Source organism: Acinetobacter sp. WU_MDCI_Abxe161, assembly GCF_025514355.1.
Lineage (GTDB): Bacteria > Pseudomonadota > Gammaproteobacteria > Pseudomonadales > Moraxellaceae > Acinetobacter > Acinetobacter pittii_E.
The window spans coordinates 1-44,706 of sequence record NZ_JAHPTU010000020.1; the positions used below are offsets into that span (position 1 = coordinate 1).

Below are 44,706 nucleotides of genomic sequence, written 5' to 3' on the forward strand. Positions count from 1 at the left end.
GACCACGCTTGAAGCTTTAAGCAAACTTAAACCTGTTGTCAAAGCAGACGGTACAGTTACGGCGGGGAATGCTTCAGGCATTAACGATGGTGCAGCAGCTCTGCTGATTGCTTCTGATGAAGCTGTTCAAACTTATAACCTCAAACCACGTGCCAAGATCATTGCTTCAACAGCGGTGGGTGTAGAACCACGCATTATGGGTTTTGCTCCGGCACCAGCCATTAAAAAATTACTTAAACAAGCCAACCTGACTTTAGAGCAGATGGATGTAATTGAGCTGAATGAAGCCTTTGCTGCACAGGCTTTGGCTGTGATCCGTGATTTAGATTTGCCAGACAACTCTGACAAGGTAAATCCAAACGGTGGTGCAATTGCTTTGGGCCATCCGCTTGGCGCATCAGGTGCACGCCTAGTCACTACAGCCTTAAACCAGCTTGAACAGACGGGTGGTCGTTATGCCTTATGTTCAATGTGTATTGGTGTAGGCCAAGGGATTGCACTCATTATTGAACGTGTTGAAGCACTTTAAGGAGAAACAAATGCCATCTTTTCAATCTGCTGATGCACAAATTAACTATCAAACCTTTGGCGAACCGTCGTCTCCTGCTCTGGTGTTTTCCAATTCTTTGGGCACCAATTATGGTATGTGGCAAAAACAGTTTAATGAATTGAAAGATCAGTTTTTTGTAATCTGCTATGACACTCGTGGTCACGGTTCATCATCCACACCTGACGGCCCATACACTGTAGAGCAATTAGGTGAAGATGTTGTCCGTTTACTTGATCATCTAAATATTACTAAAGCTGCTTTTTGTGGTATTTCAATGGGCGGTTTAACTGGGCAATGGCTTGCAATTCACTACCCTGACCGCTTTAGTCATGTTGTTGTGGCAAATACTGCCGCTAAAATTGGGCAAGAACAGGCATGGCTTGATCGTGCAAAATTAGTGCGTGAACAAGGTTTACAACCGATCGCAGCTACAGCAGCTTCGCGATGGTTTACAGATCCCTTTATCCAAAGTCATCCTTCAATTGTCAACAACCTGTGTAACGACTTAAGTGCTGGCAGCGCAATGGGTTATGCCAATTGTTGTGAGGCTTTGGCTAAAGCGGATGTCCGTGAGCAGTTGAAAGACATTAAAATTCCAGTATTAGTAATTGCTGGAACTCAAGACCCTGTAACTACCGTTGCAGATGGCCAATTTATGCAGCAACGCATTCCACAAGCAAAACTTGCAGAAATAGATGCTTCTCATATTTCCAATGTAGAGCAACCAGAAGCTTTTAATAAAATCTTAAAGGATTTTTTAGTGAACTAATTTTGCTGTCAATAAAATTTATACATTTCGAAAAAGGCCAATCATGGCCTTTTTTATTCTTTCAAAATAAAAAACTAAATAACTTGTTCGAGAAGGTATAAATATATACCTCAAATGTAATGGAAAATTACATGGATAAATAACAGTATTTTAAATTCATGAACAGGGCTTGTTCATCAGTGACGTGAATCTAAGAAGATTCTTAAATCGTTCACTTCTACATCATAATGAAAGTAAGGATATCTAAATTGAACATACCTATGCTGAACTCTCGGCCTCACCCTACACGCCCTTTAATTAAATATGGAACATTACTTTTAGGTGTATTTCTAGCTGGTTGTAATTCTTCGTCAAGTTTAGACCCAACACCGACACAAAAACAAATCACAATTAAGCGCGATAAATTCGGTACACCCCATGTCTATGCAAATGACACCTATGGACTTTTCTATGGTTATGGCTATTCAGTAGCGACCGATCGTTTATTTCAGATGGAAATGTCAAAACGTACAGGACAAGGTACAGTTGCTGAAGTGCTCGGTTCCGACTATCTTCAATATGATATTGCGACACATAGCCGTTTTGATCCAGAAAATATTAAACAGCAACTCGCCGCCCTCTCACCAGAAGACCGAGCAATTTTTGAAGGTTATGCCGCAGGTTTTAATAAACGGGTTAAAGAAGTTTTAGCAGATCCAGCTCTTATGCCTAAAGAGTTTACAGATCATGGTTTTAAACCATCAACATGGCAACCAGAAGATATTGCTATGGTTTGGGTGGGCTTAATTTTAAATCGCTTCTTTTCAGCAAGCTCGGAAGTCTCAAATTTAGATTTACTCACGCAACTGCAAAAAGAAAAAGGTCAAGAAGAAGGCCTCAAAGTCTATCAACAATTACGTTGGCTAGATGACCCAAGTGCTCCCACCATTATCCAATCTGCACAAAAACCACAGCTTATAGCACGTCAACAACAAATACTTAAAGACATTAGCCCTATTTCAAACAAGGCGGCCAAAACCTATTTAGCTCAAGCTCGCATTGCTTTAGGTAAAAGTGTGGTAGACGGCGTACCTACCGCCAGTAATGCATGGGTCTTAAAAGGCGATAAGACCATTGAAGGCCAAGCAGTTTTATATAATGGTCCACAACAAGGATGGTATACGCCTGCAATCACCTACGGTATTGGTTTACATGGAGCCGGCTATAATTTGACAGGTATTACTCCAGTTGGATTACCTGCAATTTTATTTGGAACCAATGGCAAAATAGCATGGGGTTCTACGGTAGGCTCACTCGATACTAACGATGTTTATCAACTCACCTTAAACCCAAGTAATTCAAAAGAATATTTATATAAAGGAAGTTATATTCCATTTGAGCACAAGCAAGTAAAAATCAAAGTTAAGAATCAAGCCGATCATGTTTTAGATGTTTATAAGAGTAAACAAGGTTTTGTAAGTACATGGGATGAAAATAACCATACGGCGTACGCGCAAAAACGTAGCTGGGAAGGCGTAGAAATTGAAACCTTATTAGGATGGGCAAATGCAGCGAAAGCTTCAAATTGGAATGAGTTTCTTGCTCAAGCCAAACGTGTAGCGGCCTCTATCACTTGGTTCTATGCCGATACTAAAAATAATATTGGTGTTGCTGCTTTAGGTCGTTTACCTATTCGCCCTGAAAACCAGCATATTCAGCTTCCAGCTAAAGGTGATGGTTCAATGGAGTGGCAAGGTTTTTATGACTTCTCACACAACCCTAAAGAATACAACCCACAAAAAGGCTATGTCACAAGCTGGAATAACAAAGCCTATGCTGGTTTACGTTCAGATTCGTCAAACTTTTCTTATGTAGATCGGGTCAATGAACTGCTTGAACCTTTAGAAAGTAAACCAAAACTGAGTCAGCAAGAAATTTGGGAAATTAATAAAACAGCAGCATGGTCAGATTTAAATGCGCGTTATTTTGTTCCTTATATGATTCAAGCAGCACAAAGCCCTAATGCCTCACTCTTAGCTAAAAAAGTTGCTCCCTTACTTGCTAGTTGGGATCTTAAATTACGCCCTGATAGCGAAGCCAGATATTATCAAGGTGCAGCACCAGCAATTACACGTGCATGGCTTAATCAAATGATTGAACTGGTACTCAAACCTAACCTTTCAGAAAATATTTATAAGCGCTATACCGATACGCTTTATCCAGTAAATAATGATCCGCGAAGCGCACAGCCAGCGAGTGCATCGAAATTAATCTGGAATGCCCTGCAAGGAAAACAGGCTAGTGTTCCTCAACATGTTGATTTCTTAAAAGGACAAACAGCAGATGAGGTTGTCTTAAAAGCTTTAGAAAATGCGCTGACTGAACTTTCAAAACAATATCACTCTACTGACCCCAATGACTGGAAAATTCCGGTGGCAACCATGGGCTTTTCCAGCAAAAATTCGGTAGGCATTCCTTGGGCTGATCCATCGCATGAACAACAGCTCAGCACTTATGGAAATACGGGAAGTGCTACGTTTAGAGTGGTCTTAAATCCAAATCAAGTCACCATGTGTTCGATTTTGGCCCCAGGACAAAGTGGGTTTATCAATCAAAATGGAAAACCTGATGCCCACTTTGCAGATCAGCTTCCTTTATTTGAAAGTTATAAATGTAAAGAGGATGCGGTGAGTCAAAAGGAAATCGACCACTCAACTCAACAAAGCATCACTTTAAGTTACTAACTTTTTAGTCCATTTTTTATGTTAAAGGCAGAGGTTTGTTATTGATAAAATGACAAACCTCTTATTAGCTTAGTATCGAACCATGACCGATTTTAATTCAGTGTAATCTTCAATAAATGCATCTGAAAACTCTCTGCCAATTCCCGAAGCTTTCACGCCACCAAATGGAACAGATGGATCTAAGAACGTATGCATATTCACCCATAGAGTACCTGCTTCAATCTTAGGAATTAAACGTAAAGCTTTAGATAAGTCATTGGTCCAAATACTTGCGGTTAAACCAAAGCGTGACTGATTCATCAACTGAATAAGCTCTTCGTCAGTTTCAAATGACATTACCCCGACTACTGGACCAAAGGTTTCTTCTGAAAATAAAGGATCATCCGTATTTTTAAAGGAAATTAAAGTCGGCTGTACAAAATATCCTGTCTGATCTAAAGCCTCACCTCCAGCAATAATCTGGTTGTTGGCTTTTGCCATATCTAAATAATGTTTCACTTTATTAAAATGTGGCTGATTAGAAAGTGGACCAAACATACTTCCCTCATCCATGGCCGATCCAATTTTGAAACCAGAGAGTGCTTTAGAAAGTTTTTCCACCAATTCATCGTATTTTGTATGATGTACAAAAAACCGTTCTGGCGATGCACAAACTTGTCCTTGATGCACAAAAGTTGCTTGCAATAAAGTCGGTAAAATCTCATCAATATTTGCATCTGCCAAAACGGCTATGGCATTTTTACCGCCTAACTCTAGACTTACACGGGTTAAATCGCTGCTCATCGCAAGTTTACCAATCGCAATGCCTGTCGGCACTGAACCTGTAAATGAGACTTTCTTAACGAGCGGCGACTCAATTAAATATTGCCCTGTTTCTCCCTTACCTGTTACTACATTAATCACACCCGCTGGGATACCTGCTTCAATGGCAAGTTCAGCTAAACGTAATAAAGATAAGCTGGCAAACTCACTTGGTTTAAGCACAATGGTACAGCCAGTTGTTAAAGCTGAACCGATTTTCCAAACGCCAATCATCAGTGAAAAATTCCAAGGCACAATCCCTGCAACCACACCAATCGGTTGTCTTAAAGTAAAGGCCGTATATTTCTCACCTTGCATAGAAGGAATAGAGGGTTGCATGGTTTGACCATTAATTTTGGTTGCCCAACCAGCAAAATATCTTAAGAAAATAACAGATTGTGCGACTTCAAGATGGCGGGAAATATTGATAAGTTTTCCGGTAGACAACGTTTCGAGCTGTGCAAGTTCTTCACCATATTGCTCGATTAAGTCTGCCAGCTTGTTCAGTTTAACGCCACGTTCATACGGTGTCGTTTCAGCCCAAGCATTTTGAAAAGCATGTTCAGCACTTTTCACCGCATTTTCGACATCTTGTTGACTACCAACACTAATTTGAGCAACAACTTGTTCAGTCGATGGATTTACAATATCCACTTTATCCAAAAGCTCGGCAGCAACTAGTTTTCCATTAATAAAATGTCCATGTTGTCGCACCATAAATTGCTGTACGCTTTGTAAAATCTGAACTTCACTCATTTTCTTTTCCTCTTTTCATTTCTAAATATTGATATGACAGCAACTACGCGACCTGATTCAAAATAAAGTCTGCACCACGTTCTCCAATCATGATGGCAATTGCGTTGGTATTACCGCTTGGAACTTGTGGGCAAATAGAACAATCCACCACACGTAAATTTTTAAAACCATGGACTTTTAGGGTCTGATCTGTGACCGAATCTTGCGGAGCATTGCCCATTTTGCAACTACCAGCGGGGTGATAAACCGTTTTAATATTCTGGCGCATCCATTTATCAATCGCTTCAATATCATCAGGATCGATATTTGCAGGCTCAATCACTTCTTTGACAATTGCTTTTAATGCGGGCTGTTGTAATAGGCGAAGTCCAGCCTGTACCGCACGGATATTGGCGTCAATATCTTCTTGATGACCTAAATAATTAGGATCAATGACAGGTAAATCTTTAGGATCTTTACTACTTAAACGTAAAGTCCCACGTGCTTTTGGCTGTACATGTCCGACCTTAATCGTAAGGCCATGTGCTTGAGCCACTGATTTTTCATCTGGGGTATTATCGAAATTATCCAGCACAGGCAAAAAATGAAATTGGACATCAGGCCGACCATTGTTATTGGTGTCAATAAAACCACCACCTTCTAGAATATTGGTGGTTAACAATCCTGAACGTGTAAAACACCACTGTAAAAAGTGCCGTACGGCGGTTAAACCTTGGTCTTCGCCGAGTAGGCTATTATTGGTTGTTACTGTCGCATTCACCGACATATGCAAATGATCATGAAAATTTTCACCTACGGGTAGGTCACGAATACATTCAATGCCGATCTCATCTAAATGCTGTTTTGGACCAATTCCCGAAAGTAATAAAACTTTAGGACTACCAATTGCTCCAGCACTTAGAATGACTTCTTTTTGAGCTTGTACCGTAATGGGTGATTTTCCCCCAACGCTATAAGTCACCCCAGTAACCTGATCACCTTGAGTTTCAATTTTATGGACTAAGGCATCAGTAATCACCGTGAGATCTGGGTGGTTTTCGACTGACTTTAAATAGGTTTTTGAGGTACTCGCCCGTGAACCATTTTGAGTGGTGGTTTGATAAAACCCTACACCTGCCTGATCCCAACCATTAATATCATTGACATAATTCATACCCATTTGTTGACCTGCTTTAATACAAGCAAGTGTCAAAGGATGGCGATAGCGGTTTTCACTGACAGGTAAAATGCCATCTTGTCCGTGATATTCATTAGCAAGACTTTCATTTTTTTCTGCTTTTTTAAAAAAAGGCAGTACATGTTGATAAGACCACTGATTACATCCCCATTCTGATGCCCATAAATCATAATCCTGACGTTGGCCTCGGCAATAGATCATTCCGTTGACCGAGCTTCCGCCTCCCAACACTTTTCCTTGTGCAAGTATCATTTCACGATGATTACAATATTTCTGAGGGACGGTCATGTATTGCCATGATTTTTGCTGGAATACTTTAACCACCGTGGCAGGTATGGTATGAAACATACTGCTATCTCGGCTTCCTGCCTCTAAAACAAGAACGCGCCCTGCTTTGGCCTGTAACAGCCGTGCTGCAACCACACAGCCTGCCGAGCCCGCACCAATCACGATATAGTCATATTGTTTATTCATCTGATTTCACCTAAGTTTATTTTTATGAATGCACCGTCAATAAACACGGTCTCCTTTGCTCTGATTTAATAGATGTATTGCAGAATTAACTGTGCATACACATTAGTTTTGTCATCGTAGTTTTGAGTACCACCACTATGGATATCGTGTTTCGGTTTATAGAGTCCCACTAAAGGAATAACGTTGAATTTTTTATTAACCGACCAAACCGAAAATACATCCAGTTCATGTCCATCTACATTAGTTAAAGATTCATTAACTGTTTTGAACTTATAGGCCAAAGCACCTAACATAAAGTTTTCTTTTAGATTCATACTGTAAGAAACTTGGTGAATGTCTGCATTTTTGTTAAATGGGCCAGCATAATTTCCTGCAACTTCACCTTGAAACCACGTGCCGAACCCGACTGTATTTCCATAAAACATCGGGTCGTATTGGTCTGAAAAATGGCTAAAACGGTAGCCTAATGAGGGCGTATATTTTGAAGATAAAAAGTTATAGTTCAGCGCCAAGTAGCCTGCATTTTCTTGACTATCTTTTTTATCTTGCACAACAAACTCAGTCTTAACTTGTAGCTCAGGCAAAGGTTGATAATTCAAACGTAAAGCATAATTTTTAAGATCTTCGCGCCCTGAAACTTGCTCAACATCTTCAAGGTCTAATACATTTAAGTAAGTAAATCCAACACCTTTATCTTTAAGCTGATACATCAGATCGGTTACAAACAGTTCAGGTGAAAATTGTGCTTTATTGTCCGATTTTAAATAAGCCAACTTTAGGGTTGTATTCTCTTGCGGTTTGTATTGAAGCAAACTTGTAAAATCAAAGCTTCGACGAGCTGCCAGATAATATGCTCCGCCCCGATCTAGTGTGCCGTCTGCAGGCGCTTTACCGAGATTTAACGCATCACCTGCAATGAAAAACCCGTCACCAATCATGATATTTTGTCGACCAATACTTAAATCATAGGTCGTTAACTCATCTTTATTGGTGCCATCTTTAAAACCCAAGATCCACTCGTTTACATCTGTTTTGCGTTCTTTACCATTACTATTTTGGCCTGCATCGCCATCGCCAAATGTTGCTGAGCTAATACCACTCAAGCTTGCATAGAGTTGATTGTTCTTAAAGGTGTATTGTCCTTTAGCACCATATTTAAGATGGCCTTCTTGCCAATTAATTCTTTCGTCATCTAGGTTTTCGCCGTTATAACTTTTACCGCTACTAAAAGCCCCAAAAGTTGCTTCAAAAGTCGGTTTAATTTCAAGCTCACCAGCATGCACAGTTGAAAAAAATGAGACAAAGAGAGTCCCTCTCATAACTTGAGAAAGTAGAGTTTTCATACAAAATTCCTTTTTTGTGAATGGTCTACCAGACCCTAAGAATGGGTAACCGATTCGTTACCCATCTCGCTTGATATACGTCTTTAGTGATGGTCGTGCTGCGTGTTTTGCTCTTCTTCGCCCAAGTTTAAAGTCGGCGTATTGTCAAAAAAGTTCCACGGTTTGATAAGTGTATTCACCCACTCTGTCGGCATAATTGGCCATTCTTCAGCACGTGCCACATGGGTTGTACCTGTTGTCATCCACACCACAAGATCTTTATTTTCAATATTTTCATTGTTGCTAATAAACTGGCCTAAACCTGTGTCATGAGTCGAACGGTTTGAATATTTACCTTCAGGATAGCGTTCATCCTGATTATATTGCGTCACCCAAATTTGCTTATCCATAAAGTTCAAACGTTTAAATAACCATTCATCTTTAGAAAAATTAGCACCCTTCGCCACAGGGTGTGTTCCACCTGCAAAAGGAATGAGCTGGTAAGAAACAGGATTACCTAATTTATTTTCCTTGTTGAAATTAGTCAGTAAACGAATGGTAGATGGATCAAATTTTTCAGCCGCATTCTGCTCATTGGTAATGACTTTACTGTCAATTTGCATTGTACTTGTACGCACACCGCCTCGATCATTGGCTTTCACCACAGGGTCCATATGCATAAAGCTGTTGTTTTCCCCATCTATATCCATATCTAAGCGGAAGTTATAGATATGTTGATGGGTTGTACCCACAATATTGTGGTCAATTAAGGTGCCATATTTGGTGTCTTCTTTCGCAGTACTATCATGCATGGTTCGTGCTTTAACACCTTTAACCGCTTCAATACCTGTAGCACCCGCATTAATGCCAATCACGCCATTTTGAGCAAATACCCAGTCAAACATGTAATCGTAGTTACCTACTGTACTAATCCAGCGCACTACAAGTTCACGGCGAGCTTCACTGGCATCTTGATCACCAAATATTTCTTGGTGTTTATATTCAGGGCCAGCATAGCGCTCAAAAATTGCAATCGCATTTGGAATCACTTGTGGCTGGCCTTTATAGTCTGCAATGACAGCATCAAGTAGAACCGCATTTTCTGGTGCATCGGTCCCAAGTTGAATGGCTGATGTGAGTGTTCCCATTCCGTACTCACCAGAGTCCAGATAAGACTTAAAGTACCATCCCATGTCAGGGTCACCATATGGAACCACCATTCCACCAAGGTTACCTTCATACATGACTTTACGTTTTACGCCTTTATCTTTATATGTCACGGTTGAAAGCTGTAAGCCCACACGTGAATCTAATGCAACATGGAAACACCAATTACCCCAGTGTACTGTTTGTCCTGTAATAGAAAAGTTCTTACCTTCGGGTTCACTAATATTCAACGGTTTAATTTTTGGTGGTTTGGTATTTTTAGTGGCATAAGGTCGATCCGTCATCGGAACAGGAATCATGGCCCCTTCTTCGATTTTAATAATTTTTTCTTTATCTAAATCAACCACAGCCACCAAGTTTTCAATTGGATGCGCCCAATAGTTACCATCACCAGTATCTAGATACGACACAACTTTTAAAACGTTAAGCTGTTTATCCAAACCATCTTTGCCACCAAAATATCCAACGGTTAATGGATTGGTAATGACTTTCTTAATATCGGTTACACCACGTTTGCGTAAAGCATCCTGATATTCTTTACTCGCTTCAATCACGCGCTGTACAGTTTCAAAGTTATCGAGCAAGACCATTCCATGAGTGTCTTTAAGTACATTCCATTTTGTGACTTGCTGAGTGTTAAGGTTAACTTCACCTTCAATCGCTTGATTGCCTTTTAACAAAATGAAAGATGCAATTCGAGCGTCTTTATATTCTTTATGATTAATAAAATAATCCCAAACTTTTGCTTTTTCTGGTTCTTTTAGTTTTAATTCGGCAAAACGCATATTTTTATAGGCATATTTTGAGCCGTTAATAACATCAAATGTCTTTTTAATTTCGTCAGAATTTAAACTATTGAGTGGATGAAACGTATTTTCAACTTTAAAAGTTTGATCTAAACCAGACTGAAATACTTCATTAAAGAAGTCTTTTCCAATAACAGGTTTATTATCTTTAATTAATAGTGGGACGCTTAATTTTAGAGGTTTTCCATTCACTAAAACCTGATTTGAGTTTGGCTTGGCTCTTACCACGATAGAGCCTTTGGTAATCATATAAGTATTGGTAAAATCGTCTTTGACAACTTTAGCGCCTTGCTCACTCATGTTTTGGTAAAGAGATACCATTTCAGCTTTTCCACCATGAGCAAAAGCTTGAGTATTTAATCCCCAAAAGCTTGCAGCTATTGATAAGTTAAGCGCTAATATCTTTTGTATGTCATTCAATAATCGTTGTTTACGCATTGGTTTCATCCTTTTCATCTATCCCTGAACCATCTGAATCAGACAGTTAAAATGCACTTTCCTATGTGTGAAATTCATTAAATAAACTTAATAGTCCTATGCTTATTAAGCTCATCTAACCTGTTCTAATTAATTTAATTTCAACACACTTGCATGGGACTAGCTTGTTCAAGAATGACCTAGAACTTGTCTAAAAATGACATCAAGAGAGGTAAGTTTTAAGCTGTCATCCCCTCTCTAAATTCTTTAGGAGAAATGCCATAAGTCTTCTTAAAGATTTTTGAAAAATGAGCACCATCCCAAAAACCCCACTTCAAGGCAATCTGGGTAATCGAGCTTTGTTTATTTCTTTTATCGAGTAAATCTGCTTTGACTTTTTCTAGGCGTTTGAGCTGTATATATTTGTTAATAGATAAATTTTCTTGAAGGAATAAACGGTAGAGATGACGTAGTGATACACCAATATGCTCTGCAATTAATTTAGGGGTTAGATCTGGTTTTGCTAAGTTCTCAATAATAAAACGCTCGGCTTTTTCCATCAGGTTATTGGAGCTATTAATATTTTTATAATTAATTGTGGGTTTAATTAAGGCGATTAGCGCATCTTCAAAAGCATTACCGTCTTCGGTTGCATACCAAAGTTTGATATTTTCAGGAGACATATTTTTCAAAATATTTTTGAGTAAAAAACCACTCATATTTTGCGTAATCAGTTTTCCAAAATATTCGGTACTAATATTTTCTTTAAGTAATTTTTCACGCGATAGGTGTACTGAAATCTGGCTCACCAAACCTTGCGGGTACATTGAAATTGTTTCGACTGGGTCGACCAACACAATATCGCCTTCATTCAGAGTTAAAGTTTCATTTTTATATTCGAGCAGCATTTTTCCCGAATATTGCAAAATTAAAAAGCAAAAACGATTATTAACGCGGTCGATTTCATCGGCTTTTCGGACAATTTTATTGGCATTGTTTTTGATAAAAGCAATTTCGGTATCACCCAATAAAAAGCATTGAACCTCACCAATGAATAAATTACGGGTTCCATCAAAATCGGTTTCAAAATTGCCGCACACATTTTTAATATGGTGCGTCCATGTGAGTAATGCATCACTTACATATTGGTTCATCCCTTACCTCTCTATACACGCGCCACAGCTCAAGACTTTTCTTTTGCTGTAGTTCACTGTCTTGGCACAATCTTGTTTTATTGATAAACAAATTGTGTGCCAAAAATTCCTTGTCCATGGAATTCTTTTGTTGATAGTCAGCTAGATGTAAAGAAGCTGATAAATCAATTCAATTTATCAGCTTAATGGGGCTTATGCTACACCTGCAAAATCTCGCAGCATGGTAATAAAAATATCCTTTTGCTCATCAGAATATTTTTTAAATACTTCATTTTGGTGGCTGTCGGCAATATCAAACAAATACTGCGCCGTTTGTTTGCCTTTTTCAGTCAGTGCGTACAAATTATCGTGATCGACCAATAACCCTTCAAATTTTAAGATTTCAGCCGATCTTTCCACTTCTTGCATTGGCATGGCAATATCGCGCGGTAAATCTTCTTTACTTGAAGCAGTACCACTTGCTAAAACCAGCAAAAGACGTGATTCACTGGTACGGAACCCAGAAGCCATTTGCTTAGGAATGTAGTCAGTTTGATAAGCTTTAAAAGCACGACTCATCAAATAGCAGACATTATTATATAAGTGCCCATAATGTGTTTGGTCTACGCCGTTCTGTTCAGTTTGTTTAACTTGAAGGCTCGGATGCGGCATTACACAAGAATATGCGCCTTGATGGTAAACCAGTGGGCTTCGGCCTTGGTCATGAAAACGCACCACTTTACCAACAATAATCCAGTGGTCACCACCTTCAATCACTTGATAACGTTCGCACTCAAACACCGCAGAACAATTTTCTAAAATGGGTGCGCGTCCAACGCCAAGTTGAAAGTTTGTGTCGGCAAATTTATCAATATTGCGTCTCGAAAACTTATTAGACAGCTCAATTTGCGTACCCGATAAAATATTAACTGCAAAATGAGTTGCTTCTTCAAATACTGAAAAACTTGAAGATTTTTTATCAATACTCCACAAAATAAGTGGTGGGTCTAGAGACACTGAGTTAAAGCTATTTGCAGTTACACCGACTTTCTCACCTTGTGCATTTTGTGCGGTAATAATGGTAACGCCTGTTGCAAAATTTCCTAATGCTCGTCGGAACTGTAGTGGATCGACCGTAAACTCATCTATTTGTTGTAATACATTCATCATCTTTCTCCTAAACCTTCTCTTACATCCATATAAATCACGAGAGCATTAGATATCTAAAACTAGTCTCGGTGTTTTAGAGCGCGAACAGCACACCAATATTTGCTCATTGCTGGCTTTTTCTTCATCAGTAAAATAAACATCTCGATGATCAGGTTCGCCTTCAATCACATCACACATGCAGGTTCCACATACGCCTTGCTCGCAAGACATTTCAATCTCGATGCCTTCTTTAGCCAAAGCCTGCAAAATGGTTTCGCCAGCTTCGACCATAATGATTTTTCCGCTACGCTCAGCCACTACCTCAAATGAATCTCCCGAGGTGTCAGTTTCGACTTGGAAATATTCTTTGTGGATTTGCTGCTCAGGAAAATTGTGAGTCGTAGCAAGGTTAATCACCCAGTCCATAAAACCGACTGGACCACAGGTGTAAATATGGCTCTCAAGATCAATATCTTTAATGGCAGATTCAAAAAATGCTCTATGGCTTGCACCTTCGGATTTAAAATGAAAAGTTGTGTACTTGGCTAACTCACCATTTTTAATTTCATCAACAAAAGCACAGTTTTCTGGGCTAGCGCCGCAGTAGTGAAGCTCAAATGATTCGCCTTCATGTGCAAGTTGATATGCCATCGTAATTAACGGCGTAATCCCGATACCACCGCCAATCAATACACTATGTTTCGCTTTTAAAAGTGGAAATAAATTTTTTGGCTCACTGACCTGAATTTGCATGCCATCTTTAATTTCATCAAAAGCCGAGATTGAGCCACCACGTGATTCAGGATCACGTAAAATTCCAAGGCGAAACTTACCTTCGTCATTTGGATTTTGGCAAAGTGAATATTGGCGCACCATGCCATTTGGTAAGTGCACATCAATATGCGCACCTGCTTCAACTTTTGGCAATATTGTAGAAGTTGCAGATTCAAATTCCATGACTGCAATATTTCCACCTTCCACATGGCGATTTTTAACGACAACATCATAAAGTGTAGTCATGATTCAACTCCCTTTTCATGGTTAAGCTCGTGGCTTAACGCATGAATAAACCACCGTTAATATCCCATGTTGCACCAGTCACAAACCCCGCATTTGGACTCGCGAGCAAGCCACAAGTTTCAGCAATAAAATGCATACTTCCTAAGGCTTTAACTGGAATATTCTGGATGAACTGTTCCATTTTTTCGTCTGACACCACACTATGAACAATTGGTGATTCCATTGGACCCGGTGCAACTGCATTGACCGTCACCCCTTTTGCCGCAAACTCTTTGGCAAAAATTTTGGTTAACGTCACAATCGCACCTTTGGTTGCCGCATAGTGTGCACCCGTTGCAGTACCGCCATTTTGTCCCGCTAAAGACGCCATATTAATGATGCGTCCATAGCCTTTTTTAGCCATATATTGGCCAATAATTTGACAAGCCTGAAAGGTACCGCGTTGGTTGACTTGGGTCACCCAATCAAAGTCGGCTGCGGTAATTTCTAATACTGGCGTTGCTTTGGTGACAGTGGCATTGTTAATCAACACATCAAGTTTAGAAAATTTCTCTTCAATCCATTGCACGGCAGCATGAAAATCTGCTTCGACAGAAATATCTAATTTCAAGGGAAACATATTTTGTGCATATTGACTTTGTGCCTTGGCATTTTCGGCTTTTTCAAGCGTACTTGCCGACAAAATCACCTGATGGCCTTGGCCTGCAAAATATTCAGCAATCACATTACCAAGTCCAGAAGCAGCACCTGTCACTAAAACAACCTGTTTCATGTTACTGCTCCTAAAGAATGTAGCTAATACCAGCTAAAGTATCGGTCGAATTAACCAAGTTAATGATTTTACGGTTAATCTTAAAACCTGTAGCTGCATCGCGAGTCAAATGGTAAGTAATATCTGCGGTGTAATGCTTAAGATTTTCTTTACGGAATTCACGTAAGTTTTGGGCACAACGCAAAACGATTTCATCATCTTGATCTTGAACAATGCGCACACGAGAAACACTACGCACAGTATTTGCTTTAGGCGCTGTAGAAATCGCTTCACCATTTTCAAGACGCTCTACACGTAAAGTACGCATATGATTATCGTCATAGGCATAATTTAAGTTGTTTTCGTAGTCCGTTAGGTTTGGGTCAATCGGAATGATATAAACGCCTTTTTCATTCCATAAATTGAGCCATTCACGGTATTCACTGTGGTCTAACATATCTGCTTCAGCCCAGATGAAAGCAGTGACTTCATTTAATAATTGCAGATTCATATTCATTGCTCTCTCCTTAAGCCGTCATCATCTTTTTCCACTGCTGATAGGCTGCACGCATACCTGTTTCAGCACTGACATCACTTTTTAAGCCATCTTCGGTTTTGACTTCGCCCGGTAAACCGCGGTTGAGCATGATCCATAAACCATTACCCGCATTGGCACCGTGTTGTACGCGCTCCCAAGCTTCTGAGTCATCTGGCGTACCAAAGCCAAATGGACCTTGGAAATGTTCATGCAAACGTAGGCGGTATTGGTTGGCAATTTGTGGTCCACCGTCCATGGTAATTACTGAGTGATGAATTTCTGTTTCAGCAACTGAAATTGGCTGTAACACACGGAAGAACGCCATTGAACATGCAATATTTGGGAATAAATTTAAGTTAAAGCCAGAACCACCCACTGCACGGACAATACGGCGTACTTCTAACTCTTCATGGCCTTCGTCGCGCAAAGCTTGAGCCAAGTCTTCAAAGCGCTCTTGAATTGGTCGCTCCATAAGCTCTTCGTCTAGATCAACCAATTCAGGAATCATCACCATCACACTGTGACCATTTCCTAAGTCTTCAACAAAACCCGGCTGGTTTTCGAAGTTAAAGAGTTCTTCGGTTTTTTCATCGACAGAACTTAAAAATGACTTGTGTACCAATGGGAAGTGATAAGCATCGGTGGTATTTTCAAGCTGGATTTTCCAGTTACCCGGGAAACGGAAGCGGTGTTCACCCAACACTTTAATTGGATAACCTGCACCTTGTTTCATAAACAGGTCAATCCATTTTTTTGCTGGCCCAAGGAACTCTTCAAGCGGTTGAATGTCTTCTTTAAATGAAGCGAAGATCATGCCGTTATATTCTTCTACACGTAGACTCACCAACGGTAACTCTGATTTATCTAAACAATCGCCGTAACTTTCCGGAGATGGCACACCGCGCAAACTACCGTCAAGTGCATAACTCCAACCGTGGTACGGACATACAAAACTGTTGGTTTTTCCTTTCTTATGTTCGCATACAGTTGCTGCACGGTGACGGCAACGGTTTAAAAGTACATGGACTTTCTTTTTACGGTCACGTACCACAACCACAGGCTGTTTACCGATATTAATGGTTTTATAGCTTCCGCCTTCTGGAATTTCGCTGGCATGCGCAACCCACACCCAAGTGCTATAAAAGATTTTTTCCATTTCTTCATCAAAAATGCGTTCATCTTTATAAAGAGAAGTATGAGCACGGTCACTTTGAACCAAAGCATCGTAATCAATGCCAATGTTATGCGTCGGGATAATACTGTTCATATCAATAGTCCTTTTAAATATGTCCTGAGTCATTCCTGAGAAGGTACCGGCAATTCAGCTTCACTGTGCCAATGCGATACGGGACGACTGAAAATATTCTGTGTTTGGAAATGTTTAATTTTCCATGTTCCATCTGCTTGCTTTTGAAATTTCACATTGAGCTTTGCTGCATTCAGATGACTACGGCCATCTTTAAAGGTTGAAGTTTGCAACATGAGCCAAGAAGCATTTGCATAGCCTTGGTTTACATAAATTTGTTCTGAATTGACAAAGTGTGCATTCATAACAAAGTGAGATTCTTTTTGGGTATAGCTTTTAAACATGTCGTAAATCGACTGCCAAGAATCATAACGACCAAAAGATTTGGCATATTTCTCGCCAATACCTTCCCAAATACAGTCTTGATCAAAAAGATTCATCAGCTCGTCAAGGTCTGTATTTGCATTAAGCTCGTCGCAGATTTCCATATAACGGTTCAGGCAGTTACGAATCGCGTTGTGCGCTTCCAACTGTTCTAGTCGCTCTATAATTTCTGCAATATTCACTTTGTCAGTCATTGCGGTCGCCTTAACGTTGGATAATCAATTCGCGCCCAACACGAGCTTCAACTTTGCAATATTTCCAAAGTTTGTATGGACCTTCACCCACCACCGTCGTTCTAAATAAGTTACAAGCGGCATGTACGGTTTCAATATCCGGAACATCTGCAAGCAAGTAGGTTGTCCAAGGCCAGCCCGCACTTGGGCCAACCATACTTTGGTCATCATCAAGGTTTCCAAAAACATGCACGCCCGGTAAGTCATGAATGCCATTCCACATTTCACCAAATGCTGCCCAAACTGCTTTTGCTTCAGCAGGTTCGGCGTCAAAAAAGTTTTGGTTAATACCCATACAGAACAAAACACGTAATGATTTTTTAGCTTCCATCTCAATATCCTTTTTAAAAATTAAAACTTATAAATAACCAGGGGTTGGCTTTAACCCGAAACTAATTGAGCCTGCATTTTGTAAGGTCGCATCACCCATAAAGGCGTGCTGGGTCACCACGTTGGTGTCATTTACAAAACGGCTAAATGGATTGTTGGTATAGATTGCTGTCATACCCGCGAGCATTTGCATTTTTCGAGTCACTTTGGCGCAAACTCGCGCTGCATGGGTACATGCCAGACGCATATCACTAATTTGTTCAGCAGTGGCTTCACGCCCAGCAATAATTTCATTCCAGACAATATCCATGGTTTGATAAAACCAAGATTTTGCAGCCTGAAACTCTGCATCAGCTTGAGCAAACTCATATTGAGTCACTGGACGGTTTGCAATTTCTGACCCGCCTGTAATAGATGCTTTGCCTGGCGCTAATTTTTCAAATTCTTCTAGTGCAGCAGCTGCAACACCAATACCTACCACAGTTAAGACTTGAGTCGCTAAAGACAGTGACGGATATTTAAAAAATGGCTCGCTGAGTTTTGAAGGTTCACCCCGGACAAAGGTCCATTTCTTTTCGACCAATACATCTTCGACGACTAAGTCATGGCTTCCCGTACCTTTTAGGCCAACGGTGTCCCAAGTCATTTCAATTTTGGCTTTTTTCGCAGGCATCACGGCCATACGTGGTAAGCCCTGCATTTCATTGTTTTTAAGTGGTGAAATCCCTACACCCACAATGTCGGCCCCCATGCAGCCACTTGAGAATTTCCAACGTCCACGAACCACAACACCTTCATCAGTAATTTCAGCAGGTTGTGGTGGAAAAATACCTCCAGCAAATACCACATCTGGTCCGTTTTGATACAATTCTTTAAGCGTTTCTTCTGGCAAACTTCCTAAATAAGCAGGGCTCATGCCGAAACTTGCTACCCAGCCCACCGAACCATCAGCTTTAGATAAAGTTTCGATCAATTCGCAAAACTGCCGTGGTGACCATTCTTCACCACCAAAACGTTTAGGCACCAAGGCACGGTAAACGCCAATTTGTTTAAGTTTTTCGATAATGTCTTGGCTCACGTAGGCCTGATTATCGAATTCACCTGTACAGGCACGCTCACGTATTTCTTGGCACAAAGCATCTAAGTCAACTGCTTTGTCTTGAGAAGCAAACTCCATTTTAGACAACTTATTCATCATCTAACTCCTTGTAATTTATTGCATTGCATCAACACAAAATTTAGCTATAGCGCATAATTGCTCATCTTTTTGATGCTTTGATACGATCTGTAGGCCCACAGGTAACCCTTCACTGGTTTCAAGTGGCACTGAAATGGCTGGATGTCCTGATAAATTAAATGGTCGAACTAAACCCGTAAGATTTAAAAAAGCGACTGTGTTTTCAGCTTCGGAAACTTTCGGTGGAATTTGTGGAAGTGTCGGTAAAACCAATGCATCATATTTTTCTAGTAGAGCATCAAGTTCTTGGGTCAGCTGCGCTTTCACAACTTCCGCTTGTTGCACTTGCTCTAAAGTTGTTGCGGCAGCTTTTAATAAACGACCATTTACATCAGAACCAACTAAGCCTGTTTGAGTTAACTCACCAAAAGCTTGCCAATTTTCATAATTAATAATCTGCATGCCTGCATCAAAAGCCGCTTCAAAATGATCAACTTTTTCTAAAGTGGTCTGTAAATTGGCTTTTTGAAGTGCTTGATAAATACAGTTCCAAATAACCTCATCTGCTTTTACATCCAGCACAGCGAGTCTCGGTGTGCTAGTACATTGGGTAGGGTTAAAAGTCGGATCAATAATTTGCATAGCCTTTTCAATCATCTCGACTGAATTTGCAAAAGGGCCAACGCAATCTAAAGAACTTGACGGCGGATATACGCCTTTTCTGCTAACACGACCAAAGGTTGGTTTTAAACCAAAAACTCCGCAGCACGCAGCGGGCATACGGATAGAGCCGCCCGTGTCTGTTCCTAAAGTAAAGTCAGCTTGCTTTGCAGCAACTGCTGCAGCCGAACCACTCGAAGACCCACCTGGAATAAGTTCAGGATATTTAGGATTAACAGGTGTACCAAAAGCGTGATTAATGCCTGTAATACCAAAAGCCAATTCGTGCAAATTTGTCTTACCAATAATTTCGCAGTCAGCTTGCAAGATGTTTTTAACCACCTCAGCATCATCGTGCGCAGGTTCAACATTTAATAAAGCTCGACTGCCAGCAATGGTTTTTAGACCTTGAATATCAATTGTGTCCTTCACCATCACCTTGAGCTTGCCACTTCCTTTGTGCACGCTTTGGCTAACAATATTCATTCACTTTTCCATGTATTTTTATTCATTAATTAAAATATCGGAAAATTTAATGGAATTGTCAAGTATTTTTTATAATTTGTTGTCAAGGAAATAGGCAAAAATTTGTTTATAATAGGATTACCCTTTTTTCACTAAGTTATTGCTTAGCTATGCTTGATCATTTAGAACAATTTCTTCCTAATAAAGAACCGTCGAGTATTCAAAATTTTCCTTTTTTTTGGGTTTCCCAAGTGAATGGAAAGTATTCACAACTGATTGAAAAATCAATAAAAAAACTAGGTATCGATAATACACGCCGTAAAATTATTTTAAGTACTAATGCTCTTGGGGAAGCCAGTATCACCGACATCGCCAATCTTTCTACTTTAAAATTAACTACCGCAACCAAAGCTGTATATCGGTTGGTAGAAGATGGAATTGTCGAGGTCTACTCTTCTACTTCCGATGAACGCATCTCGATGGTGAAATTAACAGCCAAAGGTATTGAGCTGGTTGAACAGATTAATCAAATTAGTGTGGTCACCTTGGCAGGCATCCTGAATGCTTTTTCAGAAGATGAACTGCACAATTTAAATTCTCAGTTAAAGAAATTATTTGATCTTATGCCATCAAGTTAGATATTTCTTTCAATAAAAATTAGCCCTTTTGAGCAGTTAAAAATTTATCTTCTTTAACTGCTCCTTTATTAAAATAAATAGAATCAAATTATTACCTCAGTAAAATATTCGTATATTTCTACTTAACATACTTTTTAAGTATTCTAACATACTCAACAAGTAATGGAATTTTACATATAAAAAGAAAATAATAATTCCATGATCTTAAAAATCCAATTACTTCCTAATTGGATTTAGACACTCTCTTCCGGTCTGTACGAGACCAAATTACTCATTTCTAGCCTATTTATTATTCTGATCTAAAGGGGGAAAAGTATCGAAAACTTCAGAGGAATAATAAAAGTTAGATATCAATTTCTTTAAAGCGTTTTATACATAAGGATTAAGTGTATGAACCAAAGTAATATCGCTGTTGAAAGGACACAGAAGAAAAGCAATGCCTATGCATGGTATGTAGTCATACTTTGTATGTTGGCATATATATTTTCATTTATTGATCGCCAAATTCTGGCACTGATGATTGAACCCATCAAAGCAGATCTCCAACTTTCAGATACCCAATTTAGTTTGTTACATGGTCTTGCCTTTTCACTATTCTACGCGGTTATGGGATTACCACTCGCCTATATTGCTGACCGTTTTTCACGACCAAAACTGATTTCAATCGGGATTATTGTTTGGAGTCTAGCAACGGCAACTTGTGGTTTAAGTAAAAACTTTATTCAACTGTTTTTAAGCCGTATGGCAGTAGGTGTCGGTGAAGCTGCGTTATCTCCAGCTGCTTATTCAATGTTTAGCGACATGTTTAGTAAAGACAAACTAGGCCGCGCTGTTGGGATTTATTCAATTGGTGCTTTTTTAGGGGGCGGTATTGCCTTTTTAGTGGGTGGCTATGTCATTAACTTGCTTAAAGGCGTGACACTTATTGAAGTTCCACTATTAGGCGCACTTAAAGCATGGCAAATTGCCTTTTTAGTGGTGGGTTTACCCGGCATTATTATTGGGTTGTTATTTATTTTGACCGTTAAAGACCCTGCGCGTAAAGGACAACAGCTCAACCAACATGGACAAGTCGACCAAGTTAAATTCACACAATGTCTTCAGTTTATTAAAAAACATTCGAAAACTTTTGCTTGTCATTATTTAGGTTTTACCTTTTATGCAATGGCACTCTATAGCCTAACTAGCTGGACACCTGCATTTTATATTCGAAAGTTTCAACTTGCGCCGACAGAAACAGGCTATATGCTTGGCACGATTCTATTAATCGCAAATACATTAGGTGTGTTTTGTGCAGGTTGGTTAAACGACTGGTTTATTAAAAAAGGTCGTCAAGATGCACCGATGTTCACAGGTGTGATTGGGATTGTTGGCCTGATTATTCCGATTGCATTTTTTACCCAAACAGATCAGCTTTGGCTTTCAGTCAGCTTACTGATTCCGGCAATGTTCTTTGCGTCTTTCCCTTTAGTGATTTCGGCAACTGCTTTGCAAATGTTAGCTCCAAACCAATTTAGAGCACGACTTTCTGCCCTCTTCCTTTTGGTGAGCAATTTAATTGGTCTCGGTATTGGTACAACATTGGTAGCCATTATTACAGATAAAGTTTTTGGTAGTCCGTTAATGGTAGGTTCTTCTTTATCTATTGTAGGTGGTCTGTCTTGTGTACTGGCTTTAATTCTGCTTTTTAAAGGCTGCAAATTCTTTAGTGAAAGCATGAAACTTGAAAAATTAAATTAATAGATCTCAATAATTGCAAAAAAGTACTCTCTATCTAAACACATAGAGAGTACCGAAATATTCAAAATTAAGTATTGCCGAGGACAGGCATATATCTGGAAATGGATTATGGAATTATTTCACCGTTTTAAACCACACACTTTAGCTGTTACTACTTTATTACTTATGTGCAGCAGCTCATGGGCTGCAAATCCGAATCAGCAAACTGAAGAAGAATGGAAATTCACTTTAAAAAATGCATATATCAATCGTGATTTTGATAACGATGCACTCAAAGATACCGGCAGTTGGTCTCAGGCAGCGTCATTATTTTATAAATCAAAAATGCATGACACTCCCTTAGTCATAGCAGATAAGCCAATCACGATTGGGGCCGATGCTTCTGTCCAATACGCCGTGCGCCTAAGTTCAGACAAACATGTTGCCGACACAGTTTTGCCTTTTAATAAAGAAACACAATCTCAGGCATCGGACTATTTAAAATACGGTGCGACTTTAAAGCTGGGTTATGACAGAACTCTTTTAAGTATCGGTGAACTCTGGCTAGATTTACCTGTAACAGCTGTTGATGCTAGCCGTCAGTTACTCACTTCATATTGGGGAACTAACTTAAAGTCGCAACTTTCAGATCAGCTTTACGCAGAAATTGGTCGGGTTGAAAAAGTGTCTCCAAGAAATGAAGAAGACTTTAAAAAGTTTTCATTTACTGCAAATGGAATTACTAAAGAATCTGATGGCCTTAACTACATTGACCTACGCTATCAATTTACGCCGTCTTTAAAGGGTGAATATTACTTCGGTAATTTGGAAGATCTATATAACAAGCATTATGTTGGACTTGAACATACGTGGAAGAAGCCAACTTTTGCCCTTACCTCTAAGTTTAAGTACTTTAATGCAAAAGATGACGGCAATACTTTTGATATTGATGCGCAGAACATCGGATTACTTGAAACCGTTAAAGTAAAAAACCATACCTTTGGTTTAGGTTACCAACAAATTATTGGTGAATCGGCTTACCCGCTACCAGATGGCTTCTTACCAGAAACCTATTTCATTAATTGGAATGCTACAGGTTTCTTTAAAGAAGATGAAAAGTCTTACCATGTCATGTACGGCTATGACTTTAAAGATTATGTGCCGGGTTTAAATGCGATGGTGAAATATGTTTACGGTCATGACTTTAAAGCAGCCAATGGTGAGAAAAATCATGAAACCGAGTCAAATGTGATTTTAAACTATGCGTTCCAGCAACCATTCTTAAAAGGCATTGCCCTGCAATACATTCGTATTGATTACAACGTTAAACATGGCAATGACTTTGGTGAAGACCGCTTTTTTGTCAATTACACCAAAAAATTCTAAATAAAAATTACCCCCTAAAGTTTAGGGGGTAATTTTTTATCCTAATTTATTGACCAACTTTAGAGGTAAAACTTTCATAGCAATACTCATAGGTAACCATGGCCACTGCGGCACATAAGCCTTTACAGGTTGTTTTTCAATAGCTTTGACTAAAGCTTTACATCCAGTTTTGGTATCGACTTCAAATGGCAAATGTTTAGCGCCTTCATTCATTTCGGTACGGATGTAACCCGGGAAAATTGTAGAAACTTTAATTGGTGTATCTAATAATTCTGCACGAATACCTTCGGCCAAGTGAGCCACCGCAGCTTTACTGGCCGCATAGGTCGATAAATGTTTTGGTAATCCGCGCATAGCACTCATGGATGACATCACCACCAAATGACCTGCGTTTTGTGCTCTAAAAATTTCAACCGCTGCTTCACATTGCGCTAAAGCAGAAATAAAGTTCGTTTCAGCAGTTGCCTTATTAATTTCAAAATTACCTTTACCAATGCGGCGGCCATTTCCGACTCCCGCATTTACAATAATTCGGTCTAAATAGCCAAATTCTTGTTTAAAGGCGCGAAATACTTCAAAAACCTGATCGTAATTGGTGACATCCAGACTTTTTGCAATGACTTTAATACCATACTGATTTTCAAGTTCAGTTTTTAAATCTTCCAATCTGTCTAAACGGCGTGCACAAATTGCTAAGTTATAGCCTTTGGCTGCAAATTCATGCGCCATACCCGCGCCAAGACCTGAACTTGCACCTGTAATTAAAATTGTCTTTGCCATGTTTTATCCTTATTTTTAAATCCATGTCAGTAAATCTGGACGTTCAGCTTTTATAAAATGATGTTCATTTAAGCTTAAAACCTGAGCTTCATTTCCAACCAAACGCAAAGTGGTGAGGCTTGTATTAGCAATTGCCCAATTCAAAGCAAAAGTTCGATTGGGGCTAAGTTCAAGCAGTTTGCCAATTGCTACTGAAATGACACCACCAGAAGTAAAAACAACTGCATAGCGAGGCTTGGTTTTTGCCAAATCATCACAAAGTTGCTGCAATGCCGTTTCGACTCTTTCCTTAAAGTGCGGCCAAGACTCATCATATTCATGATGAAAATCACCATCAGTCCATCGTCCAATGGCGCCTTCAAATATTTTGGCAAGATAAGCACGCGGGTTTTGTTCTTGTGCGACATCAGCTTTTAAAAGTTCGGGCTGTTCAAAATGCGGCTCATAACGGGCAAAAACCTGTTGATGATTAAACTCATTCCATAAATTATTATGATGAATTACCGCATCTGGGAAGCATTCATTGAGTGCGAGCTTTGCAGTTTGCTCATGGCGCTGCATAGTTCCCGCAACTACATACGGTTGTTCTTTCAATATTTGCTTAAAATATTGGCCTAATAAAGTCGCTTGAGCTTCACCATTTTCAGACAGCTCATCATAATTACTTTTACCAAATGATGCCTGCCCATGTCTTACCAGATAAATTGTGGTCATCTTCTTAAAATACCCTGTATTTTCTGTAGAGATTGCTGAGCAAATTCTGATTCTTGCAATTTTTGCTGCGCGATAAGTTTTAAAGCTCGGATATGTAGTGCATGAATGACAATCCAGAAATCTTTAAAAGCAGGGTTTCGGGTTTGTTTATGGTAATAACGGTAATAGATTTGCTGGGCAATCACGGCTAAACGAAATACACCAAACACTTCATAAAAAGCCCAATTTGTAGGTTTCAGACCTGTTTTTTGCAAATAATACTCAACCACTTCTTTTCGAGAGAACATTCCCTTTAAGTGAGTTGGCTGACGGCGCGTCGATCTAAAAATCATGTTATCCGTTGGCTCAACCCAATAGGCCAAGGCACTTCCCAAGTCCATTAATGGATCACCCAAGGTCGCCATTTCCCAATCGAGCACACCAATCACTTCTGTTGGATGCTCTGGATCTAAAATCACATTATCAAAACGCCAATCATTGTGAATAATACAAGTCGTCGAGTCTTGAGGGATATTATCGTTTAGCCATTTTCGAACATATTTAAATGAAGGGACATTAATTGTGCGAACCTTTTCATAACGCTTATCCCAACCCTCAACTTGTCTACGGCAATATCCTGTACCTTTGCCAAGTTCAGCTAAAGGCGTGTTCTCATAAGGAACTTGATGTAGCTCAATCAACTTATCAATAACATTTACACAAAGTTGATGGACATCATCTTCATTAAAACCAAGCTCAGGCGGTAGTTTTGCACGAGGAATAATACCTTCAATGCGTTCCATGACATAAAAATCACAGCCAATGACCGATTCATCCTGACAAAGTGCCACCATTTTAGGAAGCACTGGATAATAAGGTGCAAGATTTTTCTGCACCATATATTCACGGGCCATATCGTGGGCTGACTTCGCTTTTGTTCCTTTTGGGGGACGCCGTAAAATTAAATCGGTATTTTCATACTTTAAACGATAAGTCCAATTCGACGCTCCACCTGTATATTGAGTAACAACTGCTGGACCAACCAACTCAACACCTTGGCTTTTTAACCAGTTTTCAACTGCCCCAATATCAAGCTCTTCACCTTTACGTACTTCACCGCCTATATCAATTACCGACATATTCACTTCCTTTAAACTTATACTTTCTTATGACGACCATAACCACGTTTGGCCAACTCTAATTTGGCAATCATGCCTTTATGTACTTCATCTGGACCATCAGCTAAACGTAAACTGCGTGCTTGGGCAAAGAAACCTGTTAATGGTGTATCTCTTGAAACACCCGCACCGCCATGTAGCTGAATCGCCATATCGACTACTTTTTCTAAAACACTCGGAGCGACCACTTTAATTGCAGATATTTCTGTTAAAGCAGCCATATTTCCTAAAGTATCCATTTTATAAGCAGCATACAAGGTTAAAAGTCTAGCTTGATCTATGGCGACTCGGGCATCAGCCACGCGTTCGAGGTTTCCACCGAGTTTCAAAATTTCTTTGCCAAACGCTGTTCTAGACATGCCGCGATCAATCATAAGTTCTAGCGCTTTTTCAGCAGCTCCGATGCAACGCATGCAATGGTGAATACGTCCTGGTCCTAAGCGACCTTGGGCAATTTCAAAACCTTGCCCCGCTCCGCCAATAAAGTTTTCGATAGGTACTCGAACATTATTAAAATGAACTTCACCATGTCCATGCGGTGCATCGTAGTCACCAAAAACAGGTAACATCCGCTGAATTTCAACACCTGCCGTATCAATCGGTACTAAAACCATAGAGTGTTGATGATGACGGTCTTTGGTTTCATCTGGAGTATGCGCCATAAAAATAATGACTTTGGCATTTGGATCACCTAAACCAGATGACCACCATTTTTTGCCATTTAAAACAATTTCATTACCTTCGATCAAGGCAGTCGCTTGCATATTGGTTGCATCACTTGAAGCAACCTCGGGTTCAGTCATACAAAAAACCGAACGAATTTTGCCGTCCAATAAAGGCTGTAGCCATTGCTGTTTTTGTTGTTCACTACCATAGCGCCATAACAATTCCATATTTCCCGTATCTGGTGCATTACAGTTAAAAACCGTAGGCGCTAATAAACTACGACCAGTTAATTCGGCTATATGCGCATATTCTTGAACAGTTAACCCAGCGCCCAGCTTTTCATCGGGTAAAAACATATTCCAAAGGCCAGCTTCCTTCGCTTTAGATTTCAGAGTTTCTAAGAGCTCTGGCCATTGCCATTTTTTCCAGTTTCCATCTGGATTTAACTCATGAACTTCTTCCCAAAATTTTGCTTCAACAGGTTCTATTTCTTCTAAAATAAATTTTCTAGTTCGCTCGGTGAAGTCCTGAGCTTTTTTTGAGAGTTCAAACATTCTTTTTCCTTTACATCATTATTTGGTCTTTACATCAACATAACTTGAAACTTAATATGAATGAAATGATTTTATTAAATAACACATCATGAATGATATTCATAACCTGCATGGCCTAGACCTAAGCTTTTTTCATCGAATTGATATCAATTTATATCCACTTTTTATCGCGATTTATGAGCAAAAAAGTATTTCAAATGCGGCAAGTAGTCTTAATATTACGCAGTCAGCGGCAAGTCACGCCTTGCAAAGATTACGTCAGCAACTTGAAGATGATGTGTTTACACGAGTAGGCAATAAAATGTCAGCCACTCCTTTTGCAGAACAAATTTATCCGACAGTGAAACAAGCACTTTTAACGATTCAAAATATTAGCCAACAGAAACACGTCTTTGATCCAACAAGTCTAAAAAATTTAAAAATCGCCGTGCATGATGAAATTGAGCCGATTATTCTTCCAAGACTCGCTCAACACTTTCAAAATCTTAATTTAGATTTGCAGTTTGTTAGTATGAAGCTAGATCGAAAACATATTATGGCGGACTTGGCAACACAGCAGCTCGATTTTGTGATTGACCTAGAACAATATTTATCTCCAAAAATTACCTTTGACCATTTGGTAACAGATGAGTTCGTCATTTGCAGTCAACTTAAAGAAGTCGATTTATCGAGCTATATTAGTGGTCGACATATCGGTGTTTCGTCACGCCGTACAGGCGCGTTACTTGAAGATATTTATCTAAACCAACATCAAAAAATTTCAAGAAATGTATTTATGCGCTGTCAGAACTACTCAACGGCGCTACAAGTTTTAGGTGCTCAAGCCAACGCAATATTGACGATGCCTCGTATGATTTTGCAGCATTTATCTTATAGTCCAGAAATTTGCTTACATTCCCTACCTTTTGAGATAACCAATATTAAAATGGGTATGTTTTGGCACGAAGATTTAAGGGATAATTTAAGGCATCAATTTTTGCGACATGAAATTATTAAACTTTTTCAGTAAAGCAAATTGATCTACTAAGCTTTTATCGTACAAGGATCAGTAATGAGTAAAGATGAACGGATAATCCAGAATCAGGACAACAAAAAAACGATTCGTCATGAAGATTACATTGCTGGCATCGGTAAAGGCATGGCAATTTTAGATAGCTTTAGTAGTAATCAACATCGTTTAAATATTTCGATGGCGGCCGAAAAAACCGGACTCACTCGAGCGGCAGCAAGACGCCATTTATTAACTTTAGAATATCTAGGTTATCTTGAATCAGATGGTCACTATTACTATTTAACACCTAAAGTTTTGAAGTTTTCAGGAGCTTATTTGGGTGCAGCCCAACTTCCGAAAGTATCTCAACCTTTATTAAATCTTCTAACCAACCAAACATCTCTCATTTACTCGGTGATGGTACTTGATGGGTATGAAGCCATTACCATTGCCCGTAGTGCCGCGCACCAGCAAACAGACCGTGTAAATCCATATGGCTTACACTTAGGTAACCGCCTACCTGCTCATGCGACCTCGGCGGGTAAAATTTTACTGGCACATTTAAGCCAACAAGAACAACTCGACTGGCTTCAAAAATATCCACTTCAGCGTTTAACTAAATATACCCATGTCGAAAATGATAAATTTTTAGAGTTACTAAAAGAGATTCGAGAACAAGACTGGTGTTATTCGCGTGAAGAACATGAATTAGGAGTTCATGCGCTCGCCGTACCGATTTATGGACAAGACTTTAAAGTCGTTGCAGCTTTAAATATTGTTTCACCTACTATGAAAACAACTGAAGAATATTTAATTCAACACATTTTGCCTTTATTGCAAGAGACTTCGCGGGATTTGAGACAAGTTCTTTAAATCTTACTTAGGCTATTTTTAGAAGATAATTTTATTATTTGTTTAGGCTATTTATGGAGAGAATGATGGTAATTTGAAGAGTTGCTTAGGCTATTTTTAGAAGTAATTGAATGGAATTTTTAAATAGCGGATGCCATTCGCTTCAGGTTCCGGAAAATTTCCACCGTTCATATTAATTTGAATTGAAGGCAAAATTAATTTTGGCATTGCCAAAGTTGCATCTCGTTCTTGGCGCATTCTTATGAATGAGTCCTTAGAAACGCGTCGGTTTAAATGAATGTTGCTTTGCTTCTGAGTTTTAATATCTGTTTGACAGATATATTCATCACGACCTTCGGGTTTATAGTCATGGCATAAGAACATACGCATTTCGCCAGGAAGTTGGTAAAGCTTTTGTACCGAATCATAAAGCTCAGCAGCACTTCCTTTAGGAAAGTCACATCTCGCTGAGCCATAATCAGGCATAAATAAAGTATCACCTACAAAAACGGCATCAGCAATCACATAGCTTAAGCAAGCAGGTGTATGCCCTGGTGTAGGAATGTTATACGCTACTATATCCCCTATTTTGAAATGTTCATAATCTTCGAACAAATAATCAAAAGGCTGATTTTCATTGAATTTCTTAAAATCAAAATTATAGATAGCCGAAAATGTTTCTTGTACGATTGAGATTTTTTGACTAATCGCAATTGTACCGCCCAATTGAGATTTTAAATATTGAGCCGCGGTCATATGGTCGGCATGGACGTGAGTTTCTAAAATCCATTGCACTTTAAAGTTTTGAGCCAAAACATAATCGATAATACGATCGGCATTGGTTGTTTTTGTAGTGGCTGATGCAGCATCGTAGTCAAGTACACTATCAATAATTGCACATTGATGAGTCGCTAAATCTGCAACAACATAACTAAAAGTATTGGTGTTTCCATCAAAAAAATCTTTTACTAGAGGTTGTTGCATAGGTTTAATTTCCTTTATTTAAGACTCGGTAAATAAACATTCCTAATAACATAGCGACAATAAAATAAAGCGCTTCAAAATGTCCTAACCCTATAAGCGTTAAAGCAGGCGCTGGACATATCCCTGCTATTCCCCAGCCTATACCGAAAATAAAAGCCCCAACAATTAACCTTTGGTCAATCTGTGTATTTGTTGGTAATTGAATTTGTTCATTAAAAAGTGTTTTAGGGCTTTTTATAGCCTTTTGAAATGGAATAAATGCCACAACAATTGCACCTAACATCACAAACATTAAGCTAATATCCCACTGCCCAAAGATATCTAAAAAACCTAATACCTTTTCAGGATTAGACATACCAGAAATCATTAAACCTAATGAAAACAAACCACCAAATATAAAAGCAAAAATATTTTTCATAGGATTACCCCAACACGTGACGAATGATATAAACCGTTAACATGCCAGCAAACATAAAAACTGCTGTCGCCACTATTGAGCGTTTTGATAACCTGCTCATACCACAAATACCATGGCCGCTTGTACATCCAGCGCCTAACCGTGTTCCAAAGCCAACCAGTACACCTGCTAAAATAAGTGCAAATGTGTTCGCTTTAATTTCAATTTCAGGCTGATAGAAATAGCCATATATGAAAGGTGTAATCACGAGTCCAGCAATAAACCAAAATGCTGAACTTTTAAAAATATCTTTAGTAGGATTTATAACTTGAGCAAGCAATCCACTAATTCCGGCTATACGACCATTTATATATAAATATCCAACTGTTGCGATGCCGAGTAATAAACCACCTACAAATGCATATACAATATTTGACATATAACCACTCTAAACAATATATGTTTTTATAATTTGTATTATACGCTGATTTGTTTAGGAGTACTTAAAATAAAATTTTTAAGTTTATAATTATTCTTAACAAGAAAAAGCCCCAAAGTTTTGGGGCTTTTGTCATTAAATTAGATTTTTAATGCCTAATTGATCTGGCAAGCTATCCATAATCTTATTAAGTCTACTATTTGCTGGAGATATGCAACCTTTATAATGGCTTAATTTAGTTTCTGTACCATTTGGTTGAATCCATGAAATGTAATAGCTAGACATATCTGTTGCAGTTTGCTGACATCCACCAGTTTTCGCTTGTGTACCTGTTTCAGGTCGGTAAGTTTTTAGATCATCTGCAAGTTTTTTATAATCTTTTACGCTACCTTGAATTTCTTTAACACCGATAGCTTTAGTATATTGTTTACCTTCAAAACGAATTAAACCCGTAGGTGTTACTTCTACAGAATAGATTGGGCATGCGCCAAAGCATGGACTAGAAGCATAGCGAATTGTCTCTTGTGTATTCGGTGCTTGCTGAACAGAAGCACAACCCATCAAAGCTAAACCAGATAAAGTTGCAAGAACCAAAAATCTCATCGTATCACCTATTATTATCAAGTGGCTTTAATTTAACAAATCAGACACTTCTTGTCATTAAAGACTATTTTTTGTGATTCTCATCAGTATTTATTTGCTTAATTTTACTTAGGCTATTTTAATAGTAGTTAAAAATAGCTTTCGTCAAGTCATAAAAAAAGGCTCATCTTGCGATGAGCCTTAAGCTAAAAAGAGCTTAAATTCCTGAAATACAAATTATTACTGGGTAGTAATAATCTGCGACGACCATTCTAACGCAACCCAATAAATTATATAAATATAATATAAGTATATATTTACGCTCATTTTTCCAACAAAAATACCCTAATTTTCTCTATCAAAAACTTGATAATGTTTATTTCTAATTAAAATTCACAACTTTAAGTTAAACAAAACTTAATAAATTCCTGCCTTTTATTTATAGGTAAAACATTATAAGAAAATGCTTAATAGTTCGGCTGTGCCTAGTGTTCAAGATAAATAACTTTTAAGAAAATTTTAAGTTTGATAATAACTTCAAGCACTTTTTTACTATTTGGTAAAGCTATCTAGTTAAAAATATAGAATATACTTTTCTTCTTTTATATAAAAAATATATTAAAAATAAAAGGCAAAAGAGAAATTCTCTCTTTTGCCTTATTTAATTACTGTTCTAAAGTATAAGCGATCACATAATCGCCATGATCAGGTGATTGACGTGCTCCACCTGCGGTAACAACCACATATTGTTTACCTGTTTTAGGTGAAACATAGCTTATTGGTGTGCCCTGACTACCTACTGGTATACGTGATTTCCATAATTCTTTACCTGTAGATGAATCAAATGCACGTAAGTAGTAGTCTTGTGTTGCAGCAAAGAAAACCAAACCGCCTTGTGTTGCCATCGGACCACCAATGGTTGGCATACCGATCGGTGCTTTTAAGCCCATTTTAATTCCCATAGGACCTGTATCTTCAACTGTACCTAATGGTACCTGCCACGCAACTTGACGAGTTTTCAAATCAATCGCAGTCATCGTACCAAACGGCGGTTTCTGACAAGGAATGCTTAATGCTGACATAAAGCGGTTTTTATTCACTTTATACGGCGTACCTTTCATTGGTACAGCCCCCATACCTGTGTTTACTTTTTCCCCACCATTCGCTTGAATCTTAATGTCTTCAGGAGTTTGCTCCATTAATTGAATCCATAATCCAAGGCGCATATCGTTCACGAACATATAACGATGAGTTGGATCAAAAGCAATACTACCCCAGTTCATGCCACCCAAAGAACCCGGGAAACTTAATGAAACGTCAGTACCCGGTGCAGTAAATAGACCTTCGTAACGCATTGACTTAAAGTTAATACGGCACATCAGTTGGTCAAATGGCGTAGCACCCCACATATCTGACTCAGTTAAAGTCTGATTACCAATTTGAGGCATTTCAACTGAACGTGGTTGAGTTGCACTGTATTGCTCACCCGGGATATTTGCTGCTTTCACAGGTTGTTCAACTACTTTAGTTAGCGGTTTACCAGTTACGCGGTCAAGCACAAAGAATTGACCTGATTTGGTTCCAATGACAACAGCAGGTTTAGTCGTACCGTCTTTTAATGGAAAGTCGACTAGACTTGGTTGCATGGGTAAGTCAAAGTCCCATAAATCATTATGAACAGTTTGATATACCCACTTTTCTTTACCTGTTGTCGCATCAAGTGCCAAAACAGAAGTATTGTATTTATGATCTAACGGATTACGGTTACCGCCCCAAATGTCGACAGATGAACTACCCATAGGTAAGAACACCGTATTCATTTGCGGATCATACGACATTGCAGCCCAAGAGTTTGCCGAACTACGTTTATAGGTTTCACCCGGTTTAAGAACATAGTTAGGATCTGGATTACGCGGATCAAACGCCCAGCGAAGTTTACCTGTAATCACGTCATAGCCACGGATAACACCACCCGGCATATCTGCTGCTACGTTGTCAGCAATACGGCTACCCACCACAATGGTCGTACCCGCAATAGTCGGTGCAGAAGTCACTTCAAAACGTGGCGCTTTTGTTCCCGCCCCAAGTCCTTCCAATAAATCAACCGTTCCATTTACACCAAAATCAGCACAGCGCTGACCGTTATCTGCATTGACTGCAATTAAACGACCATCAGGTGTATTGGTATATACACGACGTGGACATGACGTATTTGTTGCAACCGCGGTTACTGCATTTGCACCCGCTAAAGTTGGTTGAACAAGTGGTTTAGTTGAATCAAAGTATGCAACACCGCGACAACGTTCCCAAGCATCGGCTTTCGAGTTCACTTCAGCTTTCCAGAGCTTTTTACCTGAGTCAGCATCTATCGCAAAAATATTATTATGTGGTGTACATAAGAAGACTTTATTTCCAACCTGTAGTGGTGTCATTTGATCTTCAGCACCATTGCCACTACCCGTTGTAAAATCGCCTGTTCTAAAGCGCCAAGCTTCTTTTAGTTTATGAACGTTATCTCTGTTAATTTGATCGAGAGCAACAAAGCGACTACCACCTGCATCATTTCCATAATTTTCCCAATTCATCTGTTTTTTGGCTGGGTCAACTGGTACTAAAGGGAGCTTTTCACCTGAACTTGCTACCGTTGGATGCGGTTGGAACATCTGGTAAAGCGCAATCAACATACCAACTAAAACTAATCCACCTACTGCATAAGATGAAGATGCCAAACTGGTTTGAAATTGGTAGCGTCGAATTGAAGGTAGCGTAAATAATAAAGCAGCAAAAAGACCAGCAGGAAACATTAAACGCGAGAATAATGGCCAGAATTCCCAGCCCGCATCAACCAGTGACCAAATTACGGTGCCAACAAAGACAGCCGCAAAAATCCAGACACCAAGCGCTTTTTTTCGGAAAATACTAATTGCAGAAAGGGTAATAAATAGCCCTGCAACCAAGAAATACCAAGAACCGCCGAGTGATACTAGCTTTCCACCGCCTACAATGTAAAAAACACCTGTAGCCAATAAAGCAAAGCCTAAAATAAAACACCATATTTTGAATAAGATATGAAACTTAGAATCTGACTCAGACATAGATCCTACTCCACATATACTGAACCCGAATAGTTCAAGCATTTGAGCCAGTTAAACCATGTCTAACCAGCCATAAATACTGTTAAAAATTAACTTTTACACTCAAGCCTGCCACCCAAGCATCATCGACCTCTTTTACACCCGCAGGTTGATGGATATACTGAATGTTTGGACGTAACATGACGGCCGGAGACCATTGGTAGGTATAGTTCAGCTCGACATTTAGCTCGTCGTCTTGAATTGGAATATAGTCAGATGCAATCGAATCATAGCTATAGTATCCACGACTTTCATTTGTTGCTATCTGCTTATCTTTAGCACGATCATTGACCACATAATTGGCAATACCAAAACCAATCGAATCATTTGGACGGCTATCAAATGGCCCCTTATACCAAAGAGCAAGCTGTTGCGTACTTTGAACAAAAGTCGTTGCTTTATCATTTACAACGCCGTTAAAACTAATATATAAACCGCGTTTCGGATCTTCGCCGGCATGACTGAGTTGTTGCTGGGCATTAAGCCAGAAACTTTGTTTTCCATCATGAACTTTACCCGCAGTCTTAATATCATTCGCTTCTGGGGTTGAGTACAGCACACCTACTTTATATTCACCCGGTAAACCATTAAAAGCAGCAAGTTTTGGTTTCCATGTAAGCTCAACTGGTATGGTTGCGCCCTTTACGTTGTTCATATCCAGATTAAAACCATCACTATTTGATTCGGTTTTAATGTTGTCTGGATTGACCTCATACACACCCAACCCCAAAGTCCACTCAGGTGCAAACTGATATTTAACATTTGTCGCCCAAACACCAACTGGCGAGTTATACCAAATTGAACCAATTGATTTTCCTAGCTGGCCACCGCAAAGCAATAAATTCTGAAACTCACATTGAGAACTATTAAAGTCCTCTGACATTCCCATACGACCAAATTTGACCTGTACGGTGTTATCAACGAAACCTTTTTTCACCCATGCTTGAGATAAACGCCAGATTTTACCGCGTCCATAAATCTCTTGAGCATTACCCAATTGGCTAGAACGTGGGTCTTTAATACGCTCAAGAGTTAATGCATTGCCGTCACGTTTAGTCACGACTAGACTCGCTGTCGTATCTTTCCATCCAGCAATTTTTTCTAAATCGAAGTTTGCACCTAAAGAAAGCTGTGCAGCATTTTCAAATGTATTGCTATCGTTATAACCACCATCTAAATTTGTGGCAGCTTGGCTCATAATAGAAGCTGTAAATTTATAACCTTGTTGCTCTAGCTGCTGGCGTTTTCCATTCCAGTCACCAAGCAACCATTGACGATCTTGTGACCACGGCTCATTAGCAAGCGCAAATTGACTGCCTAATACAGCGATTGTTAACACACTCAGTTTCATTAAATTTGGCATTTCAAATCCCTTTTATCATTTCTATGCTGCGCCTCTGTGTGAGGCGCTTCCCTTATTGTTATTATTTAGTTTGTACGGCCGAACTAAGTTCAGACGTCGCCCCAAAGCGATCAGTTACATTTGCTGTAATTGAGGCAACTTTTACAGTTGGCTTCCAATTCGCTTTTGCATTACCTTCGGCATCTGTAGCAACGGTAACAGCTCCTAAATATTGCTCAGCTTCTTTTGATGCCGCATTTTGATTTCCAAAGAACTCCACTTGATAGCGTTGGCTTGGTAAACCATTAATTTCTACAGCCACTGAACCTTTATTAGCGATTAACTTAGGTGCTTTAATGCCCTGATTCGGCTGAGCATTACAGTTTTGTTGGTTTGGCTGCGTACAAGTTTTTTGTTGTTTAGATGGATCTACAACTACACCGCCCCCACGCGATCCTACGAATCCTTCGTGCTCAAGTGCAGGCACACTAAATACAATTGCACCTAAACGCTGATTTGGTACACATGAACCGCCTGCTTCACAACGTTTAATATCTTTACCATTGTCCCAAATCAGGTTTTTAGTCAATGTAATTTTTGCGTTTGCATCTTTTTCGGAGCGGATGGCTACACCGATACGGTTACCATGCACTCTATTGCTATCAAGAATGTTGCCATCGCCTGTCATGTTAAAACCAATCGAGTTATTGGTCATTTCGTTGTAAGCGATATAGTTACGCTTACCCCAGTTAATCTGTAGGCCATCCGAGTAGTTTTCGAATTTATTACCCACTACGGCATTGTCATTACCCCACAAAATTTCAATACCTTGTGATGGCTCTGGGTTTGCTTTCGTTGAAACAAAATGGTTATTCGCAATTAAGTTAAACGCAGCCCCACGTGTCATCTCTAGACCATCACCATTGTCTTGGAAGATGTTGTCTAGAACTTTGTTGTTATTGGTCGTGGTTGCAGTTGGGTTACCTTGCCCATCATCGCCAGTAAGCATGACACCAGCACCGCCATAGTTATTACTAATACGGTTATGTTGAATAAGGTTATTGCTTGAACGGTTAACCAAAACACCAATACAGAAACGATGAATGTCTAAACCTTTTAAAGTGACATTGTTAACGTCACGTAGTACCAACCCCGGTAAAGTCATGGTACGTACATTAGTTCCGTACTGTTCAGGGTTTGCACCTGGGCAAGCTTTTGCCCCTTCGCCTTTAATATAGTTTGAACCATCAATTGCGATATATTCACCAGTTTTATCCCATTCGGTACCAATGATTTTGACGGGTGCTTTAATTTCAGGAAGTGCGCTATTTAATTTAATTGCATAAGGTGCTTTGCCTACAGCCTGAATCAAGATGTCGCTCGCTTCACTTGAATTTGCATTGGCTTGTTCAATTGCCCAGCGTAAAGAACCTTTATTACTATCATCTTGATAACGGTCAACAACATAAGTTTGTGCCGCTGCCATTCCTGAAACCATCAAACCTAATGCAAGAGTAGTTAAACGTAATGTATTCATTTCATCATGTCCTTATGATTTATGGGTTTGCTGGTTGAACAGTTTTTAAAATCTGTTTGAGCTTGGTTACATCAATTTGTCCTGGTGCTGACGCCTCACCAATCATGCCAAAGCTATAGCTTCCGCCCATATTGGCTGTGGCAACACGAGAAATCGTACCTAATTGCCCCATCGACATCGTTAACAATGGTTTAGTGGTTTGCTGACTTACTTTTAAAGTTGCGTTCATTAAAGTGAAAACGTCTTGTTTAGATTTTGGCATTACTGCTATTTTGAGAATATCTGCGCCCATTTGATCTTGTTTTAACAAGCGCTTTTCAATTTCATCTTGGCTTGGTGTTTTTTGGAAGTCATGATTAGACATGACCACCAGCACTTTCTTTTGATGTGCTTTTTGAACAATTTCTGAAACTACTTTTTGATCACGGAACATTTCAACATCTAACCAGTCCATGAACGGATTTTTTAAATAAGCCTGATAAGTCTTACCATAATCAGCATCGCTAATTTCAAGCTGGCCCCCTTCGTTTTTGGTGCGAATAGTGGCAATCATTGGTTTATTGCCTAAAATCTTTTTCAATTCATGACCTAAGGCAATGACTTGTTTTGTATCACTCGCAAAACTGAGTAAGTCGATACGAAACTCTGCTAAATCAGCATCTGCCGTATTTGCAATGACTTGAGCATGTGCTAATGCTTGTTCTTTAGTTTTTGCAGTAATTGGAACAATCGTTTTAACAGCTGTAGCGGCAGGTTGTGTTTGAGTAGCTAAAGCAACAGGTTCAGCATTCACTTGTGCTGTAAAAAATGGGAGTGCAAGTAAACTTAGGCTTAATAATGTTTTCATGTTCATATCGTTCATCCTTAAAAAGGCTACACGCATCCTTGAATAATCAGGTGTAGCCTTAGGTGTTTCTTAAATATCAAAAAATACAGTTTCGTTATCGCCCTGAATACGAATATCAAAGCGATAAACAACTTCACCATTTTCTTCAGAACGTTTTGCAATAAGTGTTTGGCGACGCGGTGCCCATTCAATGCTATTTAGAATTGGATCGTTAGCATTTGCTTCAGCTTCATCTTCAAAATAAACACGTGTGTGAAGACCTAAGTTAATACCGCGAGCGAAAATCACTAATGCAATATGAGGTGCTTGAGTTGAACCTTTACGGCCTGCTGTAGCACCCGGCTTAATTGTATTAAAGCTCCAAACACCCGTTTCAAAGTCTGCACCTGTACGGCCCCAGCCCTGAAATGCAGGATCAGCTTTTTGCTCACGTGTATCTGCCTGACTCGGGTAAATACCGTTCGCATCGGCCTGCCAAATTTCGATCAGCACGTCGCGCAGCGGTAAACCTAATCCGTCAAATACTTGACCTTCAAGACGAATACGCTCGCCTTGGGTTTGGTCTTGTACTAACTGGTTATTAAAGTTGTTTTCGAAAACTTCAATATTCGCTTGTTGCGGTAACAAACCAATGTGAACGTAAGGACCACCCGTTTGAGATGGAGTTTCTTTTAATTCCTGAAAATTCCAGTTATTCATGCTCGTGCTCCCGATTAAGTCAATTCATTTTCGAAGTAAGTCGCTCGACGACCACGTAAAGTGATGTCAAAACGGTAACAACGGCTATCAGCTTCGATAAAGTTGTTTTTATCTTCTAGTGCAATCAATGCACGACGTTGATCTTCAGAAGGAATCGTTTTTAAGATCGGGCAAGTATCGATGAGCGTGTCGCCTTCAAAATAAAACTGTGAAATCAGACGCTGAGCCCAACCATCAGCAATTAAAGAAAAATGAATATGAGCTGGACGCCATTCATTAATACGGTTACGCCACGGGTACGGGCCCGGTTTAATGGTTCGGAAAATATAAAAACCGTTTTCGTCTGTTAATGTACGACCACAACCACCAAAGTTAGGGTCCATTGCACCAATAAACTTATCGTTTGGATGGCGGTAACGACCAGAAGCATTGGCTTGCCATACTTCTAAAAGTGCATTTTTTACAGGACGACCAAATTGATCACGAACATAACCATGAACGATGACACGCTCACCAATTGGCAAACCATCTTTGGCATAGTTCAAAATTAAGTCGTTATCTTTTGGACCAAACAAATTTGAAGAAAAATGCGGCGCAGTAACTTCAGTTAAAGTCTCGTTAATAGAGATCAATGCATTTTTTGGCGAACGTAATACACTTGTTTTATAACCTGGCGTATACGCTGGTGGATGATCATCTGTATTACGTTGGGCGTAAGCACCCCAGCTATGTTGTGACATCTTTATCTCCTTAATCCTGTTCTTTCGCTGCAACTGAGTTGACTTCTATTCCCAACTCTTTAAAGACTTCTTCGGCCATATGCATTGCAGCGTTTGCAGCAGGTAAACCTGCATAGAGTGAGCTATGTAAGATCAACTCTTTTAAATCGTCTTTGGTTACGCCATTGTTGAAGCAAGCACGTAAATGCATACGTAGTTCGTCTTCACGGCCAAGTGCCAATAAGATTGCGATAGTGACTAAACTACGGGTATGGCGTGATAAGCCCGGACGAGACCACACCTCACCCCATGCGTAACGGCTAATAAAATTTTGGAAATCTTGGTTAAAGTCATTTAGGTTTTGCAAAGACCGACCAACATGCTTTTCACCCAAAACTTCAGTCCGCACTTCAATGCCTTGTTTATAGCGTTGTTCATCATTCATTGTGATAGACCTCTATTAAGTTGCATCGGTATGCGCAACAAGTGATTTAACAAATACAGCAACAGCCGCAGCGGTCGCTGGAATTAGTAATAAACTGAGAATGGCGGTAAACGACCAATCATTGCCGAGTAGTACGGCACCAATCCAAGCACCAAAGACTGCACCGAAACGTCCAATACCTGTCATCCAAGACACACCCGTTGCACGGCACTGTGTTGGATAGAAACGAGCGCTTAACGCTGGCATTGAAGATTGCGCACCATTAATTGCGATACCCGCGCAAAGCACCAATACTGCAAGTAATGTTGAGTTTCCTAAGCTTTGACCAACAGCTATCGCAAATAGACCTGCGGCAAAGTAGAAAATGGCAATGACTCGGTTCGGATTAAATTTATCCATCGCCCAACCAATGAACAGCGCACTCACTACACCGCCGAACTGGAACAAACCGCCAATAAACGCAGCACGCTCCATGGAAGCACCTGTTTCACGCATAAGCGTTGGTAGCCAGCTTGTCAGCAAGTAAACAACCACTAAGCCCATGAAGTAGGTCAACCAAAGTAAAAGTGTTCCTTTCGCATATGGCTTAGAAAACATAATTCCAAAGACATTTTTCTTTTGAGCTGTTTCGGTTTTCTCTTCTGGCACGTGAAACGCAGTCGCATTTTGAATTTGAGCAGGCGCGATATGATTTAAGATTTTGCGTACTTTTTCAGGGTTCTTACCTTTCACAATTAAAAAGCGGTAAGACTCAGGTAACACCACAATCACTAAAACCATTAAAATTAAAGGTGACCAGCCGCCGAGCAAAAATAAACTGTGCCAGCCGTAGGTCGGGATAAGCCAACTACTAATAAAACCACCTGTAGCCATACCCAAGTTGTATCCACAAAACATACATGTCACGAGCAATGACCGAATGCGGGTTGGACAATACTCAGAAAATAATGTGGTGGCATTCGGCATAGCTGCACCAAGTCCAATACCTGTCAAAAAGCGTAAAACGACAAGGCTATCTAAATTGGTTGCATAAGCAGATGCCAAGGTAAATCCACCAAACACAAGCATCGAAAAAGCTAAAACGATTTTTCGACCAAAGCGGTCAGCTGTCGGTCCAGAAACCAAAGCTCCAATAATCATTCCACCAAGTGCAGCACTCATTACTGGTCCTAACTGAGAGCGATCAACACCCCAGTCCTGAGCCAATGCTGGAGCGATAAAACCCATCGCAGCAGTATCGATACCATCAGTAAAAATAATTAAGAAACAGATGATTGCGATCATCCATTGATATTTACTCAGTGGAGCATCATTAATCAGCGCTTGAGCATCGATACTTTTATTTGGTGCAGCGTAATCCTGAGACGCCATATTTGCCTCCTTAAGGCCAATTCCTTTTAAACTACTAAGCTATTAGATTTGCTGAATAAACCTAGTCAATTCCTGAGTAAATCTTTGCGGTTGCTCGATATTAGAAAGATGTGATGCTTCCAATTTAGCAAGTTGACTGTTCTTAATAGCATTCTGCATAAACTCAGCATCTGCTACTGTTGTCACTGGATCTTCTGTTCCTGCAATCAGTAATACCGGAATTTGGATTTGTGCAATTTCATCTCTTAAATCAGCATGTGCTAATGCACGACACGCATTGGCATAACCTTGTGCTGGTGTGTTTGCTAGACTTTGAATCGTTGTTTGTGCAACCACATTATGTTGATAGTCGAATTTTTCGCTAAACCAACGTGTATGCGTAGTTTTAACCAACTCAGCTAAACCATTTTGTTCTACCGACTCAGCTCGACTTAGCCAAGCCTCAGCCTGTCCAATTTTGGCTGCCGAGTTAGCGACAGTAATGCTTAGAAAGCGCTCTGTATGATGAATACCTAACCAAAGTCCTGTAATTCCGCCCATTGAAATGCCACAAAAATGAGATTTTTCAATATTTAAGGCATCTAAAATATCAACAACATCTTCCGCTAAATTTTGCAATGTAGTATCACTAATTACATCACTTTCACCATGACCACGTGTGTCATATGTAATGACATTAAAATGACTTTTTAGCTCATCTACTTGCGGCTGCCACATTCCATGATCTGTTCCCAATGAGTTAGATAACACAAGTGCTGGAGCATCTTTTAAACCTTCGGTATAGACAGCGAGCTGTTTTCCTTGGCGATTGCTAATAGTCTGTTTCACTTAATGTCTCCTCCTTGTGCTTCTTGTAAAACAGCATCAATTTGAGCTTGAATGTTGCCCAAATAGTTTTCTGCTTTAAATATTTCCAAAATTTCTGTTTGACTAAAATGTTCTTTTACTTCATCTAACTGACTAACAACTTCAGATAAATGCTGATTTTGTGCGACTGCTGTTTTACAAGCTGCTTCAACAACATGATGAGCATTTAAACGTCCAATTTTTGGAGCAAGTGCCATCATCACAGCTTCTGCCATAATCAATCCGTTGGTACATTCAAGGTTACGTTGTATATGCTCAGCATTAACTTCGAAACCTTGTAAAACTTCACCAGTACGACTTAATGCTCCAGCACAAAGTTGAAAAATTTCAGGAATTGCTAACCATTCTGCATGCCACGCACCTAGACTACGCTCATGTTCCTGTACCATGCTTTGATAGATACTAGACATCAGCGCTGGTACACGATTTGCTGCTGCAAGTACTGAAGCTGCTGCCACTGGATTACGTTTATGCGGCATAGTTGATGAACCACCACGACCCTTTGCAGTTGGTTCAAACAATTCTGCAATTTCGGTTTGCATCATAAGAGACCAATCACGTGCCATCTTGCCCGTATTCCCAACAATCATGCCAAGCACGCTTGCAATTTCTACAATACGGTCGCGCTCACCATGCCATGTGCTTGTCGGTGTGGTTAGATTCAGCTGCTGAGCAAATGCATTTACTACAAGCGAACCTTGATCTTGCAAAGAAGCTAATGAACCCACAGCACCACCTAACTGAGCAGTGAGTACACGTGATTTCATAGTTTGGATACGATCTAAGTCACGCTTAAATGCAGAAGCCCAACGAGCGAGTTTATGCCCTAGAGTGATTGGCAAAGCTTGCTGTAACCATGTACGTCCAATCATGACTTGATGACGATATTGCTTGGCTTGTTCTAACGCACTCGCATAGCATTGTTTAAGTTGAGCTTCCACAATGTTCAACGCATCACGGCATTGCAAAATACAAGCTGTGTCTAAAATATCCTGACTGGTTGCACCCCAATGCACATAACGCGAAGCATCTTCATCAACATCTTTAACAATTGCTGTAAGTTGTTTTACAAATGGAATTGCAATATTTCCAGCTAAGCCAGTTGCGACAGCCAAAGCGGAAAAATCAAACTTATCTAATGCCTGCTCAGCTACTTGGGCAATGGTATTAGCTGCATTTTGAGGAATCACGCCAACTTGTGCCTGAGCTTGCGCTAACGCAACTTCGACCTGAATCATATATGTGATTAAAGATGAGTCACTAAAGATGTCAGTGACGTCTTTTTGATAAAACAAGCTGGCATATAACTGGCTCATAATTAGACTCTCTCAATAATCAAAGCAATCCCTTGGCCTACACCAATACACATTGAACATAAGGCATAACGACCACCTGTTTGCTCAAGCTGGTTTAAGGCTGTGGTCACGAGGCGTGCACCTGATGCACCAAGTGGATGACCTAAAGCAATTGCTCCACCGTTTGGATTTACTTTATTGCTATCGTCTGGCAAACCTAAATCACGGGTCACTGCCAAAGCCTGTGCAGCAAAGGCTTCATTCAGTTCAATTACATCCATCTGCTCTAAAGTCAGGTTGGCTTGTTTAAGTAGTTTTTTAATGGCTGGTGCCGGAGCAAAACCCATAATGCGGGGTTCTACACCCACCGCTGTTGAAGCAATGATCTTGGCACGTGGTTTGAGGTTATAAGCTTGAACAGCTTCATCAGAAGCAATCAGCAGAGCTGCTGCACCATCGTTAATGCCTGAAGCATTTCCCGCAGTGACGGTGCCGTCTGCTTTCACAACAGGTTTAAGTTTGCTTAAAGCTTCAAGCGTAGTT

Annotated in this window: 39 protein-coding genes and 2 pseudogenes; 8 read left to right on the plus strand and 33 right to left on the minus strand. The window is 39.7% G+C overall.

Translation table 11 applies throughout. From position 1 onward, the window contains the following. The 3 genes and pseudogenes from KTI78_RS16255 to KTI78_RS16265 form a co-directional block, all read left to right on the plus strand. A pseudogene (locus KTI78_RS16255) lies at positions 1 to 529 on the plus strand (acetyl-CoA C-acyltransferase); the annotation flags it as partial. A 10-nt stretch (positions 530 to 539) separates the two neighbouring features. Then, on the plus strand, positions 540 to 1,319 hold the full coding sequence (gene pcaD / locus KTI78_RS16260; protein ID WP_262446742.1) for a 3-oxoadipate enol-lactonase: 780 nt from the start codon (positions 540 to 542) through the stop codon (positions 1,317 to 1,319). Between the two features lie 260 nt (positions 1,320 to 1,579). Beyond that, positions 1,580 to 4,042, plus strand: coding sequence for a penicillin acylase family protein (locus KTI78_RS16265; protein WP_262446743.1), 2,463 nt, complete (start codon positions 1,580 to 1,582; stop codon positions 4,040 to 4,042). Positions 4,043 to 4,111: 69 nt separating this feature from the next. Here the strand turns inward: KTI78_RS16265 and KTI78_RS16270 are convergent, their stop codons facing one another. The 14 genes from KTI78_RS16270 to KTI78_RS16335 all read right to left on the minus strand — a co-directional run bounded on the left by KTI78_RS16270 (position 4,112) and on the right by KTI78_RS16335 (position 20,069). Beyond that, a complete protein-coding gene (locus KTI78_RS16270) occupies positions 4,112 to 5,599 on the minus strand; it encodes an NAD-dependent phenylacetaldehyde dehydrogenase (RefSeq protein WP_262446744.1) in 1,488 nt (495 codons plus the stop codon). A 43-nt stretch (positions 5,600 to 5,642) separates the two neighbouring features. Next, positions 5,643 to 7,250, minus strand: coding sequence for a GMC family oxidoreductase (locus tag KTI78_RS16275; protein ID WP_262446745.1), 1,608 nt, complete (start codon positions 7,248 to 7,250; stop codon positions 5,643 to 5,645). A gap of 65 nt (positions 7,251 to 7,315) precedes the next feature. Beyond that, positions 7,316 to 8,533, minus strand: coding sequence for a hypothetical protein (locus KTI78_RS16280; RefSeq protein WP_262446766.1), 1,218 nt, complete (start codon positions 8,531 to 8,533; stop codon positions 7,316 to 7,318). A gap of 143 nt (positions 8,534 to 8,676) precedes the next feature. Beyond that, complete coding sequence (gene tynA, locus KTI78_RS16285; protein WP_262446767.1) at positions 8,677 to 10,992, minus strand: primary-amine oxidase; 2,316 nt, start codon at positions 10,990 to 10,992, stop codon at positions 8,677 to 8,679. 209 nt (positions 10,993 to 11,201) lie between these two features. Continuing rightward, positions 11,202 to 12,116, minus strand: coding sequence for a transcriptional regulator FeaR (gene feaR / locus KTI78_RS16290; RefSeq protein ID WP_239975847.1), 915 nt, complete (start codon positions 12,114 to 12,116; stop codon positions 11,202 to 11,204). A gap of 192 nt (positions 12,117 to 12,308) precedes the next feature. Continuing rightward, positions 12,309 to 13,265 carry a p-hydroxyphenylacetate 3-hydroxylase reductase component gene (locus tag KTI78_RS16295; RefSeq protein ID WP_262446746.1) on the minus strand — a complete coding sequence of 319 codons (957 nt, stop codon included), beginning with the start codon at positions 13,263 to 13,265 and terminating at the stop codon, positions 12,309 to 12,311. Between the two features lie 45 nt (positions 13,266 to 13,310). Continuing rightward, positions 13,311 to 14,264, minus strand: coding sequence for a PDR/VanB family oxidoreductase (locus KTI78_RS16300; protein ID WP_262446747.1), 954 nt, complete (start codon positions 14,262 to 14,264; stop codon positions 13,311 to 13,313). Between the two features lie 34 nt (positions 14,265 to 14,298). Continuing rightward, positions 14,299 to 15,036 (minus strand): SDR family NAD(P)-dependent oxidoreductase, encoded by a 738-nt coding sequence (locus KTI78_RS16305; protein ID WP_182005176.1) that lies wholly within the window; start codon positions 15,034 to 15,036, stop codon positions 14,299 to 14,301. A 10-nt stretch (positions 15,037 to 15,046) separates the two neighbouring features. Then, a complete protein-coding gene (locus KTI78_RS16310; protein ID WP_016145462.1) occupies positions 15,047 to 15,532 on the minus strand; it encodes an aromatic-ring-hydroxylating dioxygenase subunit beta in 486 nt (161 codons plus the stop codon). 10 nt (positions 15,533 to 15,542) lie between these two features. Further along, complete coding sequence (locus KTI78_RS16315) at positions 15,543 to 16,820, minus strand: aromatic ring-hydroxylating oxygenase subunit alpha (RefSeq protein ID WP_262446748.1); 1,278 nt, start codon at positions 16,818 to 16,820, stop codon at positions 15,543 to 15,545. A gap of 29 nt (positions 16,821 to 16,849) precedes the next feature. Next, on the minus strand, positions 16,850 to 17,377 hold the full coding sequence (locus KTI78_RS16320; RefSeq protein WP_262446749.1) for a nuclear transport factor 2 family protein: 528 nt from the start codon (positions 17,375 to 17,377) through the stop codon (positions 16,850 to 16,852). Between the two features lie 10 nt (positions 17,378 to 17,387). Beyond that, positions 17,388 to 17,747: a hypothetical protein gene (locus KTI78_RS16325; RefSeq protein ID WP_000387554.1), complete on the minus strand. Its 360-nt coding sequence runs from the start codon at positions 17,745 to 17,747 to the stop codon at positions 17,388 to 17,390. Positions 17,748 to 17,774: 27 nt separating this feature from the next. Continuing rightward, positions 17,775 to 18,923 carry an acyl-CoA dehydrogenase family protein gene (locus KTI78_RS16330; RefSeq protein WP_080593013.1) on the minus strand — a complete coding sequence of 383 codons (1,149 nt, stop codon included), beginning with the start codon at positions 18,921 to 18,923 and terminating at the stop codon, positions 17,775 to 17,777. Between the two features lie 36 nt (positions 18,924 to 18,959). After that, positions 18,960 to 20,069, minus strand: coding sequence for an amidase (locus KTI78_RS16335; protein WP_262446750.1), 1,110 nt, complete (start codon positions 20,067 to 20,069; stop codon positions 18,960 to 18,962). Between the two features lie 149 nt (positions 20,070 to 20,218). Between KTI78_RS16335 and KTI78_RS16340 the strand changes: the two genes are divergently transcribed. The 3 genes from KTI78_RS16340 to KTI78_RS16350 all read left to right on the plus strand — a co-directional run bounded on the left by KTI78_RS16340 (position 20,219) and on the right by KTI78_RS16350 (position 23,791). Next, positions 20,219 to 20,686, plus strand: a complete 468-nt coding sequence (locus KTI78_RS16340) for a MarR family winged helix-turn-helix transcriptional regulator (protein ID WP_025470292.1) — start codon at positions 20,219 to 20,221, stop codon at positions 20,684 to 20,686. Between the two features lie 390 nt (positions 20,687 to 21,076). Continuing rightward, the gene (locus KTI78_RS16345; RefSeq protein WP_125739616.1) at positions 21,077 to 22,426 is read left to right on the plus strand and encodes a spinster family MFS transporter; all 1,350 of its coding nucleotides are present in this window, start codon (positions 21,077 to 21,079) and stop codon (positions 22,424 to 22,426) included. 108 nt (positions 22,427 to 22,534) lie between these two features. Further along, on the plus strand, positions 22,535 to 23,791 hold the full coding sequence (locus KTI78_RS16350) for an OprD family outer membrane porin (RefSeq protein WP_224993842.1): 1,257 nt from the start codon (positions 22,535 to 22,537) through the stop codon (positions 23,789 to 23,791). A 36-nt stretch (positions 23,792 to 23,827) separates the two neighbouring features. Here the strand turns inward: KTI78_RS16350 and KTI78_RS16355 are convergent, their stop codons facing one another. From KTI78_RS16355 to KTI78_RS16370, 4 genes are read right to left on the minus strand one after another with little or no spacing between them, the layout of a single operon-like run. Beyond that, entirely contained in the window at positions 23,828 to 24,571 is a 744-nt protein-coding gene (locus KTI78_RS16355) for an SDR family oxidoreductase (RefSeq protein WP_262446751.1), read from the minus strand. Positions 24,572 to 24,586: 15 nt separating this feature from the next. Continuing rightward, entirely contained in the window at positions 24,587 to 25,285 is a 699-nt protein-coding gene (locus tag KTI78_RS16360) for a histidine phosphatase family protein (RefSeq protein ID WP_262446752.1), read from the minus strand. Further along, positions 25,282 to 26,403, minus strand: a complete 1,122-nt coding sequence (locus KTI78_RS16365) for a phosphotransferase family protein (RefSeq protein WP_262446753.1) — start codon at positions 26,401 to 26,403, stop codon at positions 25,282 to 25,284. Before KTI78_RS16365 ends, KTI78_RS16360 begins: the two co-directional genes overlap by 4 nt. A 17-nt stretch (positions 26,404 to 26,420) precedes the next feature. Continuing rightward, the gene (locus KTI78_RS16370; RefSeq protein WP_016140825.1) at positions 26,421 to 27,662 is read right to left on the minus strand and encodes an acyl-CoA dehydrogenase family protein; all 1,242 of its coding nucleotides are present in this window, start codon (positions 27,660 to 27,662) and stop codon (positions 26,421 to 26,423) included. 88 nt (positions 27,663 to 27,750) lie between these two features. Between KTI78_RS16370 and KTI78_RS16375 the strand changes: the two genes are divergently transcribed. Next, positions 27,751 to 28,671, plus strand: coding sequence for a LysR family transcriptional regulator (locus KTI78_RS16375; protein ID WP_262446754.1), 921 nt, complete (start codon positions 27,751 to 27,753; stop codon positions 28,669 to 28,671). Between the two features lie 42 nt (positions 28,672 to 28,713). After that, positions 28,714 to 29,526 carry an IclR family transcriptional regulator PcaU gene (pcaU, locus tag KTI78_RS16380; protein WP_004701378.1) on the plus strand — a complete coding sequence of 271 codons (813 nt, stop codon included), beginning with the start codon at positions 28,714 to 28,716 and terminating at the stop codon, positions 29,524 to 29,526. Positions 29,527 to 29,622: 96 nt separating this feature from the next. On the opposite strand, the gene KTI78_RS16385 is transcribed toward pcaU, so the two are convergent. The 15 genes and pseudogenes from KTI78_RS16385 to KTI78_RS16455 form a co-directional block, all read right to left on the minus strand. Then, positions 29,623 to 30,489, minus strand: a complete 867-nt coding sequence (locus tag KTI78_RS16385; protein ID WP_262446756.1) for an MBL fold metallo-hydrolase — start codon at positions 30,487 to 30,489, stop codon at positions 29,623 to 29,625. 4 nt (positions 30,490 to 30,493) lie between these two features. Beyond that, a complete protein-coding gene (locus KTI78_RS16390) occupies positions 30,494 to 30,907 on the minus strand; it encodes a DUF6691 family protein (RefSeq protein WP_262446757.1) in 414 nt (137 codons plus the stop codon). Positions 30,908 to 30,911: 4 nt separating this feature from the next. Further along, positions 30,912 to 31,325 (minus strand): YeeE/YedE family protein, encoded by a 414-nt coding sequence (locus tag KTI78_RS16395; protein WP_262446758.1) that lies wholly within the window; start codon positions 31,323 to 31,325, stop codon positions 30,912 to 30,914. Between the two features lie 135 nt (positions 31,326 to 31,460). Further along, the gene (locus KTI78_RS16400; protein ID WP_262446768.1) at positions 31,461 to 31,919 is read right to left on the minus strand and encodes a DUF6438 domain-containing protein; all 459 of its coding nucleotides are present in this window, start codon (positions 31,917 to 31,919) and stop codon (positions 31,461 to 31,463) included. Positions 31,920 to 32,572: 653 nt separating this feature from the next. Next, positions 32,573 to 35,002, minus strand: a complete 2,430-nt coding sequence (locus tag KTI78_RS16405) for a glucose/quinate/shikimate family membrane-bound PQQ-dependent dehydrogenase (RefSeq protein WP_262446759.1) — start codon at positions 35,000 to 35,002, stop codon at positions 32,573 to 32,575. A gap of 82 nt (positions 35,003 to 35,084) precedes the next feature. Then, a complete protein-coding gene (locus KTI78_RS16410) occupies positions 35,085 to 36,404 on the minus strand; it encodes a carbohydrate porin (RefSeq protein WP_262446760.1) in 1,320 nt (439 codons plus the stop codon). 61 nt (positions 36,405 to 36,465) lie between these two features. Further along, a complete protein-coding gene (locus KTI78_RS16415; RefSeq protein ID WP_262446761.1) occupies positions 36,466 to 37,920 on the minus strand; it encodes a nitrous oxide reductase family maturation protein NosD in 1,455 nt (484 codons plus the stop codon). A 19-nt stretch (positions 37,921 to 37,939) separates the two neighbouring features. Beyond that, complete coding sequence (gene aroD / locus KTI78_RS16420; protein ID WP_262446769.1) at positions 37,940 to 38,767, minus strand: type I 3-dehydroquinate dehydratase; 828 nt, start codon at positions 38,765 to 38,767, stop codon at positions 37,940 to 37,942. Between the two features lie 69 nt (positions 38,768 to 38,836). Beyond that, on the minus strand, positions 38,837 to 39,466 hold the full coding sequence (gene pcaG, locus KTI78_RS16425; protein ID WP_262446762.1) for a protocatechuate 3,4-dioxygenase subunit alpha: 630 nt from the start codon (positions 39,464 to 39,466) through the stop codon (positions 38,837 to 38,839). A 14-nt stretch (positions 39,467 to 39,480) separates the two neighbouring features. After that, complete coding sequence (gene pcaH / locus KTI78_RS16430) at positions 39,481 to 40,206, minus strand: protocatechuate 3,4-dioxygenase subunit beta (RefSeq protein ID WP_000077913.1); 726 nt, start codon at positions 40,204 to 40,206, stop codon at positions 39,481 to 39,483. 10 nt (positions 40,207 to 40,216) lie between these two features. Beyond that, positions 40,217 to 40,630, minus strand: coding sequence for a 4-carboxymuconolactone decarboxylase (gene pcaC, locus KTI78_RS16435; protein WP_262446763.1), 414 nt, complete (start codon positions 40,628 to 40,630; stop codon positions 40,217 to 40,219). A gap of 15 nt (positions 40,631 to 40,645) precedes the next feature. Continuing rightward, a complete protein-coding gene (locus tag KTI78_RS16440; RefSeq protein ID WP_016140813.1) occupies positions 40,646 to 42,001 on the minus strand; it encodes an MFS transporter in 1,356 nt (451 codons plus the stop codon). A 42-nt stretch (positions 42,002 to 42,043) separates the two neighbouring features. Then, positions 42,044 to 42,829 (minus strand): 3-oxoadipate enol-lactonase, encoded by a 786-nt coding sequence (gene pcaD, locus KTI78_RS16445; protein ID WP_262446764.1) that lies wholly within the window; start codon positions 42,827 to 42,829, stop codon positions 42,044 to 42,046. Then, positions 42,826 to 44,184, minus strand: coding sequence for a 3-carboxy-cis,cis-muconate cycloisomerase (pcaB, locus tag KTI78_RS16450; protein WP_262446765.1), 1,359 nt, complete (start codon positions 44,182 to 44,184; stop codon positions 42,826 to 42,828). Before pcaB ends, pcaD (KTI78_RS16445) begins: the two co-directional genes overlap by 4 nt. Positions 44,185 to 44,186: 2 nt before the next feature. Next, positions 44,187 to 44,706, minus strand: a pseudogene (locus tag KTI78_RS16455) (acetyl-CoA C-acyltransferase); the annotation flags it as partial.

Excerpts from the sequence above, each read along its gene's own strand:
- KTI78_RS16345 (WP_125739616.1), top strand. The coding sequence starts at position 21,077 with ATGAACCAAAGTAATATCGCTGTTGAAAGGACACAGAAGAAAAGCAAT.
- KTI78_RS16335 (WP_262446750.1), bottom strand. The coding sequence starts at position 20,069 with ATGAATATTGTTAGCCAAAGCGTGCACAAAGGAAGTGGCAAGCTCAAG.
- KTI78_RS16365 (WP_262446753.1), bottom strand. The coding sequence starts at position 26,403 with ATGTCGGTAATTGATATAGGCGGTGAAGTACGTAAAGGTGAAGAGCTT.
- KTI78_RS16390 (WP_262446757.1), bottom strand. The coding sequence starts at position 30,907 with ATGAAAAATATTTTTGCTTTTATATTTGGTGGTTTGTTTTCATTAGGT.
- KTI78_RS16320 (WP_262446749.1), bottom strand. The coding sequence starts at position 17,377 with ATGACTGACAAAGTGAATATTGCAGAAATTATAGAGCGACTAGAACAG.
- KTI78_RS16350 (WP_224993842.1), top strand. The coding sequence starts at position 22,535 with ATGGAATTATTTCACCGTTTTAAACCACACACTTTAGCTGTTACTACT.
- KTI78_RS16330 (WP_080593013.1), bottom strand. The coding sequence starts at position 18,923 with ATGGAGTTTGCTTCTCAAGACAAAGCAGTTGACTTAGATGCTTTGTGC.
- pcaB (WP_262446765.1), bottom strand. The coding sequence starts at position 44,184 with ATGAGCCAGTTATATGCCAGCTTGTTTTATCAAAAAGACGTCACTGAC.
- KTI78_RS16325 (WP_000387554.1), bottom strand. The coding sequence starts at position 17,747 with ATGGAAGCTAAAAAATCATTACGTGTTTTGTTCTGTATGGGTATTAAC.
- KTI78_RS16310 (WP_016145462.1), bottom strand. The coding sequence starts at position 15,532 with ATGAATATGAATCTGCAATTATTAAATGAAGTCACTGCTTTCATCTGG.
- feaR (WP_239975847.1), bottom strand. The coding sequence starts at position 12,116 with ATGAACCAATATGTAAGTGATGCATTACTCACATGGACGCACCATATT.
- pcaG (WP_262446762.1), bottom strand. The coding sequence starts at position 39,466 with ATGAATAACTGGAATTTTCAGGAATTAAAAGAAACTCCATCTCAAACG.
- pcaH (WP_000077913.1), bottom strand. The coding sequence starts at position 40,206 with ATGTCACAACATAGCTGGGGTGCTTACGCCCAACGTAATACAGATGAT.
- KTI78_RS16410 (WP_262446760.1), bottom strand. The coding sequence starts at position 36,404 with ATGCCAAATTTAATGAAACTGAGTGTGTTAACAATCGCTGTATTAGGC.
- KTI78_RS16375 (WP_262446754.1), top strand. The coding sequence starts at position 27,751 with ATGAATGATATTCATAACCTGCATGGCCTAGACCTAAGCTTTTTTCAT.
- pcaD (WP_262446742.1), top strand. The coding sequence starts at position 540 with ATGCCATCTTTTCAATCTGCTGATGCACAAATTAACTATCAAACCTTT.
- tynA (WP_262446767.1), bottom strand. The coding sequence starts at position 10,992 with ATGAAACCAATGCGTAAACAACGATTATTGAATGACATACAAAAGATA.
- KTI78_RS16385 (WP_262446756.1), bottom strand. The coding sequence starts at position 30,489 with ATGCAACAACCTCTAGTAAAAGATTTTTTTGATGGAAACACCAATACT.
- KTI78_RS16265 (WP_262446743.1), top strand. The coding sequence starts at position 1,580 with ATGCTGAACTCTCGGCCTCACCCTACACGCCCTTTAATTAAATATGGA.
- KTI78_RS16300 (WP_262446747.1), bottom strand. The coding sequence starts at position 14,264 with ATGACTACACTTTATGATGTTGTCGTTAAAAATCGCCATGTGGAAGGT.
- KTI78_RS16370 (WP_016140825.1), bottom strand. The coding sequence starts at position 27,662 with ATGTTTGAACTCTCAAAAAAAGCTCAGGACTTCACCGAGCGAACTAGA.
- KTI78_RS16315 (WP_262446748.1), bottom strand. The coding sequence starts at position 16,820 with ATGAACAGTATTATCCCGACGCATAACATTGGCATTGATTACGATGCT.
- KTI78_RS16440 (WP_016140813.1), bottom strand. The coding sequence starts at position 42,001 with ATGGCGTCTCAGGATTACGCTGCACCAAATAAAAGTATCGATGCTCAA.
- KTI78_RS16395 (WP_262446758.1), bottom strand. The coding sequence starts at position 31,325 with ATGTCAAATATTGTATATGCATTTGTAGGTGGTTTATTACTCGGCATC.
- KTI78_RS16340 (WP_025470292.1), top strand. The coding sequence starts at position 20,219 with ATGCTTGATCATTTAGAACAATTTCTTCCTAATAAAGAACCGTCGAGT.
- KTI78_RS16270 (WP_262446744.1), bottom strand. The coding sequence starts at position 5,599 with ATGAGTGAAGTTCAGATTTTACAAAGCGTACAGCAATTTATGGTGCGA.
- KTI78_RS16405 (WP_262446759.1), bottom strand. The coding sequence starts at position 35,002 with ATGTCTGAGTCAGATTCTAAGTTTCATATCTTATTCAAAATATGGTGT.
- aroD (WP_262446769.1), bottom strand. The coding sequence starts at position 38,767 with ATGAAAACATTATTAAGCCTAAGTTTACTTGCACTCCCATTTTTTACA.
- KTI78_RS16415 (WP_262446761.1), bottom strand. The coding sequence starts at position 37,920 with ATGAATACATTACGTTTAACTACTCTTGCATTAGGTTTGATGGTTTCA.
- pcaU (WP_004701378.1), top strand. The coding sequence starts at position 28,714 with ATGAGTAAAGATGAACGGATAATCCAGAATCAGGACAACAAAAAAACG.
- pcaC (WP_262446763.1), bottom strand. The coding sequence starts at position 40,630 with ATGAATGATGAACAACGCTATAAACAAGGCATTGAAGTGCGGACTGAA.
- KTI78_RS16360 (WP_262446752.1), bottom strand. The coding sequence starts at position 25,285 with ATGACCACAATTTATCTGGTAAGACATGGGCAGGCATCATTTGGTAAA.
- KTI78_RS16355 (WP_262446751.1), bottom strand. The coding sequence starts at position 24,571 with ATGGCAAAGACAATTTTAATTACAGGTGCAAGTTCAGGTCTTGGCGCG.
- KTI78_RS16305 (WP_182005176.1), bottom strand. The coding sequence starts at position 15,036 with ATGAAACAGGTTGTTTTAGTGACAGGTGCTGCTTCTGGACTTGGTAAT.
- KTI78_RS16295 (WP_262446746.1), bottom strand. The coding sequence starts at position 13,265 with ATGATGAATGTATTACAACAAATAGATGAGTTTACGGTCGATCCACTA.
- KTI78_RS16275 (WP_262446745.1), bottom strand. The coding sequence starts at position 7,250 with ATGAATAAACAATATGACTATATCGTGATTGGTGCGGGCTCGGCAGGC.